50 protein-coding genes, 1 tRNA gene and 3 pseudogenes (1 of these 54 cut by a window edge) are annotated in these 57025 nt (G+C 62.8%); 24 read left to right on the top strand and 30 right to left on the bottom strand.

Going from position 1 to position 57025, the window contains the following annotated elements:
* Nucleotides 1–892, bottom strand: partial view of an IS21 family transposase gene (istA, locus tag HDC37_RS04205; RefSeq protein WP_179559174.1) — the 5' portion only. It extends 314 nt beyond the left edge of the window; 892 of the gene's 1206 nt are visible here — the first part of the coding sequence; its start codon is at nt 890–892; the stop codon falls past the left edge of the window.
* 139 nt (nt 893–1031) lie between these two features.
* Here istA and HDC37_RS17590 point away from each other — a divergent pair, with 139 nt between their 5' ends.
* The 3 genes from HDC37_RS17590 to HDC37_RS04190 all read left to right on the top strand — a co-directional run bounded on the left by HDC37_RS17590 (nt 1032) and on the right by HDC37_RS04190 (nt 5077).
* Nucleotides 1032–1223 (top strand): helix-turn-helix domain-containing protein, encoded by a 192-nt coding sequence (locus tag HDC37_RS17590; RefSeq protein WP_179559173.1) that lies wholly within the window; start codon nt 1032–1034, stop codon nt 1221–1223.
* A 549-nt stretch (nt 1224–1772) separates the two neighbouring features.
* Nucleotides 1773–2177 (top strand): hypothetical protein, encoded by a 405-nt coding sequence (locus tag HDC37_RS04195; RefSeq protein ID WP_179559172.1) that lies wholly within the window; start codon nt 1773–1775, stop codon nt 2175–2177.
* A gap of 368 nt (nt 2178–2545) precedes the next feature.
* Nucleotides 2546–5077 (top strand): DEAD/DEAH box helicase, encoded by a 2532-nt coding sequence (locus tag HDC37_RS04190; RefSeq protein ID WP_179559171.1) that lies wholly within the window; start codon nt 2546–2548, stop codon nt 5075–5077.
* 102 nt (nt 5078–5179) lie between these two features.
* Here the strand turns inward: HDC37_RS04190 and HDC37_RS04185 are convergent, their stop codons facing one another.
* A complete protein-coding gene (locus HDC37_RS04185) occupies nt 5180–6712 on the bottom strand; it encodes an exonuclease domain-containing protein (protein ID WP_257021328.1) in 1533 nt (510 codons plus the stop codon).
* 110 nt (nt 6713–6822) lie between these two features.
* On the opposite strand from HDC37_RS04185, the gene HDC37_RS16905 reads away from it, so the two are divergent.
* The gene (locus HDC37_RS16905) at nt 6823–7275 is read left to right on the top strand and encodes a hypothetical protein (protein WP_218869368.1); all 453 of its coding nucleotides are present in this window, start codon (nt 6823–6825) and stop codon (nt 7273–7275) included.
* Nucleotides 7276–7293: 18 nt separating this feature from the next.
* Here the strand turns inward: HDC37_RS16905 and HDC37_RS04175 are convergent, their stop codons facing one another.
* Nucleotides 7294–7533 (bottom strand): helix-turn-helix transcriptional regulator, encoded by a 240-nt coding sequence (locus tag HDC37_RS04175; RefSeq protein WP_179559168.1) that lies wholly within the window; start codon nt 7531–7533, stop codon nt 7294–7296.
* Nucleotides 7534–7743: 210 nt separating this feature from the next.
* On the opposite strand from HDC37_RS04175, the gene HDC37_RS04170 reads away from it, so the two are divergent.
* Nucleotides 7744–7884, top strand: a complete 141-nt coding sequence (locus tag HDC37_RS04170) for a hypothetical protein (protein ID WP_179559167.1) — start codon at nt 7744–7746, stop codon at nt 7882–7884.
* Between the two features lie 101 nt (nt 7885–7985).
* Here the strand turns inward: HDC37_RS04170 and HDC37_RS04165 are convergent, their stop codons facing one another.
* Nucleotides 7986–8390, bottom strand: a complete 405-nt coding sequence (locus tag HDC37_RS04165; protein ID WP_179559166.1) for a hypothetical protein — start codon at nt 8388–8390, stop codon at nt 7986–7988.
* Between the two features lie 65 nt (nt 8391–8455).
* Between HDC37_RS04165 and HDC37_RS04160 the strand changes: the two genes are divergently transcribed.
* Nucleotides 8456–11518, top strand: a complete 3063-nt coding sequence (locus HDC37_RS04160) for a glycoside hydrolase family 97 catalytic domain-containing protein (RefSeq protein WP_308472083.1) — start codon at nt 8456–8458, stop codon at nt 11516–11518.
* 70 nt (nt 11519–11588) lie between these two features.
* On the opposite strand, the gene HDC37_RS04155 is transcribed toward HDC37_RS04160, so the two are convergent.
* Nucleotides 11589–13787, bottom strand: a complete 2199-nt coding sequence (locus HDC37_RS04155; protein WP_179559164.1) for an alpha-galactosidase — start codon at nt 13785–13787, stop codon at nt 11589–11591.
* A 98-nt stretch (nt 13788–13885) separates the two neighbouring features.
* Here HDC37_RS04155 and HDC37_RS04150 point away from each other — a divergent pair, with 98 nt between their 5' ends.
* The 5 genes from HDC37_RS04150 to HDC37_RS04130 are packed head-to-tail and all read left to right on the top strand — an operon-like array spanning nt 13886 to nt 20587.
* A complete protein-coding gene (locus HDC37_RS04150) occupies nt 13886–16297 on the top strand; it encodes a glycoside hydrolase family 97 catalytic domain-containing protein (RefSeq protein ID WP_218869367.1) in 2412 nt (803 codons plus the stop codon).
* Between the two features lie 27 nt (nt 16298–16324).
* Nucleotides 16325–17590 (top strand): sugar ABC transporter substrate-binding protein, encoded by a 1266-nt coding sequence (locus HDC37_RS04145; protein ID WP_179559162.1) that lies wholly within the window; start codon nt 16325–16327, stop codon nt 17588–17590.
* Entirely contained in the window at nt 17587–18519 is a 933-nt protein-coding gene (locus tag HDC37_RS04140) for a carbohydrate ABC transporter permease (protein WP_179559161.1), read from the top strand. The genes HDC37_RS04145 and HDC37_RS04140 overlap by 4 nt, the downstream gene beginning before the upstream one ends.
* Nucleotides 18512–19408 (top strand): carbohydrate ABC transporter permease, encoded by an 897-nt coding sequence (locus HDC37_RS04135; protein WP_179559160.1) that lies wholly within the window; start codon nt 18512–18514, stop codon nt 19406–19408. The genes HDC37_RS04140 and HDC37_RS04135 overlap by 8 nt, the downstream gene beginning before the upstream one ends.
* Before the next feature lie 3 nt (nt 19409–19411).
* A complete protein-coding gene (locus HDC37_RS04130; RefSeq protein ID WP_179559159.1) occupies nt 19412–20587 on the top strand; it encodes an ROK family transcriptional regulator in 1176 nt (391 codons plus the stop codon).
* A gap of 1282 nt (nt 20588–21869) precedes the next feature.
* Here HDC37_RS04130 and HDC37_RS04125 read toward each other — a convergent pair.
* Entirely contained in the window at nt 21870–22505 is a 636-nt protein-coding gene (locus HDC37_RS04125; RefSeq protein ID WP_179559158.1) for a hypothetical protein, read from the bottom strand.
* Between HDC37_RS04125 and HDC37_RS17585 the strand changes: the two are divergent.
* Nucleotides 22504–23740: pseudogene (locus HDC37_RS17585) on the top strand (IS3 family transposase). The gene HDC37_RS04125 and the pseudogene HDC37_RS17585 sit on opposite strands and share 2 nt — an antisense overlap.
* A 145-nt stretch (nt 23741–23885) precedes the next feature.
* On the opposite strand, the pseudogene HDC37_RS17060 reads toward HDC37_RS17585, so the two are convergent.
* The 6 genes and pseudogenes from HDC37_RS17060 to HDC37_RS04090 form a co-directional block, all read right to left on the bottom strand.
* Nucleotides 23886–24050 (bottom strand): annotated as a pseudogene (locus tag HDC37_RS17060) (putative PEP-binding protein); the annotation flags it as partial.
* Between the two features lie 612 nt (nt 24051–24662).
* Nucleotides 24663–25274: a hypothetical protein gene (locus HDC37_RS04110; RefSeq protein ID WP_179559157.1), complete on the bottom strand. Its 612-nt coding sequence runs from the start codon at nt 25272–25274 to the stop codon at nt 24663–24665.
* Between the two features lie 139 nt (nt 25275–25413).
* On the bottom strand, nt 25414–28515 hold the full coding sequence (locus HDC37_RS04105) for a type I restriction endonuclease subunit R (RefSeq protein ID WP_179559156.1): 3102 nt from the start codon (nt 28513–28515) through the stop codon (nt 25414–25416).
* Nucleotides 28512–29762 (bottom strand): restriction endonuclease subunit S, encoded by a 1251-nt coding sequence (locus HDC37_RS04100; protein ID WP_179559155.1) that lies wholly within the window; start codon nt 29760–29762, stop codon nt 28512–28514. The genes HDC37_RS04105 and HDC37_RS04100 overlap by 4 nt, the downstream gene beginning before the upstream one ends.
* Complete coding sequence (locus HDC37_RS04095) at nt 29759–30382, bottom strand: hypothetical protein (protein ID WP_179559154.1); 624 nt, start codon at nt 30380–30382, stop codon at nt 29759–29761. The genes HDC37_RS04100 and HDC37_RS04095 overlap by 4 nt, the downstream gene beginning before the upstream one ends.
* Nucleotides 30383–30560: 178 nt before the next feature.
* Nucleotides 30561–32141, bottom strand: coding sequence for a type I restriction-modification system subunit M (locus HDC37_RS04090; RefSeq protein ID WP_179559153.1), 1581 nt, complete (start codon nt 32139–32141; stop codon nt 30561–30563).
* Between the two features lie 238 nt (nt 32142–32379).
* On the opposite strand from HDC37_RS04090, the gene HDC37_RS04085 reads away from it, so the two are divergent.
* Nucleotides 32380–33459 carry a hypothetical protein gene (locus HDC37_RS04085; RefSeq protein ID WP_179559152.1) on the top strand — a complete coding sequence of 360 codons (1080 nt, stop codon included), beginning with the start codon at nt 32380–32382 and terminating at the stop codon, nt 33457–33459.
* A 51-nt stretch (nt 33460–33510) separates the two neighbouring features.
* On the opposite strand, the gene HDC37_RS04080 is transcribed toward HDC37_RS04085, so the two are convergent.
* A complete protein-coding gene (locus HDC37_RS04080) occupies nt 33511–33696 on the bottom strand; it encodes a hypothetical protein (protein WP_179559151.1) in 186 nt (61 codons plus the stop codon).
* A gap of 170 nt (nt 33697–33866) precedes the next feature.
* On the opposite strand from HDC37_RS04080, the gene HDC37_RS04075 reads away from it, so the two are divergent.
* The 4 genes from HDC37_RS04075 (at nt 33867) to HDC37_RS04060 (ending at nt 36399) form a co-directional block, all read left to right on the top strand.
* Nucleotides 33867–34034, top strand: a complete 168-nt coding sequence (locus HDC37_RS04075; protein ID WP_179559150.1) for a hypothetical protein — start codon at nt 33867–33869, stop codon at nt 34032–34034.
* Between the two features lie 68 nt (nt 34035–34102).
* Nucleotides 34103–34459, top strand: a complete 357-nt coding sequence (locus tag HDC37_RS04070; RefSeq protein ID WP_179559149.1) for a GIY-YIG nuclease family protein — start codon at nt 34103–34105, stop codon at nt 34457–34459.
* 310 nt (nt 34460–34769) lie between these two features.
* A complete protein-coding gene (locus tag HDC37_RS04065) occupies nt 34770–35513 on the top strand; it encodes a hypothetical protein (protein WP_179559148.1) in 744 nt (247 codons plus the stop codon).
* A 73-nt stretch (nt 35514–35586) separates the two neighbouring features.
* Nucleotides 35587–36399, top strand: a complete 813-nt coding sequence (locus HDC37_RS04060) for a GIY-YIG nuclease family protein (RefSeq protein WP_179559147.1) — start codon at nt 35587–35589, stop codon at nt 36397–36399.
* A gap of 90 nt (nt 36400–36489) precedes the next feature.
* Here HDC37_RS04060 and HDC37_RS04055 read toward each other — a convergent pair whose 3' ends face one another.
* Nucleotides 36490–36630 carry a hypothetical protein gene (locus HDC37_RS04055; RefSeq protein WP_179559146.1) on the bottom strand — a complete coding sequence of 47 codons (141 nt, stop codon included), beginning with the start codon at nt 36628–36630 and terminating at the stop codon, nt 36490–36492.
* Between the two features lie 546 nt (nt 36631–37176).
* Here HDC37_RS04055 and HDC37_RS04050 point away from each other — a divergent pair.
* Nucleotides 37177–38346, top strand: coding sequence for a site-specific integrase (locus HDC37_RS04050; RefSeq protein ID WP_179559145.1), 1170 nt, complete (start codon nt 37177–37179; stop codon nt 38344–38346).
* A 15-nt stretch (nt 38347–38361) separates the two neighbouring features.
* On the opposite strand, the gene HDC37_RS04045 is transcribed toward HDC37_RS04050, so the two are convergent.
* From HDC37_RS04045 to HDC37_RS04020, 7 genes are all read right to left on the bottom strand, one after another.
* Nucleotides 38362–38433 (bottom strand) — tRNA-Arg (locus tag HDC37_RS04045).
* A 64-nt stretch (nt 38434–38497) separates the two neighbouring features.
* Complete coding sequence (locus HDC37_RS04040; protein WP_179559144.1) at nt 38498–39412, bottom strand: helix-turn-helix domain-containing protein; 915 nt, start codon at nt 39410–39412, stop codon at nt 38498–38500.
* A 588-nt stretch (nt 39413–40000) separates the two neighbouring features.
* Nucleotides 40001–40768, bottom strand: coding sequence for a hypothetical protein (locus HDC37_RS04035; RefSeq protein WP_179559143.1), 768 nt, complete (start codon nt 40766–40768; stop codon nt 40001–40003).
* Nucleotides 40738–41632 (bottom strand): IS5 family transposase gene (locus HDC37_RS04030; RefSeq protein ID WP_179559560.1). Its coding sequence is split into 2 segments (ribosomal slippage): nt 40738–41280 and nt 41282–41632, totalling 894 coding nucleotides; the frame shifts between segments, so codons are not numbered across the junction. The genes HDC37_RS04035 and HDC37_RS04030 overlap by 31 nt, the downstream gene beginning before the upstream one ends.
* A gap of 26 nt (nt 41633–41658) precedes the next feature.
* Nucleotides 41659–42594 carry an aminoglycoside phosphotransferase family protein gene (locus tag HDC37_RS04025; protein ID WP_179559142.1) on the bottom strand — a complete coding sequence of 312 codons (936 nt, stop codon included), beginning with the start codon at nt 42592–42594 and terminating at the stop codon, nt 41659–41661.
* Nucleotides 42595–42664: 70 nt separating this feature from the next.
* A complete protein-coding gene (locus tag HDC37_RS17055) occupies nt 42665–42793 on the bottom strand; it encodes a hypothetical protein (RefSeq protein WP_257021312.1) in 129 nt (42 codons plus the stop codon).
* A 170-nt stretch (nt 42794–42963) separates the two neighbouring features.
* Nucleotides 42964–43599, bottom strand: a complete 636-nt coding sequence (locus tag HDC37_RS04020) for a hypothetical protein (protein ID WP_179559141.1) — start codon at nt 43597–43599, stop codon at nt 42964–42966.
* Nucleotides 43600–43748: 149 nt separating this feature from the next.
* On the opposite strand from HDC37_RS04020, the gene HDC37_RS04015 reads away from it, so the two are divergent.
* The 3 genes from HDC37_RS04015 (at nt 43749) to HDC37_RS04005 (ending at nt 45793) form a co-directional block, all read left to right on the top strand.
* A complete protein-coding gene (locus HDC37_RS04015; protein WP_179559140.1) occupies nt 43749–44207 on the top strand; it encodes a hypothetical protein in 459 nt (152 codons plus the stop codon).
* Between the two features lie 150 nt (nt 44208–44357).
* Nucleotides 44358–45116 carry an aminoglycoside adenylyltransferase domain-containing protein gene (locus HDC37_RS04010; protein WP_179559139.1) on the top strand — a complete coding sequence of 253 codons (759 nt, stop codon included), beginning with the start codon at nt 44358–44360 and terminating at the stop codon, nt 45114–45116.
* Between the two features lie 137 nt (nt 45117–45253).
* The gene (locus HDC37_RS04005; protein WP_179559138.1) at nt 45254–45793 is read left to right on the top strand and encodes an AAA family ATPase; all 540 of its coding nucleotides are present in this window, start codon (nt 45254–45256) and stop codon (nt 45791–45793) included.
* 227 nt (nt 45794–46020) lie between these two features.
* Here HDC37_RS04005 and HDC37_RS04000 read toward each other — a convergent pair whose 3' ends face one another.
* Complete coding sequence (locus HDC37_RS04000; protein WP_218869366.1) at nt 46021–46530, bottom strand: MarR family winged helix-turn-helix transcriptional regulator; 510 nt, start codon at nt 46528–46530, stop codon at nt 46021–46023.
* 92 nt (nt 46531–46622) lie between these two features.
* Here HDC37_RS04000 and HDC37_RS03995 point away from each other — a divergent pair, with 92 nt between their 5' ends.
* Nucleotides 46623–46982 (top strand): YciI family protein, encoded by a 360-nt coding sequence (locus tag HDC37_RS03995; protein ID WP_179559137.1) that lies wholly within the window; start codon nt 46623–46625, stop codon nt 46980–46982.
* 236 nt (nt 46983–47218) lie between these two features.
* On the opposite strand, the gene HDC37_RS03990 is transcribed toward HDC37_RS03995, so the two are convergent.
* The gene (locus tag HDC37_RS03990; protein WP_179559136.1) at nt 47219–47848 is read right to left on the bottom strand and encodes a hypothetical protein; all 630 of its coding nucleotides are present in this window, start codon (nt 47846–47848) and stop codon (nt 47219–47221) included.
* A gap of 137 nt (nt 47849–47985) precedes the next feature.
* On the opposite strand from HDC37_RS03990, the gene HDC37_RS03985 reads away from it, so the two are divergent.
* Nucleotides 47986–48582, top strand: coding sequence for a class I SAM-dependent methyltransferase (locus HDC37_RS03985; RefSeq protein ID WP_179559135.1), 597 nt, complete (start codon nt 47986–47988; stop codon nt 48580–48582).
* A gap of 102 nt (nt 48583–48684) precedes the next feature.
* Here the strand turns inward: HDC37_RS03985 and HDC37_RS03980 are convergent, their stop codons facing one another.
* The 3 genes and pseudogenes from HDC37_RS03980 to HDC37_RS03970 all read right to left on the bottom strand — a co-directional run bounded on the left by HDC37_RS03980 (nt 48685) and on the right by HDC37_RS03970 (nt 51997).
* Nucleotides 48685–50466 carry a serine/threonine-protein kinase gene (locus tag HDC37_RS03980; protein ID WP_179559134.1) on the bottom strand — a complete coding sequence of 594 codons (1782 nt, stop codon included), beginning with the start codon at nt 50464–50466 and terminating at the stop codon, nt 48685–48687.
* 195 nt (nt 50467–50661) lie between these two features.
* A pseudogene (locus tag HDC37_RS03975) lies at nt 50662–51042 on the bottom strand (DUF2326 domain-containing protein); the annotation flags it as partial.
* A 298-nt stretch (nt 51043–51340) separates the two neighbouring features.
* On the bottom strand, nt 51341–51997 hold the full coding sequence (locus tag HDC37_RS03970; protein ID WP_179559132.1) for a hypothetical protein: 657 nt from the start codon (nt 51995–51997) through the stop codon (nt 51341–51343).
* Nucleotides 51998–52315: 318 nt separating this feature from the next.
* Here HDC37_RS03970 and HDC37_RS03965 point away from each other — a divergent pair, with 318 nt between their 5' ends.
* Entirely contained in the window at nt 52316–52831 is a 516-nt protein-coding gene (locus HDC37_RS03965; protein ID WP_179559131.1) for a hypothetical protein, read from the top strand.
* A gap of 116 nt (nt 52832–52947) precedes the next feature.
* Here the strand turns inward: HDC37_RS03965 and HDC37_RS03960 are convergent, their stop codons facing one another.
* The 4 genes from HDC37_RS03960 to HDC37_RS03945 all read right to left on the bottom strand — a co-directional run bounded on the left by HDC37_RS03960 (nt 52948) and on the right by HDC37_RS03945 (nt 56084).
* Nucleotides 52948–53271: a hypothetical protein gene (locus tag HDC37_RS03960; RefSeq protein WP_179559130.1), complete on the bottom strand. Its 324-nt coding sequence runs from the start codon at nt 53269–53271 to the stop codon at nt 52948–52950.
* A gap of 232 nt (nt 53272–53503) precedes the next feature.
* Nucleotides 53504–53968, bottom strand: coding sequence for a hypothetical protein (locus HDC37_RS03955; RefSeq protein WP_179559129.1), 465 nt, complete (start codon nt 53966–53968; stop codon nt 53504–53506).
* 20 nt (nt 53969–53988) lie between these two features.
* The gene (locus HDC37_RS03950; RefSeq protein WP_179559128.1) at nt 53989–55746 is read right to left on the bottom strand and encodes a hypothetical protein; all 1758 of its coding nucleotides are present in this window, start codon (nt 55744–55746) and stop codon (nt 53989–53991) included.
* On the bottom strand, nt 55743–56084 hold the full coding sequence (locus tag HDC37_RS03945) for a DUF6507 family protein (RefSeq protein ID WP_179559127.1): 342 nt from the start codon (nt 56082–56084) through the stop codon (nt 55743–55745). Before HDC37_RS03945 ends, HDC37_RS03950 begins: the two co-directional genes overlap by 4 nt.
* Nucleotides 56085–57025: the final 941 nt, after the last annotated feature.

Here is a 57025-nt window from a genome sequence, read left to right as displayed (position 1 = left end):
GTTCCCGCCACCCGAGCTGCAGCGGGACCGGTGGCAGCGGCAGCATCCGGGACCGGTCGTGCTCGATCAGATCCACTGGTCGGGCCTTGATGGTCCGGACGACTCTGCTGTTCGCGCGCTCCAGCCAGTCGGCGAGCTGCGTGTTGAAGTCGGTTGGTGAGGTGAAGGTGCGGCCGGGCATGAAGGAGGTCTCCATCCAGCCGTTGCGGCGCTCCACGATGCCCTTCGATTCCGGGTCGTAGGGGCGCAGCTGCACCACCTTCGTCGCCAGCGTTCCGGCGAACGCGGACACGCCCTGCGCGAGGCGACCCTTCTGACCGATGCCGGGCTCGTTGTCCCAGATCAGCCGACGCGGCACCGCGCCCAGCTGCCGGATCAGCTCCCACGACCCCAGCAGCAGGTCCTCGGTCTTGCGGGTCGGGATCATCCTGGCGGTGATGAACCTGGAATGCGCCGGGACGATCACGAGCACCGGCAGCAGCACACTTGAGCCGTCCTCGAGCGGGATCTTGCGCGGCGGGAACCACAGGTCACACTGCGCCGCGTCACCGGCCGCCCACGACAATCGGTCCGCCGGATCGACCGGGCGGTGCTCCGGCCGCAGCCCTCGGATGTTCTCTCGGAACCAGGTGATCGACCCGTTCCATTCGACGCGTTCGGCGATCACCGTTGCCGGCATGTCCGGGTGCTCGGCGAGGATCGCCCGCACTCGCGACTCGAACGGTGTGAACGACGTCGGCTGGACCGGTCGTTCATACTTCGGCGGCCGATCCGACGCTAACGCCCTATCGACCGTCGACCGTCCGATGCCCAGCTGCCTCGCGACCTGCCGCCTCGGAACTCCGTCCGCGACCAGCCGCCTGATCAACGCCCAATCTTCCACCGAGATCACCCACCCAATCTGTCTGGGTGGCCTCGTTTTCGCCCGTCGTTAGCGCGTCAGATTGGAGCGTCGCCGACATCAATTGAGTCCGAGCCCGCGCCAGGCTGCAGGGCCTTCGCTTCTGAAGGACACCGCGCATAGCGATCACATGGACAGTTCCCGCACCTCCCTTCCCGTTCTGCTGACTCCGGAAGATCTCGCCGATTATCTCAATGTTTCGCTCCGCACCATCGAAGGCTGGCGCCTTAGCAGGAAGGGGCCGGCATACGTGCGCATGGGGAAGCATGTTCGCTATCGCGCGGACCGGGTCGAGTCGTGGCTCGGCGAGCGCGCCGTATAACTTCACAGCCGCCCGCGCTGACCTGGATACAACTGATGCGCAACGGCCGGTGGGTCCGTTGCGACTTGAACCCCAGACCCCCTGGCTTTGCTCCGACTGCCCCGGGAAGCCCTGCGACAACCGTACCAGTCCCCTCCTTCCGCGTGATTCCGCGGATCTCAGGGCCGACCCGCGAAATTCCGGGGGACTTCATCGAGGGCACGATTGAGGGCACGGAGGCCATTTCGGGCACCATTGAGGGCACGATTGAGGGCACGGTCGAGGGCTTCGTCGCGCGCTCCGATTGCGGGCGGCGCTCGCCCGCAGTTCGCGTTCCGACACCAACTCGGGGCATGGCTGCAGTCTGTCACGACAGCCGCCATTCGAGAGGGCGCGGGGTGACGCGTCGGATCACGAGGTCGCCTCATGCGACGAGGGGAAGTTCACGCCAACCGCGTCCGAGGCTCCTGTCAGCATCCTTTATGTGACCACCAACGGGGCAGGATGCACCACCAGACCACCCACCACATTCCCGCGACGTCGTCGCACGGGTCGAGTAGTGTGCGGGGCATGCATCGTCGCGCCGCCATCCTCTTGTTGACGCTGGGTGCGATGACGCTCGCTGGGTGCTCGACCTCTTCGGGCGTGCCTGAGCTGGATCGCCCGTCGGAGGAGCAGGATCGCCCTGGCTGGGTGATTGACGGTGACCTCGTCGTCCCCGGCTCCATCCGCTATGCCGGGGCGAGCGGCGACGTGGAGGTGTATCTCGCTCGCGGAACGGATGAACCCAACGCGGTCTGCGTCCTCGTTGCCCGCGACGGACGCCTTCAAGGATCCGCCTGCGGCGGAAGCGGAGGGGTGGGCCTGAAACTCGGGGACGGCATCCAGTTGGAGGTGGGCGATTATCGGCTCCCGGGAGACGCGGAGCGAACGCCTATATCCGAAAGCGTTCGACTGGTCGGAGACCCGCAGTAGACCAGGTGGTCCAATCGGGCGGCGTGTCGACCATCGAACGACGAGACCTCGAGCCCTGGGTCGGGTATGCGTTCACGTTTCCCGATGGCGCGAACTCGGGGGATCCCGCGAGCAAGGCATTGCGCCCGAGCGCCTCAAGGCCGCGGAAGCAATCCTGCGGAACGTCTCCGGGCCATGGGCCCAGTGGCCCAGCAACGCGTCATCCTCTTGATCAACACGGCCTAGTCTGCGATGAGCCATCGGTAAGGTGGCGACCGAAGGAGGCCAATCCTTCAAAGCGCGCGATGTCAAGATGCGGCGTCCGCTTGACCAACTGGCGATGTCTGCTCCGTCGGGCGTCTAGATGAAGCAGAAGCGAGGACTTGGCGATGTCAATTGATCTGTCACGCTTAGGCGGTGGCCGACGCACCGTGAAGCTCTTCCCACGCGACATCTTCGACGCGTTGCCGAGTAAGCCGTGGTCCCGACTCCGTCCGGAGCAGAGCGAGGTCCTCAAGTCTTGGTTCGAGACGCGCACCCGGCAGGACACAGTCATCAAACAGAACACCGGGGGCGGCAAAACGGCGGTGGGCTTGCTTATCGCACAGTCCAGCCTGAACGAGGGCGTGTCGCCAGCGATGTACCTTACCCCCGATACATATCTGGCAAAGCAGGTAGTCGCAGAGGCAGAACTGCTGGGTATACCGGTCGTCACCAAGCCCTCCGATCCAAGCTACCGGGCAGGCGAGGCGATCCTGGTGACCACCTTCGAGAAGCTGATCAACGGACGCAGCACTTTCGGAATCTCCGGCAGCGGCCGCCCGATTCAGCACGCCGGCACCATCGTCGTCGATGATGCCCACGCCGCGCTGGCCCGCGCGACGAAACAGTTCAAGGTGCTGGTTCCGCGCGGACATGAGGCATACCGCCGATTGGGGGAACTCTTTTCAGAGTCGCTGCGGCTGCAGAGTGCGACGCGTTTCCACAAGCTCAATGCCGGCGAGGCGACCGCCCCGATTCGCGTCCCCTTTTGGACGTGGGCGTCCAAGGTCGACGCCGTGCGGGACATCCTCCGCCCATCCGCTGAGGATGAGGACGAGAATTGGCTGTTCTACCCGTGGCCGATCATCGAGCAGGTCCTGGAATTGTGCGTGGCGACCGTGGACCTCTCTGGCTTTGAGATCAGGCCGATCTGCCCTCCCGTTGACCTCATCCCCGCCTTCGCTCAGGCACGCCGCCGCGTCTACCTCACCGCCACGCTCGCCGACGACGGCATCCTCGTCACCGAATTGGGCGCGTCCCCCGACAACGTCACAATTCCTGTCACCCCTGAGCGCGCCTCCGACCTCGGCGACCGACTCATCCTCGCCCCGTTGTCACTGAATCCTTCGCTGGACCCGGACGCGGTCCGCCAGCTCGCTCAGCAATTTTCGGTCGGCGACTGGAACGGCGATGGTGCTGCAAACAGCGCGCCCATCAACGTCATCGTCCTCGTTCCTTCGGATGCACGCGCGGCTGCCTGGGCCCGGTACGCGAACGTGACGTGCCACGTGAACGACATGAAGCCCGTGGTCGAGCGACTCAAGAACGGTGAGCACATCGGGGTGGTCGTACTCGTGAATAAGTACGACGGCGTGGACCTGCCCGGCCCCGCCTGTCGGCTTCTGATTCTCGACGGTGTGCCGTTCCCGCTCAGCCCGAGCGAGATTAGGGAGGCTGGCGCTCTGGCTGGCACCGACACGTTCGCGGCCCGCCAGGTGCAGAAGATTGAGCAGGGCATGGGGCGCGGCATTCGCGACGTCGAGGACTACTCGGCGGTGCTGCTCATGGGCAGCGACCTCGCGATGACACTGAAAAACCGGCAATACCTCAGCCTTTACTCGCCGGCGACTCGTGCCCAAATTGAGCTCAGCAGTGACCTTGCCTCACAGATTGAAGGCGCAGGTCTGAACGCTGTGCGCCAAGCTCTCACAATCTTCCTCAACCGCGACCAGGGGTGGGTGACGGCAAGCCGCGACCGGGTCGCCGGCGTCGAGTACGACTCCCACGGCACCGTCTCCGCCCTCTCCCGAGCACAGCGACGGGCCTTCGACCTCGCCCGTGCCGGGCAATATCCCGACGCATCCCAGACGCTGCTCGACGGCACGCGCGGAATGAACGCCTACGAGGCGGCCTGGTTCAAAGAGGACGCCGCGCACTATGCTCACCTGTTTAACTCGGACCGGGCGCAGGCGATTCTTCGGGACGCACGCCTGGCGAACAATTCCGTGCTTCAGCCGCTGACCGCCACACCGGTGCGTGTGCTTCGGCCCACCGGCGAGCAGGCGCGGCAAGCAACCGGGTTTCTCACCCGACGCTACGAATCGGGTGTCGAGCTCGAGCTCGGTTTTCAGGCGATCCTCGAGGAGATGGTTTTCGACGAGAGCCGAGTCCCTGAAACCGAGGAGGCCTTCGAGCACCTCGGCCTTCACCTCGGGTTCGCGTCCGAGCGGCCCGACAAGATCTACAGCACGGGCCCGGACGTGCTTTGGATCATCACCGAAGACCTGCAATTCATTATTGAGCTGAAGACCGGCATCACCAGGGCGGACAAGCGCATCACGAAGGACGAACTTGACCAGCTTTCCGGACACGTCAGTTGGCATCGCGCCGCGTATCCAGCGACGGCAGCGTCCGTGCCAGTGCTTGTTCATCCCGAAGCGACCCACCTACGCAACGGGACGCCGCCACCTGGGACACGGGTGCTCACGCCGGCCAGCATCGACAGCATCAAGGCCAGAGTTCACTCGTTTGCAACTGCTATCGCTCAAGACGAGGGGTGGAAGAGCGAGACTGCTGTACGCCAGGCGCTAACCACCAACACTCTCACGGGACGAAACGCTCTCCTCGGCCCTTCCGTGTCGCCGGCTGCCGCGACGTAGAGCCAGGGCGACGCTCTCAAGCATCGGTCTTGACTCACTTCGCGCGCACTTCTCGACGGCGTGGCCGCTATATCGAGCAATAGGCTGTGTGCGCGGCTCAGTTTAGGACTGGGCGGCGTGGGCGAGCTCGTAGGCGCGCACAAGCTCTGCGGACAGGCGGCCGCGGACGCCGACGGCGTGACCGTTCGCGGCACCCCACGCCCTGATCTCCGTCGGCGATGCGGTCGTCGAGGCGACGGTGGGTGCGGCGTCCTGCGCGGTGACTGTGGTGGGTACCTGCGGGGTGGCGGGGTTCACCGAGGGCAATGCGGGCTGGAGGTACCTGAGGAGGAGAGCGAACTCGGTCGGAGTCACGCGGCGGGTTCCCAGCTCGCGGGCGCGCTCTGACTTGGTGCCGTCGAACGAATCGTCGGTGACGAGCATCGCGGTGAGTCCGGAGACGTTTCCGGTGATGCGGACGCCGAGCTCGCGAGCGCGGTTTTCCAGGCGCTCTCGCTCGCGTTCGTCGCAACCGGTGAACACCACTTTGTCGCCGACGCGCAGCGGCTCCCCGAGTGCCCAGTCGGCGGGAAGGGAACCGAGTCCCGCCCCCAGCCGCGCGGCGCGGGCGGCGTCCGCCTCAGCAATCAGGCTCCGGACGAGCTTCTCGGAGAGCGAGAGGGTCGAGGCGACCGCTTGCAGCTGCGCTCGCTCGTCACGGGACACGTGCCCGTCGTCGAGAGCGCGGTGCGCAAGCGCGAGCACGAACGCGTGGTGAGCAAGCTCAACGTCCTCGGGAGACAGTTCGTATACCTCGACGAGGTCCTGCAAGGATCCGGCTTCGGCTTCGGTGATGATGCCGTCCTCGAGGACATCGAGCAGCGTCTCGATGTAGGTGACGGCACCGAGCGGGGCACCTTCTTCCAGGACTTCGACGAGACTCAGCTTGGTCAGCTGAGCGAGAAGAGCGGGTTGCTTCGGCGCCGGCGCGGTGTAGCGCGCAGCACGTGTGCGCGGTGCCGGGTCCGTCGACGTTGACAGCGAGGCGCGGCTCGGGCCGGGGGGCCAGGCAACTGCTCGTGCCTCGTGCCGGACGGACGCGAGCAAGGGGTGAGGTGCGGTCGGGCGCTGAAGGTAGTGGCCGAGTAGTGCCGCGGTCGCGCGTGCATCCCCGAGCGCCGAGTGGGCGTTATCCAACGGGACACCTGCGCTCCAGCAGCAGTCGATGAGACGGCGCCGGTCCAGGTGCGGCAGGTAGTGGTGACTGCCCTCCAACGTGCAGTATGCGGGCAGCCACGGGACATCCCATCCGGCGCGGCGGAACTCGGCGCGCAGGAACGCCAAGTCGAACCGAGCGTTGTGCGCAGCGATGGGCAGCCCAGCGATACGCGGGACCAGCGTTGGCGCGAGGTCGCGGAACAGTGGCGCGCCGGCGACATCGGCGTCGGAGATCCCGTGGATGTGGGTGGCGCCGACCGGGCCTTCGGGGTTGAACCGCGTTGCCCACTCGTCAATGACCATGCCGGACTGGTTAATGCGGACAACCGCGAGCTCGACGATCCGGTCCGCCTTCGGGGATAAGCCCGTCGTCTCGACGTCGATGATTGCGAAGTGCGGAGGAAGGGAACGCCCGTTCGCAGTCGGTTGCGGCCGCATCCGCGGCTCCTGCGCGGTCTTGCCGCGGCCGAGTATCCAGTCAAGCCAACCCATCGTTCCCCCAGTCGCGGGACTGCAGCCGAGTAGCCGCGCTTCGCCCCCGATGAATCATGCAGGATCCGGCCGACATCGTCCGGCAAGCAGATCCAGTGTCTATCGACGCGCCCGGCTCAGCGGCGAAACAGGCCAGGGTGACGGCGAGCGAGCCGCATCACCTCTGCACTGCTCATGGGTCCGGGAATCTGGCCGCGGTCGATCTGTTCGTTGCGGCGCTTCTGCCGATGCCCGTCCTCCAGCGCGAGAACAAGGTGCGCGGCGTCGGGGACCGTGAGCTGCACGTCCTCTCCTCGCCGGGAGTGGAGAAGGGAACGCACTCGGTGGGCGCTGCCGGCGCCGTCCACTCGCGCAATGTCGCTGAGGATCGCCTCGGCAGTGCGGTTGGGTACCAGGACGTGGTCCTCAGCGACCGTGACCGTCGCGTGAACGCTGAACAGCGCGAGCGCGCGCCCGAGTGCAGCGGCAAGAGCAGTGGCATCGGTCATGGTGAGTCGTTCTTTCGGTGATCTCACCATGCGCGGCGGCTAGCGCAACGTGTTCTCCGCCCGCTCGGCGATGACGGAGGGCTGCACACCCAGCACGAGGCAGATGCTCGCGAGGGCCCTCAGGGGGATGTCCCGCTTGCCGTTGAGGTAGTTCAGGACTGCCGACTTCGATATGCCAGTCCGCTCGACGAGTTCGTTGAACGTCAACATCTGCCGGGCGCGCTCGGCGCGAAGCTCGGCGGCGATGGCTTGGGCGTAGGCGGCAGAGGTGCTGGTCATGTCCGCTTCATTCTCCCAAGAGCACCGGACCCGCCCGGTCCGTGACCCGGTTTCGAGGCGCCGCTGCGCAGAGAAGAGGCATGCAGACAGTGACTCAGGAAGCCCTTCTCGTCTACGTCGAATCCGACGTGAACAGCAACAAGTCCTACCGCCTCCGTCTCCAACCCCAGTACCGGGTTCTGGGGCGGCGGGCGAACCCCCTCTGCGATCATGTTCCTCACCCTCACCGCGATGGGCTACAAGTACCGCCCCAACCGCAACGACGGCTTCACCCGCTTCACACGCCCGACCGCGGACGCGAACGGGAAGAAGTACGACTCCATCAACGCTCTTCCCGAGTTGGTGCCCTGACTGCGCAACCACGAAGCCATCGTTCCCGACCCCATGCAGGTCAACTTGCAGTGGCTGGTGGAGTTCTGACCAGACCTGCTCGGCGGCCGCCGCGGGACTACTCAGTAGTCGCCGAGTGGGTCAGCGTCCTCCGGAAGGATGAAGCACGCGCTGGATGAGGCGATATTCACGTACGCGCCGTCTTCCCACACGCCGACGATGACGTTCTGACCTTCTGGGCCTCGCGCGATGAGTCTTGGGGCACCGGATTCGGTGTCGATCTCTGCCTCGTCGAGACTATCCGCAATGCTCTGCAGGAGCTCTGCGTCGTCCGCCGGCGGGGCGCTGAGGTAGACGGCGGTATTGCCGGTCCACCCGTACTCTTGGTCGGGACCACACCGGAGTAGGGTGCCGGTTTCGAGCTGTTCGACGCGGTCGGTGATCTCCGCGGGCACCAGCTCCGCGACCTCGAGCTCGAACCGCTGCGTGTCGGCTTTCGCCTGCTCCACGGTCAGGTCACTGCTCACGTTTCCTCCTTGACAGCCGCCGAGCACCGCGACGGCCAGCAGCAGCCCAGCTCCCCGCAGGCAGCGTGTCGCGGTCCTCATCGGTGTCCCTGAATTCGCCTTCGGATGCTGTCCAGCACCAAGGTGTTCTCACTGCTTCCGGTTGCGATGAGGTTGTGATTCGCGATGGGCGTGGTGGTCATCGATGGCAGGCTCAAACCGGTAGCCGCTGCGGTTTGGATGGGCCATTGCTTGTGGCCGTAGCGCTTGCGCAGGTAGCGCGAAAGTGCGTCCAGCCAGTCTGCATCTGGGAGAGAGAGTCAAGTACGAGTGATGTGCATGGGCCACCTCGCCCCAAAAGTTTCTTGACGAAGATAACTTTCTGTCGTAAAGATAACGGGGTGCCGCGACGGAGCGGCGTGAAAGGGGTAATAGTGATCACTCGGAAAAGGCTGGCGTGGGTTGCGGTGGCTTCCCTTGTCCTATCGGTGTCGGCCGTAAGCCAAGCGGCTCCGGCTTCTGCTTTGACTGTCCATACACTTACATCTCCAGACGGTCAGACGTCCTTCGAAGTACGCAACGAAGACGATGGAACCTTGACCTACTCCGTTACTCAGAATGGCGTTGCGGTCATCGATGCGTCGAAGCTCGGGGTGGTGACGGGGTCTGTTGACCTTTCAACGGGACTGTCGTTCGTGTCGAGGTCTGACAGCACCGTGACTCAGAATTACTCGCTCGTTGAGCAGTTCGACGGTTCCGTCTCGTCGTCGGCAAAGCAGATGCAGCTCCGGTACACGCGCGGTGGTGCTCAGCTTGACGTGACTATTCGGGCCAAGAACGACGGGGTTGCGTTCCGATACGAAGTGTCCGGCGTTGGGAACACCACGATCACTCGCGAAGCGACTACGGTCACGCTTCCTTCTGGCACTGGGCTATGGGCAAGTGATTACCGATCGGCAAGGGACTACGAGGATAAATACCCATACGTGTCGGCAACATCTATGGGCACTCGCCACTTCTCTATGCCGATGCTCGCGAGCTTGTCTAATAACGCCAAGTGGGCCCTCATCTCGGAGGCGGCGGTCTACGTCAATCCGACGTACCCTGCAGCTCGCTTAGATGCGCAAGGCAACGGCAATCGCACCCTTCGGGTTCAGCTTCCCGGTCCGGACAACAACGTGTTCGACACGTCTACGGCGGGCACTCAGGTGCCCACGGCTGGGTCGTTCACGACTCCATGGCGCGCGGTTGCAGTGAGTTCGTCCCTCGACGCCATCGTGAACACATCACTTATCACCGACCTGAATCCTGACCCCGCTGTGGGGACCGATACGTCGTGGATCCGACCCGGAAAGGCGCTGTGGTCGTGGTGGTCGAATGAGGAGAAAGCTTCGGAAGGCGACGACATGGTGAGGTCGCAGAAAGAATACATCGACGTCGCCGAGCAACTGAACATGCAGTACGTCACAGTCGACTGTTGCTATAACGACACCGATGGCTCCATCGAGCAGTTGGCCGCGTACGGCAAGAAGCGCGGTATCGGACTGTTCATTTGGAAGAACAAGGGCGACTACGTGAACCCCGATGGTTCGTACTACTCACAGGCCCAGCTGGACACGGCGATGCAGTCGATCGCCGACAGAGGTGTCGCCGGAGTGAAGATCGACTTCATGCAGTCCGACCGACTGGACACAATGGCGCTCTATGACCGCATTGCTAAGGCGGGGATGAAGGCGAAGGTCCTGATCAACTTCCATGGCAGCACGAAGCCGTCTGGAGAGAACAGGACGTATCCGAACCTCATCACTTCCGAAGCGGTCCTTGGGAGTGAGCAGTACAAGTACGGGCGCCCGCCAACCGCGGTCGACTCGGCGACCTACCCCTTCACACGCAATCCCGTGGGAGGAATGGATATGACCCCGGTCATCTTCTCGAACTCCAACCTGCTGACGACACATGCGCACCAACTCGCTCAGAGCGTGGTGTTCAGCTCTGCGATGCAGCACTTCGCTGATTCCGCCGCGGCCTACGAAACATGGGTTGGGCGGCACTTCCTGAGTGCCGTGCCAACTGTGTGGGACGATTCGCGCCTTGTCGAGGGCTTCCCGGACGATTACGCGACGATCGCTCGGCGCGCCGGAAGCGACTGGTTCATCGGTTCCGTCGCGGACGACGCGCGCACGACAAATATCCCGTTGTCGTTCCTCGGCTCCGGTTCGTACACCGCCACCCTTTTCAAGGACGGGGCGAACGATCGAGAGATTGTCACCGAGGTTCGCACCGTCACATCCGCGTCCACGCTATCTATTCCTCTTCGCACCCACGGGGGTTTGGCCGTCCACATCAGTTCGTCGCCCCTGCGGTTCGACGGCACCAGCGATCGTGTCCTGGAAGCGGAAGCTGCGAGCAACACGCGTGCGGGTGGAGCGAACGTTGTGGCGTGCCCTGGATGTTCAGGTGGTTCGAAGGTGGGGAACGTCGGAAATGGCGGAACGGTGCAGTTCAACGGCGTGCAGGCGCCGACGGCCGGGACCTACGTTCTCCGCGTCGGTTACCTTGCTGAAGACCCCCGCTCCTTCACAGTTTCGGTGAACGGTGGCGCAACACAATCGGTCAGTCCTCCCCGGTCGGGTAAGGGCAACGCAGGTAACCCGAGCGGCTGGGACATCGTCCGAGATGTCGAGGTTGTTGTCTCGCTCAACGCCGGCGCTAACACTGTGACGATTGGTGGAAGCGGATACGCACCAGACATCGATCGGCTGATCGTGTTGAAGTCCTACGAGGCCGAAGCTTCGGCGAATACCCGAACGGGAAACGCTGCAGTGGCCTCCTGCCCAGGAGCGGAGTGCTCAGGACAGAAGGTCGGCAACCTGTACGGAGCCTCCATGCTCGTCTTCGCGGGAGTCCAGGCGCAGCAGGCCGGATCCACGACCGTGCACATCCGATACGCGTCTGCCACGCCTCGCACTGTCCAACTTCGGGTTAACGGAGGATCGCCGATCACAGTCGCGTTCCCTGTCACCGCTGATTGGAACGACATCAGCACGCAGACGGTGCACCTTCCGCTCAACGCGGGAGCGAACAACATCACGTTTGACTCCGCGGGCGGCTACAGCCCCGACATCGATCGGATCATCGTCCGGCAGTAGTCATTCACAGGTCGGGGAGGGAAGGCACTCGCCTCCCCTCCCCGATCGGCTTGTCCTGATCGTATGACGCTTAGGCGGCTTCGGTGATGTGGAAGAGCATTCCGTGGCCCGGGTTGAGGACAGGCAGCGGCAAGCCCTCAGCGAGGACCGCTCCTGTGCACAGAAATCCGTCTGGCACTCGGACCCATGACGGGTCGGCGACTTCGTGACGGCTCGCGTCGCCGACTTCGTCGCGTACCCTTACGCGATAGGTCAGATCAGGATTCAGGCCCGGGACGGGCACTCTTGTGGTCTGGGCGGTGGCGCTAGTCGAAACTCTAACCCACGCGAACACGGCTTCCCGCTGCTCCTCAGCGACGATGCCGTGCAGGATTGCTCCGTCGTCTACCTCGTCGGCTCGGACGGTGGTGCCCGAGTGTAGCAACGGTCGGAGCTCCTTATACAGCGCTGCGAAGGCGGCGACATTCTCGCGTTCTTTGGGGGTGATCGCGCTGAGGTCCCATTCCAATCCCGCATGCCCGAACAGCGCGGTGATCGCGCGGAACGAGAAGGGAGCGGATCGGCGTGTCGTGTGGGCCTGCGTCGGTCCGATGTGCGCTCCGATGAGTTCTGGTGGAAGCAGCGCCTGCGTCCACCGCTGGATCTGCTGACGCTCAACAGGATCGTTGGAGTCGGACGCCCACACTCGATCGGTGTATGACAGGATGCCGAAATCGATGCGACCGCCACCGCTTGCGCATGTTTCGATCTCAACGCGGGGATGGCGACGTTTGATCTCCCGTAGCACTTCGTACACCCCCTGCGTGTGGGCGTGCACGGCGCGGTTGCCGCGTTGGCCGAGAGCGGCGTGGAGATCTCGATTGTGATCCCACTTGATGTAGTCGACCCCTGCTGCATCTAGCACGTCATTGACGCGGTCGAGGACGTAAGTACGGACGTCGGGGCGTGAGAAGTCCAACACGAACTGATGGCGGGATTCCAGGCGGGGATCTTCGCTCAAGAGCCAATCAGGGTGCGCTCGAGCGAGGTCGGAGTCGAGGTTCACCATCTCCGGCTCGAACCAAAGTCCAAATTCCATGCCAAGTTCATGCACTCTCTGTGAGAGCGGTCGGAGGCCCGCAGGCCAGATCGCCTCGTCCACGTACCAGTCGCCGAGGCCAGCGGTGTCTTGCCGTCGGCCTCGGAACCATCCGTCGTCTAGTACGAATCGCTCAACTCCGACCTGCGAAGCCGTTTCGGCGAGGACGATGAGCTTGTCCACGTCATGATCGAAGTACACCGCCTCCCATGTATTGAGAAGCAGCGGGCGCGGTGATACCGGATGCTGCGTCCGAGCGCGGATGGATCGGTGGAATCGTTCGGTCATACCGTCGATGCCTTCATCGCTCCATGCGAAGAGCGCGGGTGGGGAGTCGTAGGACTGTCCTGGGGAGAGGCGCACTTCACCTTGGTCGAGTAGCTCCCCGCCGCCCATCGTGACGCGGTGAACCCCCGCTCCTTCGGGGAGCCGTTCCACAATCACTTCTTGGTTTCCGCTCCAAGCGAGGTGCGTTGCCCACACCTCGCCGGCACGGAAGCGGAAACCCTGTGTCCCCGCGATTGTCAGGAACGGGGAATCGTGCCCGGGGCGTCCCCGCCGGGAGGCCCTTAGCCACGTGCCGTCGCGGATGCCGGAGCGTTGCGGATGTCTTTCATGTGTCCATCGGCCGGTGAAGTCGAGCATCTCGCGCGCGCGGTCCGGCAACGGCATCAGCATTCGAGAAGCCGCCACGCGAACAATCTCCAAAGCACTGTTGTTCTTCAGTCGGGTCTGTACGTGCAGAACGCCAGCAGGGTCCAGCCGATACTCAGCGCGAAGATCGACCTCCCCCGTCCCACTGCCGAAATCGAACCTTAGGCGCTTCCTGTCATGCTCAACTCCTCGAAGTTCAAGGAATTCGACGACCGATTCTTCACCGATCATCGCCTCGATGGCCGGCGTGCCAGACCAGCCGTGCGCTCGTCCTGCGGCGATAGAGAAGGATCGGGGGATGTCGACAGAGCTGTTCATGATGGCCGGATCACTGCTCGCGACGAGGGACGGAACATCCTTATCCGACAGAGCCCTCCCCCAATGCATCACCGTGGGCAACCCGAACGTGTCGAAACCGAAGACCACACTCACACCCCCATTCGAAATGTGGATGGGAGTGCCGCGATGGTGGCGAGGAAGCGAGTCGACGTCGTCGTCGACTTTCTGCTCATCGTGAAGTTTGATACTTGACGTCATGAATTAAGCATGCGTACTCTCGTCCTCAAGCGCAACCCGACAGATCTCGACAACGGAGTCTCCCCGTGCTTTCCACCCCATCCGCAACCATCGCCACGATGACGTTCGGCCCGTATCAGGCTGAACTCAGCAATGAGGCAGGGCCCTGGCTTCACTTCAAGTCCGACGGTGCCCTTCTGGCCAGTGTTCGACTCGGCGTCACCGTGGACGGGAAGGATCTCGCGAGCGGCGCCCGTGTCGTCGACATTGCCACGACGGACGTGGAAGAGATGTGGAACGCGCCCTTCGGGAAGGCCACAGGCTCCCACCGCGTCGAACACCGGGAATACACGATCGCCCTTCGATCGGGAGATGCGACCTGGGAAACCCGAGTCCGGATCGCACAGGACGGCTTCGCCTTCCGATACGTCCTACCCGACACCGCCCACGTCCTTGGCGACGAAACCACCTCGATCGAACTCGCTCCGAGCGCCCGTGTCTGGGTCCTCGATTATCAGACCTGGTATGAGACGCCCCGCTATGGCTCTGACCTCAAGCACCTTGCTGCGGGGGCATACGGATTTCCGCTCCTGGCCGAAGTGGAGCGGGACCAGTTCCTCCTCCTCACCGAGTCCAACATCGACGGCCGAACCGCGGGCGCATATGCCTCATTCGACGGCCACCGCTTCACGATCACACGGGCCGACCCCACCCTTGACGTCGACGGCGGCCACCAGACCCCATGGCGAGTGATCATCGCGGGAACCCTCCCCCATCTGGTGAAGTCAACCCTCGTTGACCAGCTCGCTCCTCCCGCATCTGAAGCGACCTTCGCGCCGCGGCCGGGTCGCGCCGCCTGGTCGTGGTGGTCGAGTCAGTACTCCGGCGCGTACCTCGATGTGCAGAAGCGCTTCACTGATTTCGCCGCTGAGCAGGGTTGGGAACACGTCCTCGTGGATTGCGGATGGGACGCGGCGTGGGTGCCCGAGCTCGTGGCGTATGCCAGCGAGCGTGGCATCCAGGTGCACCTGTGGAGTTCCTGGAGCGACCTCGACGGCCCACAAAATCTCGAGAAGCTGGCTCTGTGGCGATCCTGGGGCGTAGCGGGCGTGAAGGTCGACTTCATGGAATCGGAGTCTCAGGACCGCTATCGCTGGTACGACGCGATCATCGCCGAAACGGCGCGGGTGGGCCTGATGGTCAACTTCCACGGCTCCGTCATCCCGCGAGGATGGGCCCGCACCCACCCGCATGTGTTGAGCTATGAAGCGATCCGCGGCGCTGAGTACTACGTTTTCTACGACAAGCCGCTGACCGCGGCGCATAACGTGATCCAGCCGTTCACCCGAAACGTCGTCGGGTCGATGGATTACACGCCTGTCACCTTCAGTGCGCCCGGACGCGAGACCAGCGACGCGCACGAACTGGCACTCGCGGTGGTCTACGAAAGCGGTATCACTCACTTCGCCGACGACCCCGATCAGTACCGTGCGCGCCCTCTCGCGGCCTCCTTCCTCGCTCAGCTGCCCGCGACGTGGGACGAGGTGCGGCTGCTCGACGGGCATCCAGACAGCTTCGCGTTGATGGCGCGCCGTAGCGGCAACCGGTGGTTCGTCGGGTGCATCAGCGCGAACACTCGAGACGTCGTGGTGCGTTTCAACCCCGCGGACCTTGTGGGAGGACCGGCGGATGTGTGGGCCATCGGAGACGACGCCGATGGGCTCACGGAGGCGACGTCGAAGTCCGCGCGGGATGGATTCGAAGTTCGTCTTGCCCCCCGCGGCGGATTTGTCGCACTCGTGACCCCAGCGGGCGCCGAGAAGACCGCTGCCGCCGCCCGCCCGCGCCTGGCACCCCCCGATCGGACCCAACCGCTGATCGTGCTGACCTCCGACCGCGTCGAGATCCCCACGGACGCGACCTCACTTCGCGTTCCTCCCGGGTGGGAAGCCGAGAAGGCTCACCAAGGGTGGGTCGTGACGCCGCGGCAGAAGCCGGAACCCGGCGACGTCGCTGTCATCACCCTGGAGAAGCCGGGACACGAGGGCGTACCCGTCGTGACGCACGTGCGCATTCTCACCCCGCTCGACAACCAGATGCGGGACCTGTCACTGCTCCCCTTCCTCTCCGCACACAACCGCGTAGGCCCAGTGGAACGAGGCCTAGCCAACGGCGGCGGCGACCCCCGCGACGGTGAACCCCTTACGGTGAACGGTCAGCGTTATCTCGATGGGTTAGGCGTGTCGCAGGAATCCGCCGTCTCCTTCGCAATCAGTGGCACGGCGACACGAATGACCGGTTCTGTCGGGATCGATGACGAGACCCGAACAGGTCGCGCGACCGCAGAAGTCGTCGTGGACGGCGAGGTGCGCGGTCGCTACCAACTTGTCGGAAACACTCCCGCGCAGCTGATCGACGTCAACGTCACCGGCGCTGCGGTCGTCACCCTGCGGACCACACCAGTTTCAGCTGAGGAAGCGCACGTCGACTGGTTGACGATGCGTGTCGGCACCCACGTCCCGGCAGAGTAGCCGGGCTGACCAAGAGGAGAAAAACACATGCGCAGATGGATCGCGGCCAGCACCGCAACCGTCGCCGCCGCCGTCCTGCTCACCGCCTGCGCAAGCGGGGGAAGCAGCGATTCGGGCGGATCGGAGGGAGACGGTGACGGCGTCACCCTCACCTACGGGGTCTGGAGTCAAGATGAGACGATGCAGCAGCTCATCGATGCGTTCGAGGCAGAGAACCCCGACATCTCCGTCGAGCTTCAGGTAAGTCCGTGGACGGAATACTGGACCGAGCTTCAGGTCAGCGCCCAGGGCGGAACGGCTCCCGACGCCTTCTGGATGCTCGGAGACCGATTCCAGGTCTATGCCGCCAACGATCAGCTCCTTCCCCTCGGTGATGCCATCTCGGACGCCGGCATCGACCTCGGCGTCTACCCCGAGGCGCTCGTCGATCTCTTCACCTACAACGACGAGCTTTACGGACTGCCGAAAGACTTCGACACCATCGGCCTGTGGTACAACAAAGCACTCTTCGACGCCGCAGGCGTCGCCTACCCCACGGACCAGTGGACCTGGGAGGACGTTCGCACCGCGGCCGAGCAGCTGACGAATGCCGAAGCGGGTGTGTACGGAATCGCGGCGCCGTTCAATCGCCAAGAGGGGTACTACAACACCGTTGCTCAGGCTGGCGGCTACATCATCGAGGACGGCAAGTCCGGCTACAGTGACCCCAAGACGCAGGAAGGTATCCAGTTCTGGACCGACCTGCAGGCGGCAGGTGTCTCGCCGACCCTGGAAGAGTTCGCCGATACCGAAGCGGTTGCGCAGTTCGAGAACGGCACGGTAGCGATGTACTACGGCGGGTCGTTCTACGCACAGCGCTTCTATGACAACGAAGAACTCCGGGCGAACGTCGACGTCACCGTCCTCCCCCAGGGCGCCGAAAGGGCAACGGTCATCAACGGCATCCAGAACGTCGGATTCGCCGGAACCGATCACCCCGAGGAATTGAAGAAGTTCCTTCTCTTCCTCGGAGGCGAAGAAGCGGCTCAGATCCAAGCCGAGACCGGAGCGGTCATTCCCGCCTACGAAGGGACACAGCAAGCGTGGGTCGACTCGATGCCCGAGTTCAACCTCCAAGCCTTCATCGACGAAGTCCCCTACGGCGTGGTGTACCCCGTCTCCGCAGACACAGCTGCATGGAACGCGCTCGAGGACGAGTACCTGCCGCCAGCATGGAACGGGACGACCACCGTCCAGGAAGCGGCAGACCAACTCGCCGAAGCCATGGACGCAGCCCTCGCCGAAGAGGAATGACCGACACCATCACGGGGCGGAGCGCCATGCGGCGCTCCGCCCCCCGTCCCAATCGGCGCCGCATCCGCCCCACACTCCCCGGATTCGCCTTCGTCGCGCCCGCACTCGTGGGACTCCTTGCGCTCTACATCATCCCGCTTCTCACCACGGTCTACCTCAGCTTCACCGAGACCCGCCCATTCGGTGGTGAAACCTTCATCGGCATAGAAAATTACGCGGCTCTCGTCGGCGACCCGCGGTTCTGGTCAGCCGTGAGGAACAGCGCCATCTACACCGCCATCGTGCTCCTCGGGATCCCGATCAGCATCGCGATCGCGACGCTCATCCATGCCGTCCGACGGGGAAAGAACGTGTACCGCGTCCTCTTCTTCCTCCCGATCGTGACGCTCCCGGTCGCCGTTGGCATGGTCTGGCGGTACATCTTCAATGGCGAGTTCGGCGTCCTGAACCAGGCACTCGGACTTCTCGGTGTCCAAGGGCCTAGCTGGGTCGCCGACCCCACGGTTGCCATCTTCGCGGTCTCCATTGTGGGTATCTGGATGAGCCTGGGGACGAGCATCATCATTTTGGGGGCTGGTCTTCAAGGGGTGCCGCCTGAGCTGCTCGAGGCGTCCGCGCTCGATGGGGCGGGACCTTTCCGTCAGTTTTTCGCCGTCACACTGCCGCTGTTGTCACCAAGCATCTTCTTTGTCTCGGTGCTATCGGTCATCTCGTCGCTGCAGATGTTCGACCTGATCTACGTCATGCTCACCCGCGGCTCCGAAGCAGAAACAGCGTCACAGACCATCGTGTACTTCTTCTTCCAGCAAACATTCGTCCGATTCGACCGCGGCTACGGCGCTGCGATAGCTATCGTGCTATTGCTCATCATCATGATCGTTACCGCTCTGCAATTCCGGATTCAGCGAAGGGCGGTGTTCTATGGCTGACACCCTCCTTCTTGATAAGGGTGACGCCTCCACCACGGTAAGCCGCAAGCCGAGTGGGCAAGCGCCTCGCCGACGGCCTCGGTCCCAATGGCGGATACACGCCATCCTCACCGTCTGCGCCGCCGCCATGGTGTTTCCGTTCGTCTGGCAGATCCTTACCGCCTTCAAAACCATTCAGGAGTCGCGCGCGGTTCCTCCCGTCTTCCTCCCCACAGCATTCGACTTTGGCGCGTTCGAGCGGTTCTTCGCCGGCGTGCCTTTCGGCAACATGCTGTGGGTTTCGATCGCCGCGATGGTGTTGCGCGTTGCAGGTCAGCTTCTGGTGTGCACTCTGGCGGCTTACGGCTTCGCGCGATTTCGTTTTCCCGGACGTGACGCTCTGTTCATCCTGTTTCTCGTCATGCTCATGGCGCCAAGCCAGCTCTTCCTTATCGCGCAGTTCGACCTCATGAAGGCGCTCGGGCTGCTCAACACCGTTCCCGCGATCGCCATCCCTGGCATTTTCTCCGCCTTCGGTACGTTCCTTCTCCGTCAAGCGTTCCTTGCACTCCCGAGCGACTACGAAGAAGCAGCGCGGCTCGATGGAGCCAACGCCTTCCAGGTGTTTTGGCGCGTCATGCTCCCCATGGTCGGGCCTACCGTCGCCGCGCTAGCGGTCCTCACTGCCCTGTACTCATGGAACGATCTGCTGTGGCCCCTCATCGTCACAACCTCCCCCGACACGATGACTCTCCCTGTCGGACTCGCCAACCTGCAAGGGCAATACGGAACGGACTACCCGACCCTCATGGCAGGGAGCTTCATCGCATCCCTGCCGCTCGTCCTGATCTTCATCGCGTTGCAGCGGCAATTCTTCGCCGGCATCGCCTCCAGCGGCCTGAAAGGCTGACCTATGACGTCGATACCCGTATCGTCCCCAGCGTCCCTCGCTGTGTTCCGACGCATACTCACCCACGGCCCCCTCGGACGCGTCGACATATCGAGGGCGACCGGGCTCTCCCAAGCTGCAGTGACAAAGGCGGTTACGCCCCTCCTCAGCGCAGGGTTCGTCGTAGAAACAGACATCGACCGCGCGGCACCCTCCATTGGCCGGCCCGTGAACCCGCTGGCGATCGCCGCGCATCGGGCCCATATCGTTGGTATCAAAGTCACCGCGGACCGCACATATGGAGTGCTTACCGATCTCGGGGCGAACGTCCTCGCTCGAGCGGAGCGAGCGAACGCGAGTCCCGCCGTCGAAGACGTCGTCGCAGCTGCGGTCGATATTCTCAGCAGTCTTCGAACCTCGTCCGAGGCTGCGATCGATGGTGTCGGAGCAGCGGTCTCCGGCGACGTCGATCGCACGAGAGGGATCGTGCGGGACTCACCACTGCTCGGATGGCGAGATGTCCCGCTCGCAGCTCAACTCGAAGCTGAGATGGGCATACCGGTAATCCTCGAGAACGATGTGCGAGCACTCACAGTCACCCAGCTCTTCTTCGGCGCCGGGCGCGACGCAGACTCATTCGCCGTCGTCACCGTCGGCACAGGTGTCGGCTGCGGCCTCTACCTCAACGGGAAAGTCGTCCAAGGCTCGCACGGTGTGGCCGGGGAAATCGGACACCTGCCGCTAGGGCCTGCGCATGCGCGCTGCAGCTGCGGCCGACTCGGATGCGTCGAAGCAGTCGCTTCCACCGCCGCCATCGTGAACAGTGTCCGGAAAGACAAGAAGGATCCCACCCTCGAAGCATCCGACGTCTTCGCCCTCGCTCACGCCGGCGACGCCTCCGCTCACAAAGCTTTCGAACGAGCCGGCGGCATGATCGGACTGGCGCTCGCAACCCTCGTCAACCTCGTCGGCCCCAGCACCGTCATCATCGCCGGAGAAAACGTCACCGAGTACGAACTCTACGAAAAACACCTCCGCGCCACCTTCGCGGAACACGCGTTCGGAACGGCGAGCGAATGCGAAATAGTGCTGCGTCCCCACAACTTCGACGACTGGGCCCGCGGAGCGGCGGCGTGCGTCATCGAGACCATAGCAAGCGGCGGAAGTGTGACGTCGCCGGTGAAGCAGCATCTGAACTGAATCCGCTGCTACGCGAACCCCCCCGTTCCCTGTCCCCGTGAACCGCCCGAAGCCAAAGGAGTTCCAACAGCCCCTGCAGGTCGCTCAACTCGGACCTCTCGTGCCCATGCACAGTCTCGCTACGCCGATCCCTGTTTCGGACAGTGCGAGTCGCCGCCGGTCGCGCGAATGGCCGATGCATCCCTACTGAGCAACCTGACATATTGCATCATTATCGGTGCAACAGGACTGGGGGTCTAATCGGCGCTGCGCGGTCTGGTTCGCGGCTCTGACGACAAGACAGCGTCGAAGGAGATCGCCGACGACTGCGGATCGTAGTCCCAGGCCCGAAGCTGAGGTTCGGTGCTCCACCAGTCCTCGTTGAAGTTTGGCGACATCGCGGTCAAGGCACCCATGGTTGCAGCCTACGGATGTCGCCGGCGGCACGAAGTGGGCTGTCCACACGCGACCTACCGGGTGACCTGTCGGACGGCCCGTGACAATACCCATGCGTTGTACTGCTGCTTCTCCCCGATCATGCCGAATTGCGACAGCGTTGGCGGTCCAGCTGCACGCCTCGGCATCAACACGAGCAGGTGTGGGCTCCCAAAGCGCACCCAAACGCGAACATTGCTTGGGATTTGGGTCGCGCGTCAGCGGCTCCTTGTCGAGCTGCAGTTTCGCCTCGGTCAGGCTTTGCAGCGGTCCGCTGGTGGCGATGCGAGCCAGGATGCGTACGTCCATTAGCTGGGCGTACTGTCCGGCGTAGCGCCGGTTGCTTCCTATTGGCCGAAGAACCTTTTCCCCCGGCCGGGCTGCGGGCAAACGTACGTTCAGCATCGTTCGCACAGCGACATCAGTTTATGTGTGTCCGGCCTCGAAAGCGTTTTCTGAACGGACGGCTAGGCGGAGGATGAGCCAGTACCCACCCGTTGCCGCTAGTGTCAGGGCCACCACCAGAGCGAGCCCGTACCATCCCATCGTGAAAAGGAAAAGAAACACCCCTGGCACCGTCGCAGTAAGGGGGCCAGCGGCTGCGACGGCAACATAGCGCGACTTCCCTGATCGGTTGGATGAGGGGACTCGCCTGAGCTGGCTCCACGCTGCAGTCGTAACTCCAGCTGCGATCAAACCACCCACCATCAGGACCAATGCTGTGCCCCTGCTCTCCTCCAAGAGTTCGAATGCGGAGGACGGCGGCGGGAACACGATTGATCGGAAGATCAAGGTGGCACAGATACTCAGAACCGCGGAATACAGCAGAAGAAGGCCCACGGTCCGCACAAGCTGTCGCCCACCTGCGTTACCCTCCATACTCGGCCTTTACCTTTTCCTGAAGCGCTGCTTGCTGAATATCCCACGCATTCTTCGCTAAGTCGAACCAGTAGACACCTGCGAGGGTCAGAGCGTCCGCGCCATCGGCATTCGCAGTTTGAGTCAGGTACACGTTTCCATCTTTCACGGAAGTGCGGAACTCAATGGTTGAGCCAGGTGCCTCCTCGAGCACGGTGAAAGTTACAGACAGTGGTGTAGTTGCAACCTCAACGACGCCAACGCTGTTGGCAGGAACACCCGTGTAGTCAGGAAGGTTCTCCTCACCAGTCTTGAGCGTGCACTGCCCGCCATTCCGAAATTTATCGCAGCTTTCAACCTTGAACGGGAATATGTCCACTGGATTGTTCTGGAATATGCGCATCACATCCTGGGCGCTGGCTCTCGATGTCGAAGTTATCTTCCACGAATAGGAGTAGTGGTACGAGTAGAAACCCGGCCCTGTGTTTCGGTCGCAGGTGCTTAGGCGGCCTCCGCCTTTGCATCCCATGAAGCTCTCGGCGGCAGACGAGCGCGCGGGGTTCGTCTGTGGCGACGTTGTCGTCGTGGGGCGTTTTGATTCGCCCTGAGTTTCATTCCGTCCTTTCCTTTTGGAGGATGGATTCATGCCAGGACCGTATCCGGACGAGTTCCGTCAGCGCGCGCTGCGGATGCTGAGTGAGGCTCGCCCCGATCACAAGACCGATCACGCCGCGATCAAGCACGTCGCCGGGAGGCTCGGTGTGAACCCCGAGACGCTGCGATTGTGGAAGAAGCGCCTCGACGTCGACGAGGGCCGTCAGCCGGGGACCTCGAGTGACGCGCAGGCGGAGATCAAGCGGTTGAAGAAGCAGATCGCCGAGTTGGAGAAGGCGAACGAGATCCTCCGGTCAGCGAGCGTGTTTTTCGCGACCGAGCTCGGCCGCCCCTCGTCGAGATGATCGCGTTCGTCGACAAGATGCGTGATCGTCTCGGGGTCGAGCTCGTCTGCCGTGTGATGCGGCAAGCCGAGGTGGGGTTCCTCACCGCCCGCGGATACCGGGCCGCGAAAGCGCGTCCCGCATCAGCCCGGCAACTGCGGGACGAGTTGCTGGTCCCGGAGATCGTGCGCCTGCATACGGAGAACTACGGCGTCTACGGGGTCCGCAAGATGCATGCGTTGCTGCGACGGCAGGGCTGGATCATCGGTCGGGATCAGACCGGCCGGCTGATGCGCATCGCGGGGGTTCACGGGGTGAAACGGTCGAAGAAGGTCTTCACCACGAAGCCCGACCCGGCGAACGAGAAGCCGAGGGATCTCGTGCAGCGGCGGTTCACCGCCGACGCGCCCCGCAGGCTCTGGGTCGCGGACGTGACCTATGTCGCGACGTGGTCCGGGTTCGCTTACGTCGCGTTCGTCACCGACGTGTTCTCCCGCCGCATCGTCGGGTGGAACGTCGCCTCGACGCTCAAAGCCGACATCCTGCCGCTCCAAGCGTTGAACATGGCGGCATGGGCTGCGGACGGGAACCTCGACGGACTCGTCCACCACGCCGACCACGGGTCGAACTACCTCGCCGTGGTCTACACGGACCGCATCGAAGAACTCGGCGCGACGCCGTCGACCGGAACCGTCGGCGACAGTTTCGATAACGCGATGGCCGAGGCCGTCAACGGGCTCTACAAGACAGACTGATCCGCCGCCGCGGCCCGTGGCGCACGGTCGAGCAAGTCGAACTCGCGACGCTCGAATACGTGTGGTGGTGGAACAACCAGCGCCTCCACGGAGAGCTCGACATGCGCACCCCCGCCGAGGTCGAAGCCGACTACTACGCTGGCCTCGACACACCCTTGGGAACACCAGTCTCCCAAGCCGCCCGATAGGAACGAAACTCAGGGCGAATCACCTTCGTGCCTTGTGGCCAACGGGTACACCGGTCGGATTTGTCAGGCACCGGCATCCGTGCTGGGCGCGTCCGACTTGTTCGGCCGCGCGCGGTGATCGCCTCGTCCGCACAGGGCGCGCCCATTCGCTCGGGCCCTGGCCACAGATCCCGACGTATTTCCCCTGCCGCCTGCAGGCGTCGATGGCGAGGGTGCGAAGTTTCAGTACGGCCGGATCGCGCTCGTCGAACGCTCCAGCGACCAGGCCGCTGTCGCGATCGAGTCCGAGTGTGAGCTGCGTCATGTCGTTTCCATCCCGACCTCGCCCAGTGGCTCGTCGCCCAGGGCATCGACTCCGTCTCGCTCAACCCCGACACCGTGGTCGACACCTGGCTAAGTCTCGCAGGCGCACCGTCCGAACCGGCGCTGACAGGGGTCTAGTTCAATACCCGCATATGCGCCGGCCGGTTGGAGCGCAGGGCGCACGCCTACTCCAAACAATCCCGCGCCGCGATCCGTCCCGCTGAGCGTATGGCGAAATCTCGACAGGCTATCCGTCCAGATACCCAGCCCGTGAAGCCACGGACGGCACGACAACTTCGGCCCGAGGAGGCGGAGGGGCTTATCGCGAGCTACCGAGCGACAGGCAGCGTTGCTGCTGCCGCTCGGGAGTTTGAGATCGCGCGACAGACCGCGGGGCAGCATCTCGCGAGGGCGGGCATCGTCACGGTCACCCGGATGAGTGACGAGCAGCAGGCCCGTGCCGTCCAGCGCTATCTCGAGGGCCCCTCAGCAACCGCAATTGGACACGAGGTGGGGTTCAGTACGCACGTCATACTGAAGGTGCTTCGGAGCCAAGGTGTCGAGATCCGCCGTTAAATTACGCCACCGCGATTACGCGGAGAGCGCGTGACCCGTTCGACTAGGCAGCCTCGCCGAAGATTCGCCGCTGAAGTTCGAGGTATCTGCGCAGGTCGACGACTTCCCCACCGTCTGTGCTCGTGCTCGTGCTCGTGCTCGGCGTCTCAGGTCCGTCGAGCTCGAAGTCGTTCGCCTTGGCCAGTTCGGCGGTGTAGTCCAGGACAACATTGGTCAAGGTGGCGAGCTGATCGGGAGAGAACGCGACGGTCGTGTCACCTTCCTCTCCGTAGGCGATCACCGCGTCGAGATTCACGATGAGGCGGTCGATGATGTCTGCGTCGAGGGCGCCGTTCTGAATCGCGTCCAAGTAGGCGCGAAGTGCCTCGGTGTAGTTCTGGACACACTCGGGGATCACCGGCTCGGCATCCTTCTTGCGTTTGCTCAGCGCGATAACGACGCCCCCGCCGACGGCAACGAGGGTGAGCACTCCCATCCCCACGACTACCCATGGATTCTTGAGACTCAGGGCGGCGCGCTTCGCACCTTCGACCACCACCTCCGGTGTTGGAATCTCCTTGAGGTGGGTCACGAGCCGTCCCGCGGTGTCACGTACGACGCCGCCGTATCGGATGAAGTCTCCGCTTAGGAGTCCCAGTTCGAGGTCGAGCGGCACGTGGAATGTCGGCTGAACGATCACTAGTAGTCCTCTAGCTCGTGTTGAACTCGTGAACTAGAGAGTATCGGGACCATCCATCTCCCTACTTGATTGACTTAACTGGCCTGCCACAGTTCGACCGCACACCACCGGCGAGCTACTCGTCGTCAGTCTCCTTGGCGCCCAAGCCAAAGAACCGCTCGAAGAAGAACCCGAGCTTCTCGAGAACGCGTTGCTTCTTCTCGCCATGACCGCCGTCGGGCCCGAAGCGTGAGACCGGCGGAAGTACCTTGGTGATAGCCGTGCCAGTGACCTTCACCTCGCCCTCGCGGAACGCCGTTGCGATGAACGCGCGGGTCTCGTCTGGCTTGAGGTTCTCTTCATCGATGATGGCATTCAGTTCCGTGGTGCGACGGGCAGCCACGTACGCAGCCCACTGTTCGTCGATATCCCCGTTCGCAGAGATCGACTCCACGAAGTCCTCAACCAAGTCCTTCTTGTTGCGCAAGCTCGGGCTGGCATCAATTGCATGCGAGATGTTCGCGCGAATCTCACGATCTTCCCCATCGCCCCGGTTATCGCGGAACTTCTGGACAAGCATTAGGACGTAGTCGACATTGATCTCGACCTGCTTGATCAGCTCGATCTCGAAGACGACGTCGTCAACGATGGACTCCTTCTCGGTGTCCCTAGTTGTCCGGAAGTCGGCGTAAAGGTCGAGATAGACGCTGCGATAGTCCTGACCCTGGCGATCTGTCAGGATCTCGTGCCCGATGAAGTCGTCGAACGAGCTCAGAATGTTCTGTAGGCGCAGGATCTGGCCGAACAGCGCGATGAACGCCTTCTGTGCCGATTCACCGACGATCGGCTCGCCGAGCGGGAACCGCTCGAAAAGCTCCTGCACCTTTTCTGAGTAGGTCTCGTAGTACTCGCCGTAGGGCTTTAGAAGGACGATGCCCTTGGCGTCCTTGTTGCCGAAGAGCGCGATCGCCTCGTTCGTCTCCTCCTCGAGATCACGGAAACTGACGATATTGCCGTACGTCTTGACGGAGTTGAGGATGCGGTTGGTGCGCGAGTACGCCTGAATCAGGCCGTGATTGACGAGTCGTTTGTCGACAAAGAGGGTGTTGAGCGTGGTGGCGTCGAAGCCTGTCAGGAACATGTTGACCACGATGACGAGGTCCAGCTCGCGGTTCTTGAGTCGAAGCGAGAGGTCCTTGTAGTAGTTCTGGAACTTGTCGGAAGAGGTGTCGAAGCTCGTCGCGAACATGGCGTTGTAGTCCTCGATCGCGGCCGCTAGAAAGTCGCGCGAGGACTGGTCGAGTGCGCCGGTGTCGAAGCCCTCGTCGTCGAGATACTCGTCGCCGACTGCGTCGTTCGCAGCATACGAGTAGATGATTCCTATCTTGAGCTGGCGATCGGGCGTGACCTCCGCCTGTGCCTCCTTGAAGCGCGTGTAATAGCGCTTCGCCGCCTCGATCGAGGCGGTGGCGAACAGGGCGTTGAAGCCATGCACACGGCGTTCACCCAGCGAATAGTGTTCCGACCTGCGCGTCTTCTGGTCAAAGTGCTCGAGCGTGTACTCAACGATCTTGGTGAGGCGCTCGGAAGCAAGGAGGGCCTTCTCGGTGTCGATCGCAGACACCTGCGCATCGACGACCGCGCCAACCTGAACCGTGTTGACGTAGTCGATGCGGAACGGCAGGACGTTTTTGTCGCTGATGGCGTCGACGATTGTGTAGGCGTGGATCGCCATCTGATGGCTCTCGGGCGGGCAGTTCTTCGGGTCGCCGTGCAAGAAGCACCCGAAGGCCTGAGCCGTAGTCCGCAACCTCGGGTTACCGCTGGTGCCTGCGTTCACCGCGAAGATCGGCGTTCCGGTGAAGCCGAAGAGGTTGTATCGCTTGAACGCCTTCGTGATCGCGGTGTGCATATCGCCGAACTGTGATCGGTGGCACTCGTCGAAGATCAGAACGACGTGGCCTTCGAAGATGGCGTGGCCCTTGTTGGCAGGCGCATTGATGAACGTCGCAAGCTTCTGAATCGTGGTGATAATGATCCGTGCGTTCGGATCTTCCAGCTGCTTCTTGAGCACCGTCGTGGAGGTATTGGAATTGGCCGCTCCCTTCTCGAACCGGTCGTACTCACGCATCGTCTGATAGTCGAGATCCTTGCGGTCGACGACGAACAGCACCTTCTCCACGCTCGGCATCCGGCTGGCGAGTTGGGCTGCCTTAAAGCTCGTCAGTGTCTTACCTGAACCCGTCGTATGCCACACGTACCCGCCGGCCCTCAGGCTGCCGAGCTGCTTGTAGTTGCCCGAGATCTCAATGCGGTTCAGGATCCGCTCCGCAGCGACGATTTGGTAGGGGCGCATCACGAGCAGCATGCGGTCGGCGGTGAGCACGCAGTACTTGGTGAGGACATTGAGCAACGTATGACGGGCGAAGAAGGTTTTGGCGAATGCCGAGAGATCCTGAATTGGCCGATTCTGCGCGTCGGCCCACCATGATGTGAACTCGAACGAGTTGCTCGTCCTGCGCGTCCGCTTCTTGCCCTTCAGATCCTCGACGTGTTGGCGCCGGGTCGTGTTGCTGTAGTACTTGGTCAGCGTGCCGTTGCTGATGACGAAGAGCTGAACGTATTCGAAAAGGCCTGAACCGGCCCACAGGCTGTCGCGCTGGTAGCGATCGATCTGGTTGAACGCCTCGCGGATGTCGACGCCGCGGCGCTTGAGCTCGATGTGCACCATTGGAAGTCCGTTGACGAGCACGGTCACGTCGTAACGATTGCCGTAGCTTGCGCCGCCCTCACCCGCAGCGAGTTCGTACTGGTTGATCACCTGCAGGCGGTTGTTGTGAACGCTCTTCTTGTCGATGAGGCTGATGTTCTTGGTCGTCCCGTCGTCGCGCTTCAGTGCCTGAATGTGATCGTCCTGCAGGCGAACGGTTTTCTCAGCGATCCCATCATTAGCTGCAGCGATCTTCGTTGTGAAGAACCGCTCCCACTCGGCGTCGCTGAAAATGGTGCGGTTGAGTGCCTCAAGCTGAGCCCGGAGGTTGGCGACCAGTTGTCGTTCACTGGTGATCGGAAGATGTTCATACGCCTGCGCCTCGAGAAGCTTGATGAACTCCTTCTCCAGCTCAGCTTCGGACTGGTAGGCAACACCATCGCTCGCATCGGCGACATACTCGGCAACGACCGTGCTCTCGGAGCTGACGGCGATTGGGTCGTACCGACGAGGGCGAAGATCACTCATGACGGAAGCTCCTCGAAGGTAAGTAGACGATCGCGGTAGTACTCCCGCTGGGTGCGGCGGCCGACTATCTCGCGACGAACACCGGCAGACAGCTCAGTACTCAGGGCGTCGAGTTTGCCGAGTGTGGCGACGATCTGCTCTTGCTCCTCAATGGAATGGATGGGAATGCGGACTCGAGACAGGATGTCGTCATTCAGACTGACACGCGTCGAGAGGATCGCCATCCGCGCGATCTGCGTTCTGAAGAGCGATGAGCGAAAAAAGTACGCGGCAAACTGCGCATCAATGACGCGCTGCGTCTTTGGGCGCAAACGTTTCGTAAAGCCATTGAACGTGGCCGTCGGGTAGTCCCTGAGCGCTGCGCAGCTCGTACCGAGTCCGTCAAGATCTTCACTCGTGCGGGTTACAAAAACATCGCCGGCCTTAATCGAGTACCGAGCCTGCTCAGCTTCTGTCGAGTTGACGAGATCGGTGAGCTCGGATGGAACAACCGCGTTGTTGAACACGGTCTTGAACGACAGGAACGGGTGCCCAAAACCGAACTCGTCTGCACTCTTTGAAAGCCCGGAAGACGAGTCGTAAAGTTCACCGACCATGGCCCACCGCTCATGGTCAGTCTCCGATCCAATCAGGAGGGAGTCACGATAGTGTGCATACTGCACCTGACGAATCTCGAGCTCGCGGCGGAGCTCAGTGACGAGTAGCTCGTCCTGCGAGCTGAACTCGTCCAAGATTCTGACGATCTCTCGCTGAATCTCGAGGTGCGGAACTGGAATCCGATACGCGCGAACTGCGGCGTCGGAGATCGCCGGGTAGTTACCTGGAACCTGGTTCGCTTCGATGTAACGGCGGAATGCGTCCGTGCCCAGGATGTGCGCGAGAAAGTTGGTCAGGACCACAGATGTCTCTGGCCGGAGCACGCAGAAACCGGTGCTCGCGATCTGGCCATCGAGCTCTTCTGGAATCACCGCCCAGCGCATCTGCGCCGGCCGCGTCGTGGCGAAGATGACATCGCCCTGGCGCACAACCTGCCGCGCGCGGCTCGGCGCATCTTTAACTGTGACGGTGGCTGTGACACCAATCTTGCGTGTGACACGATCGACGGATGACAGGTCGATGTACTGAAAGGCTTGCTCGCCAGTGTCCGACCAGCGGATGTTCTTTCCCCTGGTTGTGATGTCGCCGATGGCCCGATAGGTCACGCCATTTGGAGCAAGCTTGTCGATGAGTTCGTAAACCCGGCTCATGACGACACTCCTTCAGACGCAATCTGCCCAATATCATCAATGCCCCAGCCAAGTTCCTCGATCGCGTTTGCGTATTCGTTGTCTTTCGCAACCTGATCGACGACACCGAGCACGAGCTGCCTGCAAGGCCGGTACTTCGCGAGGGCAACATCCTCGTCGGACTGCCCATGAATCACGTCGCTGAGTTCACCGAAGAGCTTGTAGCCACTCCCGGAGAAGCGCAGCGGGATGATGTTGCGCTTCTCATTGACCTCCTGCAGCACGTCTTTGAACGGGCGTCGCTTCCCTCTCGCCGTCTGGAGCGGGACTTCAGCAATCTCGGCGACCTGATGCGTCACCAACTCAAATATCTTGCGTAGGTAGATCATCGAGCCCGCGCCAAGACCGAGTTCGAAGGCGATCTGAGCACGCGTCAGGAGATCAGCGAACGGCCCGGAATCTGACTGAATGCGATCTGCGCGATCGCGCAAGTTCTCGGTGTAGCGCTCGACACGAACGAGCGGGGCGGAGGAGTAGAAGTCATCCTCGCCCGCGACCAGAAACCACGCTTCAACCGTACTGGCACATGTCGAGCACTTGAGGGTGACGTCGATGCTTAGCAGCCGCTCTCCGACAACCAAGCACGACAGTGTCGAGCTAGAGAGGAAAGTGCGAGATCCAGCGCATGTTCGACACCGGAAGTTCAGCGCGACCTGACCTGCGCGAATCGTCGTCGTCCGCCCCCAGCCAAGGGGCCGGGCTCCAAAGAGAAACCGGTCAACACGTGACTCTGTCCGCTCAGGCGCTGCCGAAAGAAGGTCAGACAGCTGCATCTCCCCTCGCTTCCAGCTCAGCCACAATCTCATCGATAGCCGCACGCAGCTCACCTTGGCGATGCACGATCTCGAGAAGTTCCGCGTTGAGGCTTCCGATATCAACGACCTCGCGGGTGTCCCTCGCCTCGACGTACGAAGTGACGGAGATGTTGTAGTTGTTGGCGGCGAGATCGGCGTTCGAGACGAGTTTGGCGAAGTGATCGACATCCTCTCGCGCGACGAACGCACCGAGGATGGCGTCCTGGTTCTCCGTGCTGAGTTTGTTTTTGTTGGCCGGGCGAGTCACCTCTCCAGTCGCATCGATGAATAGGACCGAGTTGTCCTTCTTCGACTTCTTGAGCACGAGGATGCAGGTTGCAATTGCGGTACCGAAGAAGAGGTCCGGCGGCAGCTGAATCACTGTATCGACGTAGTTGTTCTCGATGAGGTACTTACGGATCTTCTGCTCCGCGCCCCCGCGATACATGACCCCCGGAAACTCAACGATTGCGGCGGTGCCGTCCACGGCAAGCCAACTGAGGATGTGCATGGTGAAGGCAAGGTCTGCTTTGCTCTTCGGCGCCAGAACACCCGCGGGCGCGAAGCGCGGATCGTTGATAAGAAGCGGGTTGCTGTCACCCTCCCAATTGATGGAGTATGGCGGGTTGGAGACGATCGCCTCGAACGGCTCGTCGTCCCAGTGCGCTGGATCAACGAGGGTATCGCCGTGCGCCAGATTGAACTTCTCGTAGTTCACATCGTGCAGGAACATGTTGATGCGCGCGAGGTTATAGGTGGTCAGGTTTATCTCCTGGCCGTAAAACCCCTGGCGAACGTTCTCCTTGCCGAGCACCTTCGCAAACTTGAGCAGCAACGAGCCAGACCCAACAGCCGGGTCATAGACCTTGTTGACCGACTTCTTGCCGACAACCGTGATGCGGGCGAGGAGTTCTGAGACTTCCTGCGGCGTGTAGTACTCACCACCAGACTTGCCAGCGTTGGCGGCGTACATCTGCATGAGGTACTCGTAGGCATCGCCAAATGTGTCAATGGCGTGATTGTCGAAGCCACCGAGATTGAGGTCGCCGATGGCGTTGAGCAGCTTGACCAGCTTCTCGTTTCGCCGAGCAACGGTGTTGCCGAGTTTGGCGCTATTGACATCGAGGTCATCGAAGAGTCCTTTGAGATCGTCCTCAGAGTCCGTTCCCGACGCCGATCCTTCGATGTTGGCGAAGATGCGCTCGAGCGTCTCGTTGAGGTTCTCATCGTCTGCTGCAACCGCACGGACGTTGACGAAGAGCTCACTCGGCAGGATGAAGAAGCCCTTCTCTGCGACAGTCTCCTTGCGACCGAACTCGGCGTTCTCGTCGCTCAGCGTGGCGAAGTCGAAGTTCTCGACGCCCGCCCTGCGCTCCGCGTCATTGATGTAGTTCGTAAGGTTCTCGGAGATGAATCTGTAGAACAGAATCCCCAGAACGTAGGACTTGAAGTCCCAGCCGTCCACCGAACCGCGAAGGTCGTTCGCGATGCGCCAGATCGTTCGATGCAATTCCGCGCGCTGTGCTTCTTTTGTTGTGGGGGCCATGTCTCGTCTCCTGCGGCGGGCGCGCTTGTTACTGTCGATGCTCTTAGGTACCGTATCGGCGGATGCGGACACCAACCGTGTGCCCCGCGGCGCATACGTCACCAGAAGCGGGGCAGCCGGGAGCACAATTGCTCAACCGGATCCTGTGGTCTGAGTATTATTGTTCCATAACCAGGGCTTTTTGAGAATGGCCAGTTGACGACGAATCGACTCGCGTCCGATGCGCGACAATCTCGTCATGGCTTCCATCTTGACGCTGAACCAGCGTCACTCGTTCGGGCTCGAGGCCGATCGAGTGACCTTCAAGCTGGACTCGCAGCAGTTTGGCCGCTGGATACGGTCGCACTTCAACACGCTGGTGCGAGGCCTGGGCGAGCAAGGTGTGCGGTACGAGCAGCTTGCCCCCGCACTCGTTCCGAGCACGAAGCGCTACGAGATGGCACTGCTCTTCAACGTCGATGCCGTCGGGCACTGGTGGTTCGGGCACGCGGTGATGGAGCGCCTGCTGCCTCTTCTCGACCACGCTTCCACCCGAAGCGTTTTGCATGGGGACATTGGCTGGCATCCCGCGGCGACGCGCGAGCTTGCGTCGTACTCCGGGTTAGTGCCAGGCGCGCTCCAGGACTGGGGCGAACAGTTGATCTACTGCGCCTACGTCACCAACCTGTCGGCGCCACAGGTCGAGACGATCCGAGCTGCCTTCGTGGACACGCCCGGATACCTGGGACACGTGCCGACGACGTACCACTCACCGTTTCGCACCGAGGTCGCCGACATTCTCCCGTCGGCGTTCGTACAGTATCAGGACGCAGTCATCACTGATCACGGGCTCGACGAGCCGCTAGTGGGTACCAGTAACGAATCCGGATTACCGTTCGAGCGATTTGGCTTTCGGACGGTCAGCACGGTTGGGTCGCTCTTCACTCCCCTGCTCTCGTACAAGATCCAGTCCGAGCGAGCACCCATCCACCGAGACGACCTCCTTGTTTCACTCAACGCCATCTCGGATCAGCCCATGGAGCTTGGCGAGTTCGAAGTGCTCATCCCAGAAGCGAAGTTCGGGTATCTGCGCGACGCCAAAGGCGAGATTCTGAAGATCGCTGGCCTTGATCAGCACTCGCGCGAGGAACTCGCAGCCGTCATCCGTGCCGAGATCGAAAACGACTACATCTATCGCTTACAGACGAACATTGATGACACAGTGCAGTTCACGATAATGCTGGAGCTGCCCCGAGCCGACGCTCACCCGGTCAAGCTCGCCGCGGGCTTGAAGTATTTTCCTGACACGAAGCAACTGAGTCTGGTCACGCTGACATAGGCAGATTCGAATGGAGTCGGCCCTCCGCTGGCTGTCGTCTCTCGAGAAGGCCTAGTTGATCTCCACGTCCTCGACGAACGGGCGGATCGCGAGCCAGTCGATGTCTTCGTTGACGAAGAAGAACTCGCGCCCGGCGGCGTTGTGACGTGCCCGCAGGCCGTCAGTGATCCGCACGCTCAGCGGGCGGATCGGGCCGAGAGCCGTGGCCGGCACCTCGGGCGGTTCGTTCTCACTCATGGTGAGCCCTCCTCATCGGAAGCGGCGGATGATCCCCGGTTGGGATCCTCTACACCGCAGCCCGACGAGGAGCGGATGACTGAGTATGAACAGTCGGACGAAAATGTCAATGCTCGTTGTTCATTCCACAACGACCTTGAATGTCGGTCGCGCTGGCTACCGTAAGCGGCATGGAACTTCGCAACGGCGTGTACTCAAGTCAAACCCGTGCCGACGACGCAGAAGACATCCTCCGCCTCGCGCGGCGGATTGAGGCCGCAACTGACGACCCGCAGATCAAGGCCGACGCCCAGAAGATCGTGCGGCTTGCCCGCGACCTCGAAGACGAACTGCGGTGACCTTGGGCCGCCCGGAGTCAGATGAGTGGCGTGCGCTTTTGTCCGCGCCGCGACACCCCACCGCCAACGTGGCACGCCCTGACATACCCGCTAAGCCGGGCGTCTATGCGTGGTTCCGAGACGGCGAGTGCGTCTACCTCGGGAAGGCGTCAGATCTGCGTTCTCGCCTCGGCACCCACCTGGGGACGTCGCTCGACCTCAGCAGAAGCACGCTCCGGTCGTGGGTGGCCGTGCGCGAACTCAACCTCGACCGGGAATACACCCGACGACGACCGACCGTGACGACTGCTCCCCAAGTAGCGATCGTGAATGCGTGGCTGCGGAGCTGCGAGCTGACGTGGGTGGTCACCGCGACGAAGGAAGACGCGGCGCTCCTGGAAGGCCGCCTACTTGCCGCCTACCGGCCACCGATCAATGTGGCCTAATCTAACGGCCGCTGACGGGGAGTGTTAGTCCGCTGAATTGGTCTCGACGTACTCGTAGACGGTCATGCCGAGCTGGTCAGATCCGGTACGACGGTAACCGCGCCCCTCGTGAACGAGCTAGTCGGGCAGTTCGCCGTAGATCGTCGTCTCTGTCCATCCTTCATCGGCACCTAAGAGCCGCACGATTCGTTCTTCCATGCGGGAGATCGTACCGCCGCGCCAAAACAGCGCCACCAGAGCACAGACATCGCGGGTAGGGAATCGGTGCGGCAGAGCACGAGATGTCGGACGCCCCTGACATTCTCATGTCATGAGTGACCTCGCCTACATGATTCGCGCCGACTGGGCGCAGCACGCCACCGCAATGGTGCAGAGCAGTGCGCTGATCCGCGATTGGGTCGGCAAGGCGCCGTACCTGTTCGCTGTCCCAGACATTCGTCGCTTCAACGAGTCCACGCGCAACCTCGACCGGGAAGCCGTGGACTTCATCGCGCCGCCGGGAACCGAGCGGAATGTCTTCGGCATCGCGGACTTCGGGCAGCTTCGCAGCGATGCGGACGGGATCGACCGCTGCGTCGTCATGATCCATCCTCGGAAGCGCGATGACGTGGAGACGATCCGCCAACTGGCGGACGACGGCAAGCTCCGAAGGGTGTTCGTGCTGGTGTGGTGGCATCAGGACGAGGTACGCACCTGGCTCGACGCTCACGGCGCACTGAACCTTCACGACCGACGGTCGATGGCCGCGCCCGACCCGCTGATGCTCGAAGCCGCAAGGATGATGATCGACGAGCAGTACAACGGCCTGAGTTCGGGCCACGGCAAGGACTGCGTCGTCCACCTCGTCCGTGCCTTCGCCGCCGAGGGCTACCCGGTCGACCCCGATGCCTGGCTCCGGGCGTATCTCGCGGCAGGCGGAGACTTCCGTCATTTCGACTCGGTGAAGAAGCTCGTGACCGAGATGCGCGACGGTGTGAAGCACCGCGTGCAGCCGCGCTACGTCGACAACATCTTCGAACTCATCAAAGGCCGCGCATCGGCTCCAATCTCCTAGCCTGTGTCCGTCGCTCGTAAGGTGGAGCGATGGACAACGAAGTCGGCGACGACCAACGGCAAGTGATCCGAGTATGGCGTTGACACTCGGCCCACTGCTCCTCGACGCGGGGATCGATCCCGCACGGGCGCTCGTTCTCCGACACGCGTTCGCTCAGGAGTCCGAGGAAAGCGGATTGACGGGTCTTCACGCGGACTCAACCCACCAGGAGATCTTCGAGTACACGCGAAAGCAGTCCGCCGATGCGCGGCGGTTCAACGCCATTCCGCCACCGGTGTGGGTCGTCTTCATCAAGGAAGGCGGCGACCGGGCACGATTCTGGTCAGTGCTCGAGAATCGCGGCGAAACGGCGAACAACGGCATCATCCGCACCTTTGACGTGACCGAGTCCGAGCACATGGCCGACCTCCGGAACCGCCTCGTCATCGGCTGGAGGTCACCTCGTGCATGGCGTCTCAATGGCCCGACCGCTGCCGCCTACCCGGTGCTGGAGATCGCGGATGCCCAGCCGATCCCGTTTCCCGGCTTCGACCGTCTCGTGCTCAGCCACGTGCAGCTGCAAGCCGTGATGCGCGAGCACCGCTACGCCTCGTGGCGCACGACGCTCTCTTCCGTTTCCGGCGTGTACCTCATCACGGACACCCGCGACGGTCGGCAGTACGTCGGCAAGGCCGATGGGCTCGAGAGTGTCCGTCAGCGCTGGAGCGCCTACGCCACGAACGGCCACGGAGGGAACGTGGAGCTTCGAGGGCTCGAGCCCTCGAGCTTCCGCTTCTCACTGCTGCGTGTCTTCGATCCGTCGACGCCCACGAGGGACATCGGCGCGGCCGAGAGCCATTTCAAGGACGCGCTCGACTCCCGCCGTCACGGGCTGAACAGGAACTGACAGGCCCGCGGACCGCGCTCCGGGTCCGTGTCACCTGATTTCGGGCAGAGCTCTCCCCTCATAAGGGCGATTGGCGTTTTCGCGAGTGCTCTACTTGCGGCGTGCGCGAGCGAGTCGGACGGCGCGCTTGTTGGCGCGCTCCGACACGAGCGGCAGCAGCTTCAGCACGAATGTGCTGATGACCGCGAGCAGAGGGGACGCGAGACCGAGAGCCTGAAAGACCTCGAGCATGACGCAACCTCCTCATGAGGTGGTGCCCGGCCGGAGGCCGAGCGGGCGACCGTGACTGAACGAGTCACGGAGTCGAGAGATGCCCCAAGGGCATGAAAAAAGCCGGTCGATGACCGGCTGGATCTAGGGCGCGAACTACCGCACAGCCTCAGCGTAGCCCAAGGGGGTGACACCACTTGTCAAGGACCCGCCGGCAAAGAGAAAGGCGAGCCCGGAGGCTCGCCCTGATTTTGGCCGCACTTATCTGCGTGATAACACTTTCGCAGATTTCGCGACTTGGAGCCGTGAGACACGCCGAAGCAGCCGACCAGATCGAATTCGCTCCCAGAGCCGATGAAAGGACCTCGCCCTACGCTGGAGCAATGGACGAGGACACCGATGCACTCATCACTGGTGAGCAGCCGCGGTGTCCAGAGTAGGTGTCCTGATGCGTGGCGACCCGGTCGGATACGCCTGCCCTGCATGCGGGCATCACGAGGTCATCCCTGACGTAAAGCATCCTGGCGAAGGAAACGGCTTGCAGGACTTTCGCCGCCGGAGGTAACCATGGGATTCATCGGGGCATACGAGACCGCGAAAGGCCGCCGGTACCGCGCACGCTACGCAAAGCCGGACGGAACACCGACGGAGAAGCGTGGCTTCGCCACTAAGCGAGAAGCGGAGATGTTCCTCTCAACGGTTACTGTGTCGAAGGCCATGGGCAACTACATTGATCCCGCACTCGCAAAGGTGCGCATCGGCGATCTCGCCACCGGGTGGCTCGAGTCGAAGCAACCCCCGATGCTCAAGCCCGCGTCGTTTCAGCCACTCGTCACGGCCTGGAATGCGCACGTTGCGCCGGTGTGGGGTGACCGCGAGCTCTCGTCGATCCACAAGTCCGAGGTGCAGGCGTGGGTGTCCGATATGGCGACGCGCAGGTCGCGCTCGGTCGTCATGCGGGCCCTCGGCGTGTTGGCGGGCATAATCGACGTCGCGGTGGACGACAACCGGATCGCCGCGAACCCCGCACGCAACCTCAGGACACTGCCGCAGCGCGGGTTGAGCAAGCCGCGGGTCTACCTCTCGCACGAGCAGGTCAGCACGCTGGCCGCCAACTCCGCGCATCCGACGCTCGTTCTCGTGCTGGCGTATACCGGCCTGCGCTGGGGCGAAGCGACAGCGCTTCGTGTCCGTCATGTGAGCCCCGCGCGGCATCGCCTTAATGTCGAAGAGAACGCCGTACTCGTGAAGTGGCAGATCCACGTCGGCACGCCCAAGACCCATGAGCGTCGCTCCGTGCCGTACCCGGAGCGGCTGGCTCCGCTGATCAAGGCAGCGTGCGCGGACAAAGGGCCGGATGAGCTGCTGTTTGGCAACGGTGTGACGCACATGAAGCACGAGAGTGACGACCGCAGCTGGTTCGCGACGGCCGTCCGGCGGGCGCGCAAGGAGGATCCGTCGATCCCGCGACTGACACCGCACGATCTACGCCACACGGCAGCGTCACTCGCGATCAGCGCCGGGGCGAACGTCAAAGCGGTGCAGCGGATGCTCGGGCACGCGTCAGCTGCGATGACGCTCGACACCTACGCCGATCTGTTCGACGACGACCTCGACGAAGTCGCAGAGCGCCTAAACGAGGCGATGCGCAAGATCCCGTCGTCGTTCGAGCGTGAGCGGAAGTCCCCACCGCTGTCGAGCAAGGAACGCGCGTTGATTCGTCAGATAAATACCTGATGAGAATAGAAAATGTGCCCCTGGAGGGATTCGAACCCCCGACCCGCTCCTTAGGACGGAGTGGCTCTTCCACTGAGCTACAGAGGCCAGCACCTACAAGCGTAGCGCCCCGGCTCTCTAGCGACTCGAGACAGGCGACGCCGAGCGGAGGCTAACTCGGCGAGTAGCCGCGATGCGTGTTCTCGCGAATGAAGGACATCAGCGACTCGCGCGCGATGTACTTGCGGGAACCAATGCGTGTGAACTCGATGTCCCCACGATTTGTTAGCTCGTAGAGCGCCGAGTACGGAATGCCGAGCGCACCGGCCGCATCCTTCAGCGACAGCAGCATCGGGCCGGATTCATCGAGCAGGTTCGGCTTAATGACCGTCGTCTGCTCTGCTTCTACGACCTCGATCTCAGAGCCCTTCGTTTCCCAGTGGCCGAAGTAGGCGTACGGCTTCGCGAACTCTTCGCGAACTTTGCGTGCGGCGTCCTCTTCGTCGGTCGCGCGTATCCAGCGCTCCGCCAATTGCACGCGCGTCACCACAACCTTGTACCGCACGTAGATCTCCTGCTTGTTGACCTGCTTGACGTTTACTGACTTCTTCGGTCGGGAACGTGCCGGAGCTTGCCGCAGCGCGCGCTTCCCATCATCAGACTCGGCACCTATACCCGACGTCGCCACGGCGGTTCGCCCGTAAACCTTCGGCCCCGCCGCTTCGCGCTCGTTGAAGTCCGAGTCTGTTTCCCTGGGCCAGATGAGCCCGCGCGCGGTGGGGACCGCGCGCCAGGTTGCTCCGCGACCAGAGATCTCAACGAGACCGCGGTTCTTCAAAGCGCGCGCCGTGATCCGGTGAGCAAATGAATCGTCGGAATAGACCCCCTCGGGACAGTGATCCACGATCCAGGCGAGGACAGCGGTCTGGGCAGGATTGAGCTGAATCGGGCTAAGCAGCCGGTCCTTCTCGGCATCCCCATGCTCCACTAGTTCATCTTCGCGCTCCGAGCGCAATCGCTCCCCTACATCGATAACCCAAATCTGGATCCACAGCAGTTGAGCGGCAGTCGACTTGGGCCACACCATCCGAAGGCCTCCATGAAAGCAGAATGAAGACTCGAGCGTCAGTTGCAACCCGTTCTGGGCTTCCAGCCGGCTGCCCCGAGGTGTCTCAGATCCATGCTTTTGACATGCGCGTGAGCGTGTCTGCTCGGAGCAGCTGAGTGCCGCCTGATCGAGTTCCAAAAGTCTGTCTCTGTGACGTGTCTCAGAAAGCAGTGCAGTTTCCAGAGAGTGAATGGGGCCGCGTCGGCCAAGTAGAGGCGACGTCCCGGTCCCCGGAGAGTTCGGTGGTGCCATCTAACCAGGACCAAACAATCGTCGGGCGGTGGGTGGGGTGACGCAGCGAGATGATGGGGCATGGTCTCAGAGACGTGGCGAATATACGGAGAACCGTCTCGCCGTGGGATATCTGGCGAGCGCAAGTCGCCCCACCCACGAGATCTCCCGCGGGCGGGGCTTATGGGCACTCCATCGAGAGAAGCGGTGCTGATCCACCCGAACCCCCTGTACATCTGATCCGTCGCGCAGTTGCCGACCGGCCATCGGTCCCACGATCGGGTCGCCTCGTGCGCCCGGGGAAGCGGAAGGGGTCCCCGCCGCGACAGCGTTTGGTTACTCGAGAGCCAGCGATGTGGGATCGATGAGTTGGAACCCTTCCGGAGGGTTGCACCCACTGTGCGCTGCCATACTTTCGAGATCCCGCCTGGTGAATATCTCCGCGTAGACCATTCGGTCCCGGAGGGATTGGCGATGGCCGCCCATGTTGAAGCCTGCCCATGCACGGATTTCGGGGTCGATTCCAACGCCGCGAAAGTCACTGCCATGTAGGTCCGAGCGGCGCAGCGGTGTGCTGGTAGTGAAGCGACAAAGCACAATGCGGTCATCAATAGCTTGAAATGGTTGCACCGACGGGTCGAAGGTTGCAGTTACACCCTCGGGAACCCTGATACCGACCTTGTGTGTTGCGATCCGGCCGATTCCAATATGTGGTGTGCGGTGTCGGTCTGTGCGCGCCAGCTCGTTGACCCAATAGAAGAGGTTGCTTTCTGGTCCCAATGGCGACTGATAGGGCTGGGCCTTCTCGACCATGTCCACGATCTCCTGGGGCACCGAGGTCAGCCGACTCCTCTGCCTCTTGAAGTCGGATGCCGTGGCGCAGATCGGGTACTGGAGCCTTTCGGCCTGCGCTGGAGGGTTCTGTTGAGTCGCCGCAGCAACCCACGCGTAGAAACCGTTGTCGAGCGCCGCGCGGATAGTTGCGAGCCATTCGCTGAAGACGAGCGACAGCGCGGCAGGCGCCGGCTCGCGTTGGACAGCGAAGAACTCGAACTCGGTGTCGCTGATGACAGCTAGGGCGTGTCTGACAAAGCGCGGGTCCATGCAATGACGGCGTTGAGGACGACGGCGGCGCGGTAGATGACGGCGTGCTTGTCGAAGCGGGTCGCGAGGCCGCGCCATTGCTTGGTGTGGCAGTAGTGGCGTTCGATCACGTTGCGGTTCCTGTAGTCGGCGGCATCGAGCCCGACCGGGCGGCCGCCGTGGGAACCGCGCCGTTTGCGATGCCCTTTCTGATCGTCGGGTTCAGGTATCACGGCCTTGATGCTGCGGGCGCGCAGGTGCCCGCGGATCGCTCGGGACGAGTACGCCTTGTCGCCGCGGATGGCGTCGGGTCTGGTCCGCGGCCTGCCGATGTCGCGGGCGACGCGCAGCTGCGCCATGAGCGGCAAGAACATCGGCGAGTCACCGGCCTGCCCGGGCGTGATCAGGGTGACAAGCGGGAGCCCGTTGCCGTCGACGAGCTGGTGGATCTTCGTCGAAAGCCCGCCGCGGGAGCGGCCGATCCCGTGATCAGGCGGCTCGATCAGCGGATTCGTGTAATTCGACTCAGCCCCCCGTGGTGCGAGTCGTGTTGGTCGCGTGCTGGTGCGCGCGGGCGATGGTCGAGTCCACCGAGAGCGACCAGTCGATCAACCCCGCAGCGTCGGCGGCAGCGGTCAGCTTGGCGAGGACCTTGTCCCATGTGCCGTCGGTCGCCATCCGGTGATGCCATGTCCACACCGTCTGCCACGGCCCGAACACCTCCGGGAGATCCCGCCATGCAATCCCGCACCGATAGCGGTACACGATCGCCTCGACCATCAGCCTCGCGTTCGAGAACCTCCTACCGGGCCGGCCCGTTGTACGCGGCAGCATCCCCTCGATCAGTGACCACTGGGCATCCGACAGCATCTGAAACCGCGACATGTGTCGAGTGTCCCAGCGCCGCACGCTCAACCTTTGCCGAACGCACCGAAGGAGGCGAGAGCGTCGTCCACCGTTTTCGCGGACGTGCTGATGGCGGTATGCCCGTCCTCGATATCCCACAGCGTGTTCTGCAGCAGGCGAGCAACCGTCCACCCCGCTGCACGACCACGGTCGAGGTCGAGCATCTCGGTGAGGATATCGAAGCGTCGTCGCACGATGCGTGGCGCGTCAGTGACGGTGTCATTGGTGCTCCACCCGCTGTCCAGGGCAGGCCAAAGATCGAACCCAGGATCGCCGACGAGAGGCTCCGGATCGATTGCTAGCCAGGGTTCACGGTCGGCTGCGAGGACATTGCCATAGTGCAAATCCCAGTGCAGCAGGTGATTCCCGGGCTCGGCTTCGAGCTCGGTGACTCTGCGCATCCATCGATGAAGCCGAGACCGGTCCTCGCCCTCAAGTGTGTGCATCGCTGCGGGCGCGTCGTCCAGCATCCCAGAGAGGATCGTTCCGACACGGGGAAGCCCGTTGGGGGCAGGCGTGCTGTGCAAGCGCGCCAGGAGCGAGCCGACCACACGAACAGCGCTGTCGTCGTCTTCGACGGCTTCGAGGGTGCGATCACCATGGAGGCGCTCGAGCAGCATTCCGCCGCGGTCGGGGTCGCTGTCTAGGAGGCGGACTATCCCACGGCCGTCCCATCGGACGAGGCCGAGGATCGCAGCCGTTGTTTCAGCGCGCGGCACTTGCAACTTCAGCGCTGCCTGCGTCCCGTCGGTGCGACGCACCGGCACGACGATCCCCGCCTCCCCCGATCGGACCACACCTTCCGGTCGAAGCTCCCAATCTTGAAGAAAGTCGCCAGCGACCGACGACAACACACTTGCCCATTCGCGGGTCGCGTCGTTGCCGGTCTCGAAAGCATTGAGAACCCCAGCTGGAACGACGAACTGTTGATCCCCGCCCATACTCAACAGTTCACCACAGCGAGCGACCGCTTACCCCAACAGCCACCATGGCCCATGAGCAGGCCCTTTGTCAGACACGCCCTAGGTCGATTTCCCACGGGTGGTCGCTGATGTAGGTCTCCCACTCCCGACCAAACTCCACGCGCTTGTCTTTCGCGCGGTCGAGGCGCGCGAAAGCGAGATCGAACAGCTGCTGCACGACTTGACACTATGCGCTTGCCCGGACATCGCCGGAGCGACGCCGTCGGCTTGAGTAGCACAACCACCCGCCCGATGGTCTGCTCGTGGTCCCGCTTACGACGCCGAGCCGCCTGCGGACTTTGAGCGCGACGCTAGCCTCGCGGTCACTGGACGTCGTCCAGGCTTCACCTATCGGAGAATGGCACCGTGGAGGTCCAGCGTTACCGTGTGAGTGTGTGGCGCTCGCCCGTCTTTCAAGTGCGTGGCGATCTCGCGTGCCATTGAGGCAGCGGCGACCCGTGCCGCTTCGTAGTCGCTCTCCCACCCGCCGGCGTCAGCTTTCGGCAAGTAGACGAGGAACCCGCCGTCAGTGAATCCCACAGGCCACTCGTCGGCCTCCGGGTCGATCTCGGTGCCAATAACGGTGTCCGGGAAGCCGTAGCGTGCGTACTGTTCGAGCGATGGGTCGATGAGCAGGTTCGTGAGTTCGTCGATTGCAACCATGTGGCCGGACTGTCTGAACGGGGAGTCAGCGGCCCATGGCGCGTCCGTCGCCGGGGTCGGCTCACGCCCGGAGTCGCCGCCGTTCGCCCTAATGTGCGCGGTCGCAGCGGATCCCGTGGTTAGGGTGTTGCCGTTCGCCGCTTGACCGGCGAGGCCAACCGCTTGCGGCGACAGCTCAATTCCGAAGTGCTCGGCGACAAGAACGAGGATCGCGACGCCGGAGATGCACTGCGCATGCCCGTCGATCGCGCGGTTCACGGCAAGCGCGATGCGCTCAATCTGGTCGCTTCTACTGATACCGAACGCCGCCCCTGCATCCACCCTCCAAACCTACAAGTAGGCATGGCCAAGCTGCCTCAAGCCTGCGTCGAGCCACGTCGACACCGATGCGCCGCGGGGCATTTGCGGCGCTCCGAGCAAAGAGACGCTCACGGGCACCGCTCTCGACGCGTGCGGATATCGTCATGGATATGCGTTCGATCCCGCTATCTCTCTCGGAGATTCATCCGCTGAAGAAGCGCAAGTACTGGCATGTATTCGAGCCATCAAGCGAGTTCGTAGCGCCATGGTGGGGACCGGAAGATTCGATTGCCGATGACGACCATTGGCTGTCTGGTCAACTTGCTGGCGCCGAAGTGGCTCGATGCAAGTTCGTTCTTGACATATCACCCCAGTCCCACCCCGTTCTCGGGGAGATGCCGCGCGGTCAACTCGACATTCTCGCGCTCGAAGTCGCAGTGTCGGCACGCGGTCAGGGCATTGGGCGAGACGTGCTCCGCGCGATTCGCGACTTGTTCCCACTGCCGAGGTTGACGGCTCTCAACGACAACGCCGAGTCAAGAGGATTCTGGGACAGCCTGGGATGGGTCCGCCATGAACATCCAAACCCGCTACTTCGATCAGAACGCGTCACCTACTCCGAGCACTGAGAGATTGGCGATCTCGCGAGTCCGACGTGTGTTAGATCTGCGCCCATCAGCATCGACTCGTAGCCCGTGGATGGACCCTGTTTCGCACCTCCCTTACGGCGTTTGGCGTCAACAGGCGGTCGAGGGATTGGTTAGGGGAAGACTGGGGCTGTGAAGAATTTGAGTGCGGACGTGACGCGGCAAGCGGAGGCCGTGCAGACTGCATTGCGCGAGAGTCTGGTGGGACTTTATCTGTATGGGTCTGCCGTGGCCGGTGGTCTGCGAGCAGAAAGCGACGTCGACCTCCTCGCGGTGATTAGTAGCCGGCTGGAACACGGTGAGCGTGCTCAGCTCATCGCGGTTCTGCTACATGTGTCCGGTCGGCGTGCGTACGACGGTCCCGCCCGTCCCGTCGAGCTGACGGTGATGCTGGCTGAGGACCTCGATCCGTGGCGGCCGGTCGTGCAGCTGCAGTACGGCGAGTGGCTTCGCGATGACGCGATCGCTGATCGTCTACCTGGACCGCACGTTGATCCCGATGCGACGCTGCTACTCGCGATGGCACGCGACGCGGGCATATCGCTGTTCGGGCCCAGTGCTCAGGAGCTTCTGCCGGATATCCCCCACGGGGCGGTGCGCTCAGCAATCGTTCAGTCGCTGCCATCTCTGATGGAGGACCTCGATGGCGACGAACGCAACGTGGTCCTGACGCTCGCCCGCATGCAGGCAACGCTGGACACCGGGCGATTCCTGCCGAAAGACGCCGCCGCCGAGGAGCTCGCCGTCACCGCACCCACGGATCAGGCTGAGATGCTCAGAACCGCCGCCGCGGCCTACCGTGGCGAAATAGTAGATGACTGGGATCAGCTGGCACCGGCGCTGAAAGACTTCGTAGCGCGCGTTTCCGCCTCAATAAACGCAGCGAGCTGAGCTGAACCACACGTGGTCGCTGGAGGATCCATCTTCGAGACGCCTGGCTTTCGACCTTCCACGACGCGACTGGATCGGCCGGATCGCCGACCGCAAGTAGCCCCGAGAGCTCGGTTTCGCTCCCGTAGCATCGGCCTGTGCGGCTGGAAGACCTCGGTGGGAGAATCTGCGTGCTCGGACCATCCGGCAGCGGCAAGTCCACGCTGGCTAACGCGATAGGCGAGCTACGGGCGTTACCGGTCGTGCACCTCGACCGCTACCGGCACATCGCGGGCACGCAGTGGCAGATTCGGGCCGACGATGAGTTCACGTGTCTGCACGATGCGGCCGTCCGCTCCGAGCGGTGGGTCATGGACGGCAACTATTCAAGGCTGCTGCCTCACCGTCTCGCGAGAGCCACGGGAGTGATCCTCTTGGACATCTCGACGGCGGCCAGCCTCGTCAGATACGTGCGTCGAACCCTAGGATCCGGACCACGAATCGGAGGCCTCGAGGGTACGAGGGAGAAGCTGTCGTGGGAGATGGTGAGCTACATCATCAAACACACGCGCCCGAACAGGCAACGACGCAAGGAACTCTTCCAACAGCTGACGCTACCCAAGATCTACCTTCGCGGCACTTCGGCCGTCACTGATTTCTATCGAATCGAAGGCCTCCCTCGACCGCAGGGGAAATAGAAGCGGTTGCTCGCGCCGTCGCGGTTGTGGATCCATGACCGCGACGACCCCCGTCGCGGTGATCGACCGGCTTGCGTACGCTCGTCGCCCGTTCTGTGCGGTTCGGAACGGGGCCTCACTGGGGGAGTGTCATCTCGCCGGATTCGGTCCGCGCGCACGGACTGCCAGTTCGTCGTCCCTGGTGTCCCGGGGCGGGTGCGGCGGTGGCGGTGCGGGCGCCGACAGTGTCAACGGTCAGAGAGACCGTGGAGGAGTATGCGGAGTGTTTCGTCCAGCTGGTCGCGTTGTGGTGACCCAAGAGGTTCGAGGAGTTGTATGACATTCGCGGTGTGCGCGGTCATCGCTGCGTCGACGACCTCGAAACCTTTTGGGGTGAGTCGAACACGGAAGCTCCGGCGGTTGAGCTCGTCGAGTTTGCGATCGATGAGACCGCCGCGGACGAGACGATCGAGGCGCGCGGTCATACCGGCTTTGGACAGAAGAAGTGCGGAGGCGAGCGTCGTCGGGGTGAGTTCATATGGACTGCCTGCTCGACGCAGCGTTGCCAGCACATCGAACTCGCCGCTCTGGAGGTCGTACTCATCGAAGACGCGCTGCTGCGCTGAAGAGAGCAGATTCGCGACTCGTCCGAGCCTCCCAACCACGGCGATCGCGGAAAGGTCGAGGTCGGGTCGCTCGGCGGTCCACGCCGCGACGACCTCGTCAACCGCGTCGGAGCCGGCGAAGGGCATTTTCATAGCATCACTCTACTTCATCAAAGTGTTTGACAACGAACAGTTCTCCATCTAACTTGGACGCGTCGAGCCCACCGATCAAGGAGATGAGAGAGATGCAGTACTTCCTGACCGTTCCCCACGACTCAGCAACGGAGCCGACCATGGAGTCGGAGCTGGACGTCGATCCGGCCGCGTTCGAGCAACTGATGGCCGACGTGCAGAAGTTCAACGAGGATCTCGAGGCGTCGGGCGCCTTCCGATTCGCCGGCGGACTACAGCCCCCATCGACAGCAAAGACGATCGACGCGACCGACGGCGAAGCAACCGTCCTCGAGGAACCGTTCGTCGCCGCGGACGCGTATGTCGGCGGCTTCTGGGTGATCGATACCGACAGCGAGGCCGACGCCGTCGCATGGGCCGAGCGCGCATCTCGCGTGCTCCAAAGCCGGATCGAGATCCGGGAACTCCAGTAAGACTGCACAATTCGCCGCTGACGGCCGTGGACGAACAATCCGCGGCCGCCAGCTCTGACCCACCGGAGCATCAGAACGATTCTTTTGACCCGGTCACCCGGCCGGAGTCGAACTCTTGCGCACGCCCCCAAATAGTCACCGGTCCGTGGTGAACGCTTAGCGACCGTCGTTCGGGCGGCGACGTCGTTACAGAAGGGGCGAAGAGATCGAGTGAAGGGTGAAGCCCGCTGAGGCGATCACTCCTGGTCAGGCGGCGCGAGATGAACGCCTCGAATCAGAATGCCCGGCGCCGTTACATCGTCCACACCCGGGATCTGCGGCTCGATGATCGCTGAGACCGGGACCGGCTCCGGATCGATAGCCTCGAGTTCCTCGCTACCGCGCCCGACCCACACACGCATCCCGTTCGTGAGCTCGAGCACCGGGCCGACGCGTTCGGGAGGATCCGGGATATCAGTACCAGGCTGGCTCATCCAAACGTTGGCCTTTGTCAACTCGTCCCAACGATCGCGGACTTGGATGGTTTCGTATCGATCTGGGACGGTCCAGCGGCCGAGTGCTCCTCGCGTAACCCCGATTACGAAGGCGCGCCGATGCCCACCTACGAAGTCGGGCGGCGCGTACTTCCACGGGGCGCGATCAACCCCTTCCGGCAACCGCGCGTCGGTGGACCGATTGCTCTCTTTCGTCTCGGCGGTGCGCCATGCCACTTCACCGTGGAGCGATGTCTTCCAGGAAGGCACGTCTCCGTCCGCGATGTAGGTGTCATTTCCGTGGCACCACACGATAAACCGCCCGACAGTAAGACCTGCGTTCGGCCCGTCCGTGATGCGGAACGCGAATCGGACCCGCGGAGACTTGCCCATACCGACATCTTGTCGTTTGAAAGAGCTGCTGCATCACATGCGGACCGGCTTGCGCACCTGGGTGTGTGGATAGGCCGGCGGTTGACGGACTTGGGTCGACGTGCGCCTTGGTCGTTGCCTGGTGGAAGTATGAGCGGATGACGGAGGACGCGAGATCACTGTGGGATGCAGAGGCGGAGACTTTTGACGATGCCGCCGACCATGGACTGCGCGATCCTGATGTCCGCCGCGCATGGGCGGACTTACTACTCCCCGTGATGGGTGGTCGTGGACGAATGGTCGCTGATCTCGGGTGCGGAACAGGCACGCTGTCTCTCCTGCTAGCGGCGGAGGGCGGCCACGTCGTCAGTGGTGTCGACTTCTCTGCCGAGATGATTCGCCGAGCTCGCAAGAAGGGCCACCGGACGATACCGAAGCCGTCATTCATCGTCGCCGACGCCGCCGACCCGCCGCTTCAGGCCGGGGCTTTCGACGTCGCCCTTTCCCGTCATGTCCTCTGGGCGATGCCCGACCCGGCCACGGCCCTGCAGAACTGGATCGAGCTGCTGACGCCGACCGGCCTGCTGATCCTCATCGAGGGCCGATGGAGCACTGGAGTCGGACTGACCGCCGCCGAAAGCGTCAGTCTCGTGAGCGAGCTTCGAAACGACGTGGAACTCCGCCTGCTAAATGACCCGTCGTACTGGGGCGGTCCCACCTCCGACGAGAGATACCTGATCGTCAGCCGCAGGTGACGCGCGGAACGACCGCTCACCGACCGTCTTGCGTGCGCCCATGCCTGGCTCTTACCGCCAGTAAGCGCCGCACGGATGCGAACGCTCTGCGCGCCGGGAGAGCTACGGCACGCGGGTTCCAAGTAGCTTCCCGAGAATTACGGCGACGTCGAAGTCCCGATTCCACGTGAGCGCGACGAGATCGTCGTACTCTGCCTCCGGATGGAGCAGATTGAGCACGTCGGCCTCGAAAACCGAACCTTGCTCGGCGAGCCCAAGTGCTTCGTCGCGGAAGCTTCGGTAGCCCTCGCGCGACCGGAACATGATCGAGTAGTCACCACCCACGAGCTCTCCGACGGAGACGTTCCACCTCGACTCAAGCGCGCCGAGCGCATCGGCGACGTCGTCGGCATTGAACGGCTCGCTGAACAGTTCTGCACCCGTCACTTCGCGTGCGGAATCGAGCGGAAGTGTCTCGCTCCACCGCACCGAGAGACTGTGCTCGATCTCGATCTCTTCGCGAATCGTTCTATCGAGCGGCAGGTAGTCCGTACTCAAGTACCTTCGGACGCTGCTGATGATCCAGAGAATCGGGGCTCCGATCAGGTTGGTCCGCAATGCGTCGTTGCCTTCGCCGTACACGGATGTATGGATGCTCGTCAGGAGCTCTTGGCAGTGGTAATCCTTGAGGAACCGGAACAGGTGGGCCGATTGCCGCGGCAGGCCACTCCATAGCGACCGCTTCGGGAGTGGAAAGTCAGCCAGGATCGAATCGAGTTCGCCTAGGAGTTTCGGCTTGGAGTCGGACGAGACGGCAGCGTCGTCTCTGTCGCCCCAGGATCCGGCTCCCTCGTAGTCGAACTTCGCCTTGCACAGCGAGTACACAATGGCTTGCGCACACGCGTTGAATAGCTCAGTGGACGCCTCGTAGGAGATCTCACAGTGATAGTTGAGGTTGTACCGCTTCAGGTCCTCGTCGGAGGCGCGCTCAAAGACGTACTTTGCCGACAGTATGTCTCGAGCAGCACGGTCAAGCGTTCGCTCAACTTCATCGGAAGAGACGCCTGCGGGCACTTCGCTGGGTCGCATGTCGTCTGCGTTGTCTTCGATAGTTGCCTCGAGTCGCTGATGCAGTACGCGGAGAAGGCCCCGCACCGTATCGATAGAAAGCCGCTGCGCCTCGTCTTGAACGATCATCTGTTCAACGATGGGGTCCAGGTCCGCGAGGAACGGGTAGTTGTCGCGCACCAGCGCGTGTCGCCTTCCGCGAGCGTTCTGCTTCGTGAACATCTCGGTGATGATGAGACCGAGGGCGAAGATGTCCGCTGGCTTGCCGACTGCAAGCGCGTTGTCTCTTAGCATCTGTTCTGGAGCGAGGTAGTTCCGGTTCACGAGAAGATCGCCGCGCTTGGTGAGCGCCGAGTGCTTAAAGTGCGCTATGCCGAAGTCGGCTAGAACGAGCCTGCGTCGCTCTGGTTCGACGAGAACGTTCTCCGGCTTGAGATCTCGATGCACAATGCCGTCGCCATGCACGTGCGTCAGCGCTTCGCAGAGTTGGCGTGCGTAGTCGAGCAAGACGTCGGGGTCCGATTCCTCATTGATGACGTCGCGGAGCGTGTTCGGGTAAAAGTCCATGACGTAGTAGTAGTAGTTCTCGTCCTCTGAGCATGCATGGATTCTCACGACGTTCGGGTGGCTCGTAGTTTGGCCGTACTCGATCTCTTGCTTGAAGCGCCTATTGCGTGTGGAGGCCTCCTTAGAATCTTTCACGATTCGCTTGATCGCGAACACTTCACCTTCGGGCTGGCGGTGGGCCTTCCAGACCACCGCTGATCCACCCGCCCCCAACGATGACTTAGTCGCGTAGACCACGCCATCGATATCGAGTTGCACATGTTTCGGCATGCTCCCACGCTAACGAGTGGCGCACCGACGTCGCGCCCGACGCAGCCGACCCGAATCTACGCGTACGACAGGGGACGCTCGTGTGAGCGTTGCGTCGGTGACGCCCCAACAGGGGTGCAAACCTGCTGACCAGGCGCGCCGCCTTGGCAGGGCAAGCGCTTGATCAGAGACAAGACAAGACCCGAAGCTCGCCAGTCAGTTGAAGCGGATGCCGAAAAGGCCACCGCTTTCGTATTCGTCAGTCAGGGTCACGGCCTGATGGAATTGGAGATCCGGGGCCCACGACAAAGCCTGTTCGAAGACATCCGAGTTCATCGTGACTGTGTACTGCAGTCCTTCCGCCCGGCACAACCGCTCGGCAGCTTGCAAAGCCAGAGCAATCTGACGCTCCTCGACAGAGTCGAACAAATGACTGTCGTGAACCAGGAAGTCAGGGCCGCGGCCATGTCGATGCGCGACGACAGCCATGGTGATGTCGAAGCAGAAGAGTGCGATCGCGGCAGCGCCGGCACTCCGCTCGCCCCCCAATGTAGGGGAGATCCTGTATCCGCTGGTCGTCGCTTGCACGGTGAGGGCTCCAGGTCGCTGGGCACCGAGTAGCGCGGCCCATGCTGCGCTCGCTTGTCAGAACAATATCTGAAACCAGTTCGACTACCGCGAGCCTGGATCTCCGTGCGTCAGCTCCGACGAAGCTCAACGCACTTGATATCGTCTGCGACAGCATCGATCCTTGACCGATGTCACCCCTGTGCGTTGTCGTCTTGCACGCTAAGGTCCGCTCACCGCGCAACGCCCGCAGAGGGATGGGCCAGCGCGAGGTCCTGACCAAGCAGGTCAGGATGAGCATGCGCCTCAGGTCCTGGCCGACCGGTCCTCACTCTCGGGACCTATTGAACCTGAAAAGGCCACCCGTGAGACGCTCCACTTCCGCGTCGAGGACAGCCAGGAACTCGGTAGGGTCGTCAATCCCTTTGCGGTCGATGGCTCCGAACGCTCCTTCGAATGCGAGAGTGCGCGCGACGTAGATCACGAAGGCGTACAGATTTGCCCGTGTGGGTGTCATGACCCGTGGATACCATTCGAGCTCAGGGTCGAACTCGATCTCCATGCCGACAGACTTCGCCCGCTCAACCTCGACATAGATCTCAAGTTGTTGATCGACGAAACCGCGAATGTGTGCTCGGTGCTCTTCGCCTAAGCGACCGATTAATGTAGTCACTTCAGCATCGGTTACCTGGAACACGAGTTCATGCGCGAGTCTGTTTCGCAACCCGTTGAACCCGCGCACAGCTACCGCCATATCGTGGTCGAGAACACCAACGGCTTCGGCAAGTGCAAGTTTGTGCTCGAATCGTGCACCGCCCCACCCGATCGCATCTGGGCTCTCTAGTTTCCCGCGTGCTGCGTACTCAAGGAGGGCTTCGATCCACAAATGTCCTCGGAGCAAGACGCCGACATCATCAGATTCTCGAAGGACGCCGACTAGCTCACGGAAGTGCACGGTATCGAGGTTGACGCGCTTGCCGCCCATACAGCGAATGTACGGGACGACGGCAGAGGGCTCCTGAACGAAACGATTGTCAACGATCGCCCGGCCGCTGCCCGCTGAAGGATGCCCGTCGAACGCACTGAGGACCGCCCGCGAGGTACCGCTCTCGTGCATTGCCCAAATGCGGATCCCTGGCCGAAAGTGATGGGGTCACCGCGAGCAATAGTCGCTGCGACGATCCTCCGGTGACGCCGAGAAGCACCGACACAGCAGAAGTATTGGCGGGCACCCCGGTGGGCGGCGTCTCGGTTACCCGAAGCGGAGTTGGTTGTCGTCCGAGAGCTCGCGCATAGGGGCAGCATGACCGCGTTGCTCAACATCCACCCCTTCCCGCTGTTCATCACCGTCGACGAGATGTGGAACTCCCCCATCTGGGGCGGATTCCATGAGTGTCTCGAACTCGGGGTCAGCACCGTGGTGCCCGTCACCGAGTTCGCTGCCTCCACCGACCTCGACCATCTGAGCCAGATCGTTCGGCTGGACTCCCGCGCGCACACCGACGCCCTCCCTACGAGGCACGGGCTGCTCCTGTGGGAGTACTCGGCCGAGCAGCGTTCCGTCGTGCTCCGGGTCGCCGATAAGCACCGCATCCGGGCGGCGGACGCCGCCGCGTTCATCGCCCACCGCATCTTCCCGAAGCTCGGCCTTCTCGACTCGGAAGGTCAACCTGTGACCGCGGCGGGCAAGCTTCCGAAGTACGACGGTCCCAACCAGCAGTCGTTCTACGGCGACTTCAACTTCCCCTTCTCCGTCACCCCACCGACCTGGTTCCCGCAGGCCGGTATGCCGAAACTCGTTTTCCAGCGCTGGGGATGAAGATCGGGAGCCTAGCGCGACAGCCAGGTGTGCGTAATGACCTCGTAGCCAACCGTGAGTGGGCGTCGAACTGACCCATGATTTTGGGAACGTTGACGGGCCCGAGGCGAATTCGACTAGCAGACGTCCAGTTCGCCGATGAGCTCGACCAGCAAGTCCACGGATTGCCCGGCGGCCAACCAGTCGATAGGGCTCATGTTGTCGAGTTCCTCCATGGGATTGAATAGCACGAAGATCTTGTCCCGCCGATTAGTGCCGGAAGGAAATGCGGACACCACGCGGTGGTCAACGGTGCGGAGGTCTAAGTCCGGAACGGTGTCCGCCGCGTTCAGTTGTGCCCTGCGCAGTTCGGCTTCCCGACGTCCCGCGCGCGTGAACGCCTCGGCTGGAACGCCTGCAGCAATCGCAAAGCGCCGCTCAGCGTCAGAAAGGCCGGTCATGACGAAAAGATACGTCACCCACGCGATCCGTGGTCAGTAGAGCACCGGGCCGATCCCCTACTGCCCATTCAGCGCCCACCTTTTCTTGACCGCGAAACTTCCGACGGTTGTACTGTCCGCCGCCTACCAGAGCCCCAACCGCCACGCAGAGGGGATCCAGGACGACCGCAGTAGCGAGCGGCGGCTCACTTATGGACCAGTTGGTGGGCGCTTTCGGCGTCGTGCTGAGGTTTCAGTACTCTGCGGTGGGATCGACGTCGTCCGGGAGGCTGAAGCAGGCGCTGCCGGAGGCGATGTTGATGGCTACCGCGTTCTCGCGGTAGCTGACGACCGCTGCTTCGCCGCCGGGGCCAAAGATGATGGTTTCGGGTCGGCCGGAGTCAGTGGAGTAGGTGCCGTTATCGAAACTCTCTGCCACCTGCTGCAACATCGCCTCCTCATCAGCGGGCCCCGTGAGGAATACCCGCGTGTTCCCTGTCCACTGGTAGGTGTTCTCTTCGTTGCATGGCAGGAGCACGCCGGTCTCATCCTGCTCGGTGCGGTCCACCATTTCGTCAGGGATCGTCGCGGCAACGTCTGTCTCAAACTGCTGCGTGGCAGCTTTCGCGTCTTCGACGGTCAAGGAATCTTCCACGGCGTTTCCTCCAGTCGAACAGCCGGTCGTTGCAGCCGCGGTCACGAGGAGCAGCGCGATCACAGCAGTATGGCGTCGTCGTGTCATCGGTCTTCGATTCGGTCTCTGATGCGGTCGAGCACGGCGATATTCTCCGCTGACGTGCCGGCGATCAGCGAATGGTTGCGTTCAGGATGGATGGTCGCGGGGATGAACGGGGGCGGACCGGTGGGCACGCTCGGGTAACTCGGGCTCGGAAGGTATAGGTCGAAGTCGCCCTCGCGTTCGTACACGGTGGAAGTAAAAGCGTCGTTCTCGTCGGGCACGTTCCCGCCTCCGACGGCGCCGAGGTCCTGGGCGATGGAGAGAAAATCGGTATAGCTCTGGTGGGTGTACACCGTCTCGCGTGAGGGCTCCCAGCCGGTTGGCAGGTAGGCTCCGGCGAGGCTTTCGACCTGGTCGTATCGTGCCTCGGCGACTTCCGACGCCGCGATGTTCGCAAGACCCCAGGAGTGCCCGATGCCGACCTGATAGGTGTTGGCGAGGTGCGGGTCGGTCAGCATGCCCTGCTGGAAGTTAGCGACCCGCCGCCCAGACGCGAGGGCCCGGTCGATGTCGTTGGCCTCCATGAGCCCGCGCACGACGTCATCGGGGTTGACTGCTCCGGGAAACACGCCGTCCTTCCACACGAACACGACGACGTCCGAGTTCCGCTGATTGAGCCATCGAGCCACGTGCTGCACGTCGCCGCCATAGAAGGACTGCTCGGTAGTGAAAGTCCCCGGGCTATAGGTGACCGTGGCGAGGGTCTCTGTCGTCGGCGTTCCGAACATCTCGATCAGCCGATGATGTGCAGGATCGTACAAGTACAATTGCACCGCGTAGGTGCCGTCCTCGCGGCGCCTGGTCGCCTTTTCGAGGTAGGCGATCTCTGCTCGAAGCTGTTCGATCTCTTTGTCCTGGGCGTAGTAGGAGACGGGGGCGCTGTCACGGGCGGCTTCCAGCCGGGACAACCTCTGCCGGGCATCGCTGAGTCGGTCGCGCGCCAGTTGGCGGTTCGCGGTCACGCGGGCCGCGGCAGGGACCCCGCCGAGCGCGCCGATGATGGCGGGCGCGGTGAAGATCAGCGCGGTCTGCGCCGCGGACGTACTCCGCTCCGGATCGGCGAGGGACGTCCACCAGTCGGCGACCGCGCTCGGATCGGGCGGGTGCAGCCGGAGGAGTTCCTCCCATTCGGGATGCAATGCGAGCAGTCGACGCATCGTGATGGCGTCACTGCCAGCGAGGGAGTTGAGGAGGGCGAACCCGAGGCCGGTGGTCAGCGAGTCTTCGACCTCAGCCCAGTCGATGTCCGCCGAGTCGGAGGCAGAAGGCAGACCGACGACGACCGGTTCCTCGATACCGCGCAGGGTGCGCACGCACTCCCCCACCGCCTCGTCGATCCGTTGCTGCGCGCGGGTGCACTGGTCCCGAAGGTCGGCGTCGGTGCTCTCGCCGAGCAGCGGCCACAGCGGGTCTGACTCCCCTTTGGGAAACCGTTCTCGATGGGCGACAACGTCGGAGGCCAAACTCACGAGGACGGTCTGGACCAACGCCAGCTCCTCCCCCAAGGCCTGGAGCGCCCCGGCAACCGCAACCGCCGTGTCGGCCACGTCTTCCGTCACGAGTGTCACGGGCGCCATCGCGGCGGAGACGGTGTCGGTGTGGTCCGTGTCGTAAGCGTCCGTGATCGGCTGCCAGGCCGACACCACCGCACTCGCTTGATCCGGCACACCCGCGGCCGCCCGGCCAAGCTCGTCGGCCGCCGCCACGAGGTCCTCGGGTGTCAGCGGCACCCGCGGCACCAGATCGATTGAGATCACAGCGCCCGGTGCCCAGCGAGAGCGGGGATGTCCGTTGACGCCTGAGCGGCCGTTGCCGTTGCCACCATCTCACGGTCCGCCTCGATGAACGCGACCGTTCCCGCGCCGACCGCCTGAACCGACCCGGCCAACCGCGCGGCAACGGCACCAGTCAGTTCCCGGCGTGACCGGAACGCCATCTCGACCGCGGTACGCACCTCCGCCGCTTCCCCCGCCGCGGTACCGCACGACTCAACCGCGGTAAGCACCTGCCGCAGCGCCTCATCAAGCACCTCGGCGGCAGAGAGGGTGGCCCGGGAAGCGTCGGCGACTCCGACGACGTCCACCCGATAATGCATGCGAACCATGCTAAGTCAGCGCCCGTGAGCCCCCTCGTGATTGTGGATAACCCCGAAATCGAACTTCCCTCCGTCGGTTTACCGGGATCACCGCTATTGAGAAGGGCCACTCCAGCCAGCGGACCAGATATCTCGATTCGCAAACTCACCAGGGCGGGATTGACTCGAGCAGCTCAGCTCTTATGTCAGTCACTCAGTTGGGCGCTGACCCTGCGTCGAGGAGATTGCTCCCGACCACACCCAACAGCGATACTCACGTCCGCCGGCGTGGAAACGGATTGCGACGGCGTGCGCCGTCCACATGCACGCTTCCGCATCGACCTGCACCGGCGTGGACCCAAACCGGACCCATGCCCGCACAGGACGAGGTCTCGGGTCGGTGGTGCAGGCAAGCTCGTCGAGCTGCAGTTCGGTTCGGGTCAGGGTCTGCAGCGGGCCTTGCTCGGTGCTGCGCTGGAGTACGCGGTCGCTGATCTGACGGTCAACGGAGTCCGCGTACCTGCGGTTGGTGCCCAACGTGCCGGAATTCCTTCCTCCGGCCGAGTGACGGCAATCCTAACCGGCGTTAACGACGCGCCGCAGCACGCTGCCCTCTCGGAGGTAGACGACCCCGCACGTTACGCACTCATACCCACGCGGGTCGTCCCGTAGCACGGTGTGACAACGGGGGCAGGTGGGTTGGGCGAACTCGTCCACCCGCCCAGATTACGTGCTGCTCACTGACATAGCGCGCGTCGACCAGGACCGCCAGACGGGCGCCGCGGCGAGCTCACAGCGGCCGAGAAGAGTGCCGACTGAGCCGGCGGCGCCGGGGACGCCACCACACCGATTCGCGAGTCGCAACCCTGGGCCGCCCCCTTCATTCGGTCCGGTCGCTGTGCGAGTCGTCGGTTTCCAGTTGATGGGTGCATTGCCGAGCGTAGTCGACCGGTGCGAGGTAT

Source organism: Microbacterium sp. AK009 (assembly GCF_013410955.1).
In the GTDB taxonomy this organism is placed as follows: Bacteria; Actinomycetota; Actinomycetes; order Actinomycetales; family Microbacteriaceae; genus Microbacterium.
The sequence above is the reverse complement of the archived record's forward strand: the minus strand, read 5'-3'. Positions and strand labels throughout refer to the sequence as shown.

Excerpts from the sequence above, each read along its gene's own strand:
- HDC37_RS04055 (WP_179559146.1), bottom strand. The coding sequence starts at position 36,630 with ATGCTCGAGGTCTTTCAGGCTCTCGGTCTCGCGTCCCCTCTGCTCGCG.
- HDC37_RS04145 (WP_179559162.1), top strand. The coding sequence starts at position 16,325 with ATGCGCAGATGGATCGCGGCCAGCACCGCAACCGTCGCCGCCGCCGTC.
- HDC37_RS04050 (WP_179559145.1), top strand. The coding sequence starts at position 37,177 with ATGGGATTCATCGGGGCATACGAGACCGCGAAAGGCCGCCGGTACCGC.
- HDC37_RS04080 (WP_179559151.1), bottom strand. The coding sequence starts at position 33,696 with ATGAGTGAGAACGAACCGCCCGAGGTGCCGGCCACGGCTCTCGGCCCG.
- HDC37_RS03985 (WP_179559135.1), top strand. The coding sequence starts at position 47,986 with ATGACGGAGGACGCGAGATCACTGTGGGATGCAGAGGCGGAGACTTTT.
- HDC37_RS16905 (WP_218869368.1), top strand. The coding sequence starts at position 6,823 with ATGCAGGATCCGGCCGACATCGTCCGGCAAGCAGATCCAGTGTCTATC.
- HDC37_RS04195 (WP_179559172.1), top strand. The coding sequence starts at position 1,773 with ATGCATCGTCGCGCCGCCATCCTCTTGTTGACGCTGGGTGCGATGACG.
- HDC37_RS04000 (WP_218869366.1), bottom strand. The coding sequence starts at position 46,530 with ATGAAAATGCCCTTCGCCGGCTCCGACGCGGTTGACGAGGTCGTCGCG.
- HDC37_RS04025 (WP_179559142.1), bottom strand. The coding sequence starts at position 42,594 with ATGGGCGGGGATCAACAGTTCGTCGTTCCAGCTGGGGTTCTCAATGCT.
- HDC37_RS04085 (WP_179559152.1), top strand. The coding sequence starts at position 32,380 with ATGGCTTCCATCTTGACGCTGAACCAGCGTCACTCGTTCGGGCTCGAG.
- HDC37_RS03970 (WP_179559132.1), bottom strand. The coding sequence starts at position 51,997 with ATGGGCGGCAAGCGCGTCAACCTCGATACCGTGCACTTCCGTGAGCTA.
- HDC37_RS04060 (WP_179559147.1), top strand. The coding sequence starts at position 35,587 with ATGGCGTTGACACTCGGCCCACTGCTCCTCGACGCGGGGATCGATCCC.
- HDC37_RS04170 (WP_179559167.1), top strand. The coding sequence starts at position 7,744 with ATGTTCCTCACCCTCACCGCGATGGGCTACAAGTACCGCCCCAACCGC.
- HDC37_RS04150 (WP_218869367.1), top strand. The coding sequence starts at position 13,886 with ATGACGTTCGGCCCGTATCAGGCTGAACTCAGCAATGAGGCAGGGCCC.
- HDC37_RS03945 (WP_179559127.1), bottom strand. The coding sequence starts at position 56,084 with ATGCATTATCGGGTGGACGTCGTCGGAGTCGCCGACGCTTCCCGGGCC.
- HDC37_RS04040 (WP_179559144.1), bottom strand. The coding sequence starts at position 39,412 with ATGGTGTGGCCCAAGTCGACTGCCGCTCAACTGCTGTGGATCCAGATT.
- HDC37_RS04135 (WP_179559160.1), top strand. The coding sequence starts at position 18,512 with ATGGCTGACACCCTCCTTCTTGATAAGGGTGACGCCTCCACCACGGTA.
- HDC37_RS04090 (WP_179559153.1), bottom strand. The coding sequence starts at position 32,141 with ATGGCCCCCACAACAAAAGAAGCACAGCGCGCGGAATTGCATCGAACG.
- HDC37_RS04105 (WP_179559156.1), bottom strand. The coding sequence starts at position 28,515 with ATGAGTGATCTTCGCCCTCGTCGGTACGACCCAATCGCCGTCAGCTCC.
- HDC37_RS03990 (WP_179559136.1), bottom strand. The coding sequence starts at position 47,848 with ATGGGCAAGTCTCCGCGGGTCCGATTCGCGTTCCGCATCACGGACGGG.
- HDC37_RS04065 (WP_179559148.1), top strand. The coding sequence starts at position 34,770 with ATGAGTGACCTCGCCTACATGATTCGCGCCGACTGGGCGCAGCACGCC.
- HDC37_RS17590 (WP_179559173.1), top strand. The coding sequence starts at position 1,032 with ATGGACAGTTCCCGCACCTCCCTTCCCGTTCTGCTGACTCCGGAAGAT.
- HDC37_RS04125 (WP_179559158.1), bottom strand. The coding sequence starts at position 22,505 with ATGAATCCATCCTCCAAAAGGAAAGGACGGAATGAAACTCAGGGCGAA.
- HDC37_RS04175 (WP_179559168.1), bottom strand. The coding sequence starts at position 7,533 with ATGACCAGCACCTCTGCCGCCTACGCCCAAGCCATCGCCGCCGAGCTT.
- HDC37_RS04190 (WP_179559171.1), top strand. The coding sequence starts at position 2,546 with ATGTCAATTGATCTGTCACGCTTAGGCGGTGGCCGACGCACCGTGAAG.
- HDC37_RS03995 (WP_179559137.1), top strand. The coding sequence starts at position 46,623 with ATGCAGTACTTCCTGACCGTTCCCCACGACTCAGCAACGGAGCCGACC.
- HDC37_RS04155 (WP_179559164.1), bottom strand. The coding sequence starts at position 13,787 with ATGACGTCAAGTATCAAACTTCACGATGAGCAGAAAGTCGACGACGAC.
- HDC37_RS03960 (WP_179559130.1), bottom strand. The coding sequence starts at position 53,271 with ATGACCGGCCTTTCTGACGCTGAGCGGCGCTTTGCGATTGCTGCAGGC.
- HDC37_RS03980 (WP_179559134.1), bottom strand. The coding sequence starts at position 50,466 with ATGCCGAAACATGTGCAACTCGATATCGATGGCGTGGTCTACGCGACT.
- HDC37_RS04130 (WP_179559159.1), top strand. The coding sequence starts at position 19,412 with ATGACGTCGATACCCGTATCGTCCCCAGCGTCCCTCGCTGTGTTCCGA.
- HDC37_RS04140 (WP_179559161.1), top strand. The coding sequence starts at position 17,587 with ATGACCGACACCATCACGGGGCGGAGCGCCATGCGGCGCTCCGCCCCC.
- HDC37_RS04075 (WP_179559150.1), top strand. The coding sequence starts at position 33,867 with ATGGAACTTCGCAACGGCGTGTACTCAAGTCAAACCCGTGCCGACGAC.
- HDC37_RS04035 (WP_179559143.1), bottom strand. The coding sequence starts at position 40,768 with ATGGACCCGCGCTTTGTCAGACACGCCCTAGCTGTCATCAGCGACACC.
- HDC37_RS04185 (WP_257021328.1), bottom strand. The coding sequence starts at position 6,712 with ATGCGGCCGCAACCGACTGCGAACGGGCGTTCCCTTCCTCCGCACTTC.
- HDC37_RS03965 (WP_179559131.1), top strand. The coding sequence starts at position 52,316 with ATGACCGCGTTGCTCAACATCCACCCCTTCCCGCTGTTCATCACCGTC.
- HDC37_RS04015 (WP_179559140.1), top strand. The coding sequence starts at position 43,749 with ATGCGTTCGATCCCGCTATCTCTCTCGGAGATTCATCCGCTGAAGAAG.
- HDC37_RS04100 (WP_179559155.1), bottom strand. The coding sequence starts at position 29,762 with ATGAGCCGGGTTTACGAACTCATCGACAAGCTTGCTCCAAATGGCGTG.